Here is a 57,671-nt window from a genome sequence, read left to right as displayed (position 1 = left end):
CGGAAAATCAACGCCATCGTCATGCAAATTGCCTGATGTTGCCGACGTTTCGGCGATATATTCGCTCGCCAAGGCTGTAAAGAATTCACCGCCTACTAATTGCACGATAGTAGGATAGCTGCTGGCTAAATTAGCACTACGATTAGCTAATACATTATTGCGATAAACATCTAAATAGGGCTGGCTTTGGACCGTAATAATGCTGGGTAGATAATGAGGCTGTTTAAAGATTTGGCTGAAATTTTTTAATGCATTAGCGTAGTTCATACTAATGCCTCTAGCGATTGTTTGGCGATTTGGCCTTGCAACACGCCGTATTCATCAAGCAAGCCCGCCAGCGATGGCAGATTGGTATCGCGTTCAAGCAGTACGGGTTTGGGGCCGGTTAGTTTAAGCGCGTCTTCCAGTAGTTTCCAAACCGCATTGCAAACCGGCGCACCATGGGTATCAATCACTAGGCCATCGCAGTATTCAAAGCCCGCCACGTGGATTTCGGCAACGCGGTGTAGCGGCAAGCGTGCCAGCTCGGCTCTAGCATCAATGCCATGGTTAAGCTGATTGACGTGCATATTATTCACGTCTAGCAATAGGCCGCAGCCAGTGCGCGCTACTAGCTCGGCTAATAGCTCGGCCTCGCTGAGCATTTCATCGCTAAAGGCGATATAGCTGGAGACATTTTCTAGCAAGATAATGCGCTTTAAGCGGCTTTGTACCTGATCGATATGGCTGCAGAGGGTGTCGATCACACCGGCATAGCGCGGCACGGGTAAGAGATCATTAAACCAAACATCACCAAAGCGATTCCATGCTAAATGCTCTGAAATAGCGGCGGGAGCAATGCGCTCGGCAAGCTCTGCTAGTTGCTGTAAATGGCGCTCATCGGGGGGCTCGGCATTGCCCAGCCCAAGCCCTACGCCATGTAGGCTGATGGGATAATCTTGGCGAATTTTTTCTAAAGTGGCAGGGGCTGCACCGCCGCCAAAATAGTTTTCGCTATGGACTTCCCACCAAGCCACCTTGGGGCGAGTGGCAAGAACTTCGGCTAAGTGTGGGGACCGAAGCCCAAGGCCAGCTTGGATGGGAAGCGTGGTCATGATGCTGATTCCTTAAGCCTTAGGTGCCATCAAGGAGCCTTGCATTTTTTCACAAGTGCCTTTTTTAACGGCTTTCCATTCGCTCTTATCCATGTCTTTTGTGCTCATGCCGGCACAAGCATGGCTATTGCCAGCGCAATCGTTTTGGCCCGCTTTGGCGACGCCGTAGCATTTTTCCATTTTCTTCATTTCTTCGGCACTGGGCGAAGCGCTAGCGGTATTGATGGCGGCGCAGCCAATCACGGCGGCAAGGGCGGAAGATAGCATCAGGGAAGTTTTCATCGGTATAGCTCCAAGTGATTTATGAGAGGGCTGTTTGAGCACCTGCATACTCAGTCGTTCAGACGCGTAACTTATGACAAAAAATATTTTTATGAGGCGGATTTACTCCCAATGCGCTGGGGCTCTGGCCGCTTCACGCATAAAGTGTAGTTGGCGATTGAAATTTCGGCAGTTATTGCAAAGCATTAAATGCAGGCGCAAGCGGCTGCGTTGGCTCAAGGTGAGTGGGCCATCTTGCTGGGCGGATAATAAAATGGATGCTTGGCGGCAATTCATCATGGTGTGTTTCCAAACCAGTTTTTTTCTAAGCAAAGACGTAAGCTCATGCGGGCACGATAAAGCATGGCAGAACAATTAGTCGCGGTAATCTCTAGCTGCTGACAAATGTGTTCAATTTCTAAACCCAACTCTTCACGCATGGCAAATACCATAGCAGTACGGCGGGGCATCAACTGGCTGCAGCGGCTGTAGGTGGCCCAAAATTGCTTGTCTTCTAAGCTGGCTTCGGGCTTTTCCCAGCGCCGTGGCGCGTCGCTGCCCCAGTGGCCGGTTTTATTAAATAACACATCAAAATCGCTATTATCATCCTCACCATCCACCGCTGCGATTAGCAGAGGGTCGCGGTAAATTCGGCGTTGAGTATCAATAATCTTGAATTTTAAGATGCCGGTTAGCCAGGTTTTTAAAGACGATTGGCCAGAAAATGAATCGGGTTTTTCTAGTGCTGCCAGCAGCGTTTCCTGCACGACATCCTCGGCGCTGCTGCTGTGTTGCAGCTGAAATAGTGCAAAGCGGTAAAGGTAATCGCGAAGGGGCTCTAGGTCTGTTATGCAAATGGCCATGGTGCTCTGCGTGGTAAGTGTTGCTGGTTTGAGTATATATGGCTTTGTTCTGGATATAAAACAAATGAGAATTATTATTATTTGTGATCTTGTATATTCAGCTGCTGCTGGCTCTCTATAACAAGCAGCAGGCTGGTTTTATACCCTTAGGCAACAGCGTCTTCTAGTGAGTAAAGCAGCTTAAGGCGTTGTTTTTTTAATCTGTAGAAATATTTTGATTGCACCTAAATCTAGCATCTCTTGAACAGAAGTGATCCCCGCTGCTGCCAGCATGGCTTCAGATTTGGGGCCTAGATTGGCAAGAGTGCTGATTTTTGGCATCGGGTAGGGTTAGATTTTAGTTGATATGCGGCAAATGATTGCATGGCATCCATGGCTCGTAGGGCGGGTTGCACCCAATCCTATCAACTTAAGAGCACTGTTGATCGTTAAGCCTTAAGCGATCAACGTAGATCTATCTATTGCACGCATTGAAGCATCGTAGGGCGGGTGAAACCCGCGTATTTATTCAACATCACTTGCGGGTTTCACCCGCCCTACGAATGGCATATTGCTTAAGTTGATAGGATGGGGGTTGCACCCAGCCCACGAATTATTATGATGGAGATAGGCCTAAAGCTACCCAAGCCACCCTTAAGCCGTTTTCTCTTCCAGAATATATTTAGCGCCCTTGTCTTGCCCTAATACTTTTACTAGATAGGGCATGGTTTCTCTTAGGGTTTGGGCCAAAGTCCACGGTGGGTTAAGGATAAACATGCCGCTGCCGTGCATGCCAAAGCCATCCGCAGAAGGGCTTTGCACCGATAGCGCCACGTGCAGCCAGCTATTTACTCCCAGTTTTTTTAGCTCTTCGGGCAAGAGCTTAGCTTCTGCACGTTGCAATTGTGGATACCAAATGGCGTAAGTGCCGGTGGCAAAGCGGCCGAGCGCCTCGTGCAGCATATCAATCACGTAGTCGTAATCATTTTTGTCTTCATAAGGCGGATCAATCAGCGTGACACCACGGCGGGGTGGTGGTGGTAACACGGCTTTAATCCCTGCAAAACCATCCCCAGCAATCACTGCCACGCGGCGGCCTGATTCGGCAAAGTTAGCCTGCAATAGTTTGCTATCTGAGCTGTGCAGCTCAAATAAACGCAATCTGTCGGTAGGGCGCAGGATTTGATCGGCCACATAGGGTGAGCCAGGATAAAGCGTGAGCTTGCCATCGGGATTAAGTGCTCGCACTACATCTACATATTCGGCGATGGATTCAGGCAGATCGTCACGATTCCACAGCCTAGCAATGCCGCTTTCAAACTCGGCATTTTTAGTGGCGTAGCCCTCACGCAGCGAGTAAACCCCCGCGCCGGAATGCGTGTCGATATACCAGTAGGATTTATCTTTCTGATTAAAGTAAGACAAAATTTGCGTTTGGATATAGTGCTTAAGCACATCGGCATGATTGCCGGCATGAAAAGCGTGGCGGTAGCTGAGCATATAAATCTCTTAGTAGCAGTTAATTTAAATGATGTAGAGCAAACCCACTTCCTGAACCACGGAGGAAAAGGAGGGCACAGAGTGACACGGAGAAATCTATTTTGTGAGTAAACCACTGAGCATGGAGCGGCTTTGCGCAGTGATTTTTTCTCCGTGCTCCTCCGTTTTCTCCTTTTCCTCCGTGGTTCAAGGTTTGGGTTTTGGTGTGATCGTGCTTTGCTCACACAGATCCATCCATTGTTGCAGTATATGGCTGGCGGAGTAGTGTTTTGCGCGCTGTTTTAGCCATGTGGATAATTCTGGGCGTTGCTGGCTAATGATCAGCGTGGCCAGTGCTTCACCGCTGGCGGTGTCAGTTACAAACTCGGCGCGGCGCTGGCCAAATAGCTCGTACACCCCGCCAGCATTGGTCGATGCCACTACCACACCCAAGGGCATGGCTTCTAGCACCACCAGCGGGCAGCCTTCAAAGCTGGAGGTGAGCAGCAGTACATCGGCAGCCGCCAAGTAGCCGCTCACATTGCTTTGATGACCGGCAAAACGAACCTTGCTGGCAAGGCCGCGCTGGTTTGCTTCGCTCTGTAGCCATTCTTGCATCGGGCCATCCCCAACAATGGTTAGCTGGGCCGCTACATTCCGCTGATTCAGGCTGGCTAAAGTATCTAGCCATAAATGCGGTTGCTTCTCGCTGGCGATGCGCCCTACGAAGAGGAGCTGCAATGGTTGGGTGGATAACGATCCGTGGTTTTCGTAGGGTGGACAAAGCGTTTTATCTTGCCCACGCGGATGCACCACAGATGCCAAATCCACAATCCCTTCATCCACAAAATTAGGTAAAACGCGCCAGCCCTCTGTAATGGGCTGCTGCAGCCAGCGCGCTAAAGAATCTCTCGCGTGCTCAGAAACAAAGACTAACTCTTTAAGCCGCCGGTAAATAAACTGGCAGGCACTGCGGTGGATGGGGTTCATGGTGGCAAATTGGTCTAGCTCAAACAGCGGCCCATGCACCCACGCAATAATGCGGGTATTGTTTAAGCCGCGTGTTGCGGCATAAGCCATATACAGCGGCATTAAAAAAGTAGCGGGGATGACGAGATCAGCGCCTTTCATAATTTGCCTAGTGGCCAGCCAGCCAGCCAGCCAAGTCCACGGTTTTTTGCCCTGCCACACGCCGGATAAATCAATGATTTTAGCCGTGCCAGTGCGGGCAGCCCACAGATTACGGCTCCCCCCCAGCATCACAATGCTGACATCCATACCTCGGGCAATCAGCCCTTCCGACACCAGCGCCACACAGCGCTCTACCCCGCCAAGGCCTAGGTCTCTGACTAGAAATACAATTTTCATTAGATCATTAGAGCCTTTTAAAAAGCAGGATAGGGAGAAAACAATAAAACATGCTTATGGTTTCCTGATTATGTCTCTTGCTCAATCTCATTATAAATATCGTAGGGCGGGTGAAACCCGCGTATTTATTCAATATGGTTCGCGGGTTTCACCCGCCCTACGCATTCAAAAACCAAGCCCAGCACTCAAGAAATTTATCTACAAAGAGTTCATTGAGCAAGAGACATAATCAGGTATGGTTTTCTTTGTGGGAACTGTGTTCTTACTGGTCTCTGTGTCTACAGAACGTTGGTTTTTATTTTTTTAATCAGCTGCCAAACGTTATCGCCAATCAAGCAGCGCAGCAGCTGGCGCTTTAGTTTAGGCTGCTCACTGGCAGGCACTGGCAGCGCCTTACTCAAGGAGTGGATTTTAGGCAGTAGCAGCAGATTGCTGCCTGAGCTGCGCTGCAAGCTATCTACCCAGACTTCGCCCAAGATATCGCGGCTGGCTGGCCAAGTGCTGGCTAGCTCCAGATAAAAATCACACATCCAGTCAAATTCTGCACGGGAAAGCGGCCTTGCCGGTTCCGCTAGCTCTACAAAGCGGGCCGCATTTTTTTGCATGGCGGCGGGTAGGGCAAAGCGGGCGTATTTGCTACGGATGATTTGCGCGGTGGCACGCAGCTGGTCTTTTTTACTTTGGGTAATTTGCCCTGCATGGCAGCGATAATCCAGGAGTACTTCTGGCACGGCGGTAAAGCGTGCGCCCACTTCGGCAAGCGTGCACCACAGCGCGTAGTCTTCGGCATGCACGGCGTGGGGCGGGTAAGGATGCGTTTTGAGTAGCGCAGTTCGGGCCATCACGCTGGGGTGGGCAAAGGCGGAGTTAAACAGCAGCATGGCCTTGATTGCGCCATCTGTGCTGGGTGTCATCCACTCGCCGCTTTTGTCGCCAAAAAAACGAATCCAGCTGCCACACACGTCGCTGCCGGTGGCTTGCAAGCGTTGGAGTTGTTTCTCTATACGCTGTGGGTGGCAAATATCATCCGCATCCATGCGGGCAATCCACTCGCCTTTGGCTAAGCTAATGGCCTCGTTTAGTGTGGCAATCAGGCCGCGATTTTCCCGCGTGATAATTACAAAACGCGGGTCTTGCTGGGCGTGCTGCTGTAAGAGCGCCAAAGTGCTGTCGCTAGAGCCATCGTCTACGGCAATACATTCAAAATCTTTAAAACTCTGCTGGCTGATTGAATCCAGTGTGGCTTGTAAATACGCTGCAGAGTTATAGCAGGGCAGCACAAAGCTAACTTTGGGTGCGATGTTCATAGCGGTTTAATCTCTTTATAAATTTTTCTTGCCCGCCACCAAAATGCCAAAACAATAAAGCCTTCCACCGTCAGTACACTTTGCGCCGCACGCAGTGCTGCTTGGGGTGATCCTGGCACCCACCAGCACATTAAAGCCACATTCAGTAAGCCCGCTACCACCAGTACGCGGCTGAAATAGCGCTCAAAGCCGAATACCAGTAGAGTTTGCTGACCATATACCAGCGAGACTGCGCCAAGCAAAATCACCGGCGAGAGCCAGATCATCACGTCTTGTGAGTTACTTAGCGCCAGAAACGCCCGCGATAAACCGAAATCAGCACCAAAGATATGTACAACTAGCGGCGTAAACAGCGGCAAAAACAGCGCCAGCCCCAGCGTCATCGCTAGCCCCACCACACCCTGTATGCGGAAGGCTTTTTTAATCAGTTGCAAGGCGGCGGGTTTATCACTGATGGCTAAGCTGGCAATGCGCGGATAGGTGGCTTGAACCAACGGGCCAATTAAGCCTTGGGCGATATAAACCAGCTTATTGGCGGCAGTAAACAAGCCAACCTGTAAGGGCGCCGAAAACATCCCCAGCAAAACGGTGGTAGAGGTGGTGTAAAGGCTAGTAGAAATCGCGGATAGAAAAAACGGCCAACTGGCGCGTAATGCGTCTTTTAGCTCGTGCCATTGCACCCGCACCCACTGCGGTTTTGCTACGCCAAGGCCAGTAAACCACCACAGTAGCCCCGCCAAAATTTGCGGTGTGGCTTGCAAAATAACTGCCAGCGCCACGTCTTGTGGGCCGCTAACCCACATCAGTAAAAAGCCCAGTGTAGCGGCTCTGGCTAATACCATCAGCCCTGCGGCTAGCTGCAGTTTTTCAAAGCCTTGGAAATACCAGATAGGGAACAGCACCGAGCTAACAATATAAAGCTGGCTCCAGAGAAAAATACTGGAATGCGCTTCCCAACTGCCCAAGGTAAAGGTCAGCACTAAAAGTAGTAGGCTGGATGCAATCATCAGCAGTGTTTTGGCCCAAGTAACCCGCCAGAAAATACGCGCAGCTTTTGCTGGATCATCTTTTGCCTGCGCTACATCGCGCACGGCCGAAAGATTAAAGCCAAAATCAGTCAGTAAAACGCCGTACTGAATCGAGGCAAAGGCAAAGTTCATCACTCCAAAGCCTTCCGTGCCGAGCTGTACTAGCAGAAAGGGAAAGGTGACAAATGACACCAGATAATTTAGCCCCTGCACTAGATACAGGGCAAAAATATTGGATTTAAGGCTGGAATCGAGCGACATAGCGGCGCATGTTAAAAAATGAAGCTCGGATTGTACCGCATCGCAGCTAAGCACTTGACGGGCGATGGCTTATTAACAGTGTGTATCTAGGCTCTTGCTCCTTGCGTAGTCTACGGGAGAGCCTTATCCCATCCTTATCTATGGCGTTTTATCCCATACAACAACACTTTATCGCATTGGTATGTAAGGTTTGATCCATGTTGATATCCTTATGTCATTAATTTTTAAGACAGGAATCAGCAAAATGAATCAGCTACTTGCACACACACCGACTTGGGTTTGGATCGTATTCTCCGTATTAATCCTGATGGGAGTGCGTGGCTTAAAAGATCAGGTTTTACCGCTAGGCAAGGTGGTTTTGTTTCCTTTATTGATGCTGGGTCTTTCAATTAGCGGCATGGTAAATCATTTTAATCAGCCTATTGTTTTGATTTTTTGGCTCTCAGGCATGCTGATTGCCATCGCAATGGTATGGATGATAGGTAAGCCTGATTTGGCACGTTTTAATGCCAGTGATTACACCGTAAGCCTGAAGGGCAGCGGGATGCCTTTGGCGCTGATGATGGGTATTTTCTTAAGCAAATATATCGCCGAAGCCATGATGGCCATGCACCCTGAGCTTGCAACACACACGGCTTTTGCGGTGAGTGTGGCGCTGATTTATGGATTTTTTAACGGCTTTATGTTCCGCACCCTGCTGCGAGTATTGATGCAGCTGCGAGTGCCTTTGGCGGCGATGGTGATTGAGTAAGGAGTCCGCCTTCTATTCAATGTTTTTCTCCGTGACACTACGTGTTCTCTGTGGTTCAAGATTTGGGTTCTTTGCATCACATCACTCTGGTAAAACAATGCAAATCACCATTCATTTATTCTCAGCATTCTGGGTGTTAATTATTGGCGCAATGCAGTTGGCTCGGCCTAAGGGCACGTCTTTACATAAGGCGCTGGGTAGATCTTGGATGCTGGCCATGCTCATTGTGGCGATTTCCTCATTCTGGATAAAAGGATATATCAATTGGTACATGGGTTATGGCCCGATTCATTTGCTATCGATTTGGGTGATTATTTGTGTGTTGGTATCGGTTTATTCTATTCGGCAGGGGCATATTAATAGGCATAAAGATTTTGCCGCTGGCGCTTTTTATGGATCGCTAGGAGCCGGTTTGGCTGCGGTTTTGATGCCTGGCCGAGTATTGCATGTGTTTTTGTTTGGCTAGTCAGACTGATGTTGTGTAGGCTTTCACCAAGCCTGCCACCGGAAGCCACCATGCATCTCTTGCGCTTACAAATCACTAATTTTCGCGGTATTAGCCAGATTGATCTGAGCCTAGAGCGAGAGCGCACTGCGCTGTTTGGTGAGAATAACTGGGGGAAAACCAGTTTGATTACGGCGCTTACTCGTTGCTTAAGCGAGGCGGTGCCGCTAGATGCTTTGTTTACCCATGAAGACTTTCACCGCGTGGCCAATACCCGGGCGACGATTGCACGGCGCTTAAATATCACGCTGTTTTTTTGTGGGGATGGTCTTGCTGCTTTGCCATCCCCAGTATTGACAGATTTAAGCTGGCAGGATGAGGCGGGCTGTACTTGGCTGGCGCTGCGTTTTTCCGCAGAGCGCTATGGCCACGGCGAGGTACGCAGCCACCGCAGCTTTGTAGATAAGGAAGGCGCAGAAAGGCCGCATGCCGATAGTGATGCTCTGGCAGTGTTATTGATTCGCCACCATCCGGTGCTGCGCTTTCGCGATATGCAGCTCACCGATTGGTTGGAGCACCCGCGCCTTGCGCAAAAAAATCGCAGTGATGATCCGCCTCAGCCAGCATCGGCCGCAGTGCGGGCCGTGTTTGAGCGCATCCTGACTTTGCCCCATCAGTTGCACCCACAGGAGCTGACTCAGGGCCTAGATGCGGTTGAAGCTTTTCTTTCTGAACACGCCGAGCTGCTGCAAGCTCCCGTCCCTTTGCAACGGCTTGCTAAACAAATTGCCAGCACGCCGCTTAATTTACGCGATGACGATAGTCTATTAGAAATTGCCGGCAGGGCAGGCTCTAGCCAACGGCGGGTGGCGCTGTTGATGCTACTGGGCGCTTTAATTAATGCCCGTGGCGATTTGCCCCTGCAGCAGGGGGCGCACCCCATTTTATTGATGGAAGACCCAGAAACCCACTTACACCCCATCCAGCTGGCCATGATGTGGGGCTTGATTGAGCAGCTGCCGCTGCAAAAACTGATCACTACCAATCATGGCGATTTGCTGGCAAGTTTTCCCCACCAAGCCTTGCGCCGTTTGGTGCGCCGCCGTCAGCATGTGCACGTTTATCAGGTGGGGGAGCAGGCTTTGTCGGCCAGTGATGCCAGAAAAGTGGCGTTTCATGTGCGGGCAAATCGCGCCAGCAGCATGTTTGCTCGGGTTTGGTTGTTGGTTGAAGGCGAGACGGAATTTTGGCTGATGCCAGAGCTAGCGCGGATTTACGGCGTGAATTTCCCTATGGAGGGCATACGCTGCGTAGAATTTGCCCAAGCAGGGCTCACGCCGCTGATTAAATTTGCCGATCGCTTAGGCATAGTCTGGCACCTGATTGCCGATGGCGATGAGGCCGGCCAGCGCTATATTGCCAAGGCCCGCAGCCTGCTTAACGATAGGCCCGATGCTCTGCATATCACCGCCATTAGTTGCCGCGATATCGAGCATTATCTCTGGGATAACGGCTTTGCCGATACTTACCGCAATGCTGCCAAGCCCCGAGGCCCGCTTAATCATTGGCACCAAGCCGCGATGGACGCCGCGCCCCCTCGCCCCGACGAAGAAATCATCCAACGCGCTCTGCGTTATCACTCCAAGCCCGGTATGGCACTAGAAATTGCCGAAGCCGCAGAAATTGCTGGCGCAGACGCCATCCCGCAAGAATTGCAGCAGATGTTTGATACCTTGCAGCAGCTGGCAAGTTATAGCGAGTAAGTACAGTAAGCTGGGGAACTCTATTTTGTCATAATGCGAGGATGAGTGATTATCTAGATTTTATTGTGTAATGATCTAGCAGCTCACTTTTACCCATGCTCTTCCATTAACTCAAGCATGGCCTGTTTTAATAAAGCAGGGCGTAATGGCTTGGTTAAAAATATATTCATGCCTGCTTCAAGGCATAATTTACGGTCTTCCTCTAGGGCATTGGCGGTCAGCGCCATAATGGGCAGTTGATTAATCGATGGATTGGCGTGGGCGCGAATCTGGCGTGTGGCTTCTAGGCCATCCATTTCCGGCATTTGCATATCCATTAAAATTAAATCTACTTTTTCATTGCTCAGAAAATCTAAGGCAAGCTGGCCATTTTCTGCGCTAAATACGGTATGTCCTTCGTTTTCTAATAAACGCGTTGCCACCAAGCGATTGGTAGGATTATCTTCGGCCAATAGCACCCGTAATTTACGCGGCGGTAGTGGCTCTACTGCTGTTATTGTCTCAATAATTGGTAGATCTGCTTTAGGGCAGCGCAAGGAAAATTGAAATTGCGAGCCACTGGCCAGTTTAGAGGTGGCAATTAAATCCCCTCCCATGGCGCGCACTAAACGCCGTGCAATGGTCAGGCCCAAACCCGTGCCGGTGTATTCTCGGGTAGAGGATCCATCTGCTTGTACAAAAGCATCAAATATATAAGGTAGGCGCTCTGCCGAAATACCAATCCCACTATCAATAACCGCAATATCAATTTGATAGTCTGTGGCTATTTCTTTGACATTAATATGTAAGCTGATTAGCCCTTGCTGGGTAAATTTAACCGCATTGCCTAATAAATTAACCAATACTTGCCGTAAGCGTAGGCCATCGCCAAGCAGGGTAATATCAATATTGCCTTTGTGCTGCAAAACGATATTCAAGCCTTTGCTTTGGGCTGATTGCTTAAACATATTGTGCATTTCATTAATTAAACTGGCTAAATGGATAGGCTGAGCAGATATTTCTAGGCATTCAGCTTCTATTTTAGATAGATCAAGTACATCATTCACCAATGCCAATAATAAATCGGCCGAGGAGCAAATTACATCAACTGTTTCTTTTTGTTTGCTTGATAAAGGGCTTTGCGCTAATAAATGCGCCATGCCTAATATGCCATTCATTGGGGTTCTAATTTCATGGCTAACATTGGCAATAAATTCGCTTTTTGATCGCGTTGCCATTTCGGCTTGATTGCGCATTTTGGCTAAGTCTTCAGCAAGGCGAGTTTGGCCAAGTTCTAGAATTAAGCTTTCTACAATGGTATCGTGATAAGAGCGTGCACTTTTCATGAGTGTAAAAAAGAAAAATAGATTCATCCCACCTAAGAGCATGTCCATTTGTGTTGGCTGGGTGCAGGCATTAATTAAAATGGGCAACACCATTAAGAATGCATAAGCGCGCATTGCAGGAAGCATCGGCCCTAAAATAGGTAAAGAGCCAACAACTAATCCAGAGAAAACAAAAGCAGTAAACATCTTGAGCAAAATGGTGCTGCTGAGCATAAAGTAAGTACCGCCCGCACACCACAGCAAGCCAGTAAGGCATACCCCGATTAAATGAACTCGCCGCCAATAACTAAAATGATGTTGGGCAGCATTTTTTGCATACTGATTAAAAACAGACAGGCGAAATAGCGCTAAAGCACAGGTGGTAAGCCACCACGCCGTTAGAATATAAATTGAATGATCGCTACGATGGGCAAAAAATAAAATGCTAGCAGCAATGATGCCAATCACTTGCCCGCTATGCGCATTGCGGTAGCTAAGGGCAGTAGTGCGCTGTAAGACTGCGGGGTCATTTAAATTCATAGGTCTATTATTTGGATAAGCGTTTAGATGGTGTTGTAAATAATATTTAAGCTGAAACTAGGTGATCGCTTAATGTAACTCATCTATATTATTACACAATGCTTAAGTATGGCGAATGTAGTGTGTGGCAAAGCTAAAGTGTGTGGGCTTTAAGGTATGCTTAGGGCCATAAAAAAAGGCGCATCCAAAGATGCGCCTTTTTTTATTGATATGGCTTTAGTTAAAGCCATTCGGATTTTGGCTTTGCCATTTCCAGCTGTCTTGGCACATATCATCCAAGGTTTTTTCGGCTTGCCAGCCTAATACAGCCAGCGCAGAGGCTGGGTTGGCGTAGCAGGCGGCGATGTCGCCAGCGCGGCGTGGCACAATTTGGTAAGGCACGGTATTGCCAGAGGCTTTTTCAAAGGCTTTTACCATATCTAGCACTGAATAACCTTGGCCTGTGCCTAGGTTAACGGTCACTAGGCCAGGATTTGTGGCTAGTTTTTGCAAGGCTTTTACATGGCCGCGGGCTAGATCAACGACGTGGATGTAATCTCGCACACCGGTGCCGTCTGGTGTGGGGTAATCGTTGCCAAATACCGATAGTTTTTCACGTTTACCTACGGCTACTTGGGCCACAAACGGCATTAGGTTGTTTGGGATGCCCTGCGGGTCTTCACCAATCAGGCCAGAGTGATGCGCGCCAACGGGGTTGAAATAACGCAGTAGGGCAAAGTTCCAGCTGGTATCGGATTTGAAAATATCACGCACAATATCTTCCACCATGAGCTTAGAGCGGCCATAAGGATTGGTGGCCGATAGTGGGAAATCTTCGGTGATGGGTACGGCGTGCGGGTCGCCATATACGGTGGCGCTGCTGGAGAAGACGAGGTTTTTAACCCCTGCTTCAACCATGGCTTCGAGTAGGCGCTGGGTGCCCACCACATTGTTATCGTAATACATAAGCGGTTTTTCAACCGATTCGCCCACGGCTTTTAAACCGGCAAAGTGAATCACGGCGTTAAAGTCATAGCGTTGAAATAGCGCTTTTAAAGCGGCTGCATCGCGCACATCGCCTTCTACAAACTCGGCAGTTTGGCCGGTAATGGTGGCAATCCGGTTTAATACTTCTGGATGAGCATTGTATAAATTATCAAAAATAACCGGTTTAAAGCCCGCTGCTAGCAATTCAATATAAGTGTGCGAGCCAATATAACCCGCGCCACCAGTGAGTAAAACGTACATGGAAAGCTCCTATGGGATAGCTAGGGTGGGCTGATGCCCACGCGTCGATGATAGTGAAGTGATGTTACGCAGTTGTTCTTTTTTTAGTGCTTTCGGCACTTTATTTTTGCTGCGGTCTTTTTGCGATGTCTTTACTGAATGAGCAAAAATTTACTGCGTCATATCAGCTAAGTGCGTTTCTCATCGTCATGATCTTAACGCCGCTCTTGCCGCCATAACATCAATGCCGCAGCGGATAAAAACAGTAGGGTGGGAATCGATACCACTATCGGTGGTGGCCAGCTATATAAATCGCCCAGATAAACCACAATTTGGTTTAAAAAGTGAAATACCAAACCACAGGCAATACCAATAAAAATCCGTACCCCTGCATTACCACTGCGCCTTTGGCTTTGGGCAAAGGGTAGGGCAATCAGCACCATAGATAAACAGGCAAGGGGGTAAAACAGTTTGCCCCACAGCGCTAATTCATAGCGCGATGTTTTTTGCTTATTGCGTTTTAAGTGTTCCACATAGCTCATTAAAGAGGTGGCTGACATTTGCGCGGGCTCTACCAACAGCACGGCTAGCATGGCGGGCGATATCGACGTTTGCCAATTAAATGTTGTGGGTTTACTGAGTACAACGCCTGCGTGTTCGGGTAAAAACTGCGTAATGGTGGCTTTTTGTAGTGTCCAATTACCCTTGCTTTGAAAGCGGCCATTATGGCCTTCAATGATTTTTTCTAGCGTGAGTGTTTGGCCAAATTCGTAAATCCGCGCGTGCACTACGGTTAGATCAGGCAGCATTTCGGCGATATTTACGATTTGCTTGCCGTCTTTAATCCATACCCCGGATCTAAAATCACCCACTAACATCGATTGCGTGGCGGCTAGCCGATGTTGATTGGCCATGCGATTACCCGCAGGAGAAATGTACTCACCTAAAAGCAGAGTCAGCGTGGCATAAAAGGTGCCAATTAAGCACAGCCAAAGTAATAAGCGCCGTAGTGATACGCCAGAAGCGCGCATTACGGTGAGCTCGGATGAACCCGATAAATGTGATAGACCAAAAATGCCGCCAATCAGTACCGCAATCGGCAGTAGCTCGTAAGCATTAGCTGGAGAGCGCAGGGCAACATAAATCAGCGCGTCTTTTAGCCCATAGCCGCCTACGCCTAAATCACCTAATTCGGCGATTAAATCAAAAAAGGTATAGAGGCCTAATAAGCCAATCAGCGCGAATAATATAAATAAGGATAATTCGCGCATTAGATAACGAGACAATTGGCTCATATTAATTTCCCCTCAGCTTGCTGCGCCATATAAATAAACCAAAGGTAATCAATGCCGCCAGCCCATGCAGGGGCCAAATCCCTAGCATGGATGAGATCTTGCCGTCTGCTATCCATGCTTGGGCAATATTGATACAGTTGTAATAAAAGAAATAGGCAAATACTGCGACTAATAAATTAGCCGCGCGTCCTCCACGAGGATTAAAAAACGCCATTGGAATAGCGGCCAAACTTAATATCAGTGCCGAAATGGGAATCGCTAAACGCCAAGCTAGCTCGGCCTTGTGCTCGGGCAAGCTGCTATTCCAAAGGGCGATGGTGCTGGTGGCTTGAGTGGTGGGGCTAGAGCGGGGGGCTTCGCCCGCTTCGATACGTAATCTGGCAGAGGCAAACTCTAGCGTTTCATACGATGCCGTGCCGGGCAGGCCTTCATAAGAGCGGCCTTTAGATAGCCATAGCCAGCGTGAGCCATCGTTATCTAGGTAAAGGCCGCCTTTTTCCGCCAAAATCACGGTGAGTTTGTCATCACGGCGCAGCTGCACAAACACATTATTGCCATTGCCACCGGTAAAGTTTTCTACAAAATAAACCCGATCGGCTGCAGGGGATTCACGAAATACGCCAGGGGATACTTGGGTGACTTCTTGGCGTGATAACGATTTTTCTTTGTACTCTTGGCCTTTTTCTAAGGCCCAAGGTGATAACACCATCGATAGCAAGCCAATCAGCACTACTACGGGCAGGGTAAACTCGAGCACTGGGCGGATAAAGTTAACAATGGAGCGGCCACTGACAAACCAGATCACCATCTCGTGGTCTTTCCACATTCTAGTCAACACGGCCAGAATCGAGAAAAACAACATCAACGACAGCAGGATGGGTAAGTAACGCACGGCGGCAAAGCCCATCATGGCCCAAACCGCAGAACTAGCGAGAGCACCAATGGCGGCTTGGCCGAGCAGGCGTACAATTTGCGTGGTCATGATTAACATGAGCAGCACAAAGAATGTTCCAAGGGCAACCCAGGACATTTCTTGAATTAGGCTTTTACGAAACAACATGGGCGTTTTTGACTTTTGGGGAGCTTTGGATTTGTCCAACAGCTAGGAAATAATTGAGCAAACAAACGCTCTTTTGTACCACTTTTTTTACAGAAATGTGGCGAAACCTAGATTCACATTACAAAATGCCTAAAAAACCTTATTTACAAGTGTAAACTTCGGTTTTGTTTAAAGCATGCGCAGTTAACTGCCCATTATACAAAAACGTAGTGATCAGCCCTAGGCCAACAAAAACCGCAGTATACCCTGTGTAGTTCGAGGTTTTTGCGGCACTTTTAGTTAGTAATCGGGTTCATTGCCGTTTTTTAACGAGTAGCTAAACGCTGATGTCCTTTTCAACCTCTGATTCATCTTAGAAATAGGAAGCAATAATGGAATTTAGCATAAATCTATCCGTACCCGAAAAAACCGCAGCGGATTGTCTGGTGCTGCCTGTATTTGGTACACACTTATCCGCACTTGCTGCAGATTTGGATCACGATGGTTGGTTGGCAGAAACATGCAATGAATTGGGTGAGGCCGTGGGCTCCACTTTATATATTCCATTACCAGGCCGTCGGGTTTTGCTGGTGCAATTGGGTAGCGAAAAAAGCCTAGATACCGAAGCGCTACGCAAGGCGGCGCTTGCCACTGCTAAGGCTTTGCTGGCTGGCAAATCCACTTCTGCCGATATCTTTTTAGCCATTGCTGCTGCTAAAGCGGTGGGTTTAAAAGATGCAGTTGCCATTGTTTCTCAGGCCTTGGTGTTTGAGGGCTATCGCTTTGTGCAGTTTAAATCAGCACCAGATGCACCTGCTGCTCTGGTATCTGTAAATATTGCCGTAAGCAAAAAAGCTGAAGTAGAAAAAGCCGAGCAGGGCTTGCAAGTGGGTGTTGCCCTAGGCCACGGCATGAACTTAACCCGTGACTTGGGCAATCTGCCAGGCAATGTTTGCACCCCTACTTATTTAGCTAATGCTGCGCATTTATTGGCCGCCAGCTACAAAATGAAATGCACGGTGCTAGAAAAGCCAGAAATGGAAGCGCTGGGCATGGGCTCGTTTTTGTCGGTGGCACAGGGCAGCATTGAGCCGCCTAAGCTAATTTGCCTTGAGTACCAAGGCGGTAAAAAATCAGACAAACCTATCGTATTGGTGGGTAAAGGGATCACCTTTGATTCGGGCGGTATTTCGCTGAAACCTGGTCCAGAAATGGACGAAATGAAATACGATATGTGCGGCGCTGCCACGGTCATGGGCGTGATTCGCGCTATTGCTGAGCAAGGCTTGGCGATCAATGTGGTGGGGGTGATCCCAACATGTGAAAACATGCCATCCAGCAATGCCGTAAAGCCAGGCGATATCGTGACCTCGATGAGCGGCCAAACGATTGAGATTTTGAATACCGATGCTGAAGGGCGTTTGATTCTATGCGATGCGCTGACTTATGTGGCGCGTTACGAGCCTGAGCTAGTGATTGATATTGCCACCTTAACGGGCGCAATCATTATTGGCCTGGGCCATGTTGCAAGCGGCTTGTTCTCTAATGACGATCAGCTGGCGGATGATTTGCTCAAAGCATCGCGTGAAACCGGTGATAAAGCATGGCGCATGCCATTGTGGGATGATTACCAAGAACAGCTTAAATCCAATTTTGCGGATATGGCTAATATTGGTGGCCGCCCAGCTGGCTCTATCACTGCCGCTGCTTTCTTAAGCCGCTTTACCAAAGAATACACTTGGGCTCACTTGGATATCGCGGGCGTTGCGCATAAATCTGGCGCAGCTAAAGGTGCAACAGGCCGCCCAGTGCCATTGTTGGTAGAATTCTTAACTCAACGTGCCGCAGCTAAGAAAAAATAAGTAGGGGCACGGCATGCCGTGCCAGATTGATACCAATAGTAGAGGCACGGCTTGCCGTGCCTCTATGTGTATGAGCTAAAGCGATTGCCAGCAGTAAATACTGCTTTTACTAAGGTGATATCGTTATTTTATGGCGGGTAAACCCCGCTATTTTTGTTTTTAAGGCTGAAATCTGCTGGGTTTCACTCCCCGCGCGCGATTCACTCTGTATGATATTGGCTGAATTCAATGCACATAGGGCACAGCATGCTTTGCCCCTATCCTCATAAGCTAGGCCTATGACCGAAATCTCATTTTATTTTAATGTGCCTAATCGCGAGCACGCGCTGTGCCAGTTGGTGAGCAAAGCCTTAGCGAAGCGTTTAAGCATAAATATCCTGACCAGCAGCCAAGCTGCGGCTTCGGCTTTGGATGGTTTATTGTGGGAAGTGCCGCAAACGGGCTTTTTACCGCATTGCTTGGCTGATGATGCGATTGCTGCAGATACGCCGATTTTGCTCGATTACCGCCCTGAGCTATTACCTGCTCGCGATATCTTATTTAACTGGACCAATGGCTTGGCACCAGGTTTTGAGCGCTACCAAAGGGTGATGGAAGTGGTTTCGCTGGATGATGAGGCACGTACGCTTGCGCGTGAGCGTTGGAAAGCCTATGTGGCGCAAGGCTTTAAGCCTACTTCTTTTGACATGATGGATAGGGCTGGATGAACGCTGCTACTGATCCTTCCCCGCTGTTTGATAAAATGGATGCGCTGCTGGCGCGCCATCGTGGTGCTAGCCATTCTGAAGCCATCCCTGTGCTCTTGGATGAAGCAGACGATATTCCGGTACTGACCGAGATCTTAGAAGAAACCGAATGCTATGCGGCTCCTATTGTAGAAGAGCTAGCACTAGCGTCGTTTAATCTAGAATTGGAGCCAGAGCCAGTGATTCCTGAGCTAGATATTCCCGTGGTTCTTGAAGAGTTTATGGATTTGCCCCTGCTTGATTTGGATGCACTGTCTCAGGCTAATCCCTGGGGCAATCATGTGGATTTTGTAGAGCTTAAATCCACCCCAGAGCAGGAGCTGGAATACCTCATTTCTGCGCCAGCGGCCACTGAGCCATCAATGCAGATTGTGGTCACTGAAGTGCCGTGGAGTGATGAGCAGATTTTTGATCTGCCAGCGCTGGATATTTCCGAACCTACTGTAGCAGCCACCTTGCCAGAGCATCCACCACTGAGTGAGCGTGCAATTGCAGAGCTAAGTGCCACCGTTGCAGCACAATTAGGCGTTGAAATTGCCACCGAGGTAGAGCAACTGACTCGTCAGCATTTCGCCAGTTTGATGAATGGTTTTTATGAAGAGACGCTCAAGCGCTTAATCACAGATATGAGCGCCGAAGTAGAAAACAAACTGTTGCCACGTGTAGAAGCGCTAGTGAAAGAAGAGTTACGCAAATCTGGCCATTAGTCATCGCGGTCTTATTTACTGCATATTATGCAAAACGATTATCGGCCCGCAAAATACCCGAAAAAACCAAGAGAAATACGCAAGGTCTCTGCTCGATCGTGTTTCGCTGTTTATCAGGATAGTGAAATTGATTGATCGTGTAAGGGGTTGATTTAGAATGCTATTGCGTAAATTTAACCAAGAATGATGGCAATACGCTATCTGCTGGTTATTTTTGTGGACGACGCATTTTTTGCACTTGCGGCCCTTGCATCACATTAAGTAAGCTTCATCAGAATGTCTTTTGTTGATAATGATTATCAATTATAATAATGACAGTTAAGTTACATGCCTAAGCGCTAGGACTAGCCGCTTTCCAAATTAAAAAACAAATGGGTTTGCTCCCTGGTTTTTTATATGGGACTGTTTTTTTACATTGATGAGTATTAAGTAAAATGAAGACAAAAAGCACCCCGATGGTGTTTGCACTGGCTATTGCCTTTAGTGCGCCTGCTTTCGCAAGTAAAACAGCCAGTGAAGTACAAGCTAAGCCCGCTTCGCCGGAAGCACCCTTGGCGGCGGTCACGGTGTTTGGTGAAAAGATCGGCAGTGCTAATGTGGGGCGCTCTTATTTAGATCACGAAGATATTGAACGCCAGCAAGCTGGCAATGTGGCTGCGCTACTGGATACTTTGCCAGGGGTTGATCTGAGCGGCACATCGCGCCCAAGCGGGCAAACCTTGAATATCTGGGGCTTTAATAAGGTTCAAGACGTTAAAGTTATTGTGGATGGCGCGCCTAAAGGTTTTGAAAAATACCGCCAAGGCTCAATTTTTATTGAGCCAGAATTGATCAAGCAAATTGAAGTCAATAAAGGCCCGCACACCTCGCTCTACGGTAATGGTGGTTTTGGTGGCGTGATCACGATTGAAACCAAAGATGCAAAAGATCTCTTGCTGGGCGACGCTAATCTGGGTACTTTGTTGAAATATTCTTACCAAAGCAATAATACGGAGCAGGATGCAACTGCGGCTATTTTTGGCCGCAGTGAAGACCGACGCTTTGATGGGCTGGTGTATTTTACCCAGCGTGAGTCTGATGATTTGCGTAAGCCCAACGGCGATCTGTTCCGTTTTTCTGCTATTGATGCGCCATCCTCCCTTGCTAAGTTAAATATCCGTCTTACAGAAGATCAGCTACTTACCCTTACTGCTATGCAGAGCCGCAGTAGTGCTTGGGCTCCTTTTGCCGCCTTGGGTGAAGATGCCCCTGCGCCTACGGAGGCAGAGATTAATAAGTTTGGCTGGGATGAGGCGTGGAAACGCAAGGTGCTGTACCGCGATCAGGAGGACACCACTTATTCGGCAAAATGGCGCTTTAACCCAAGCCCGCTGATTAATATGCAGGCAAGCTATGGCTATTCCAAAACCAATCAGCACGACCAGCGTTCGGCATCTGCCTCGGTGGGGTCTTTCTTAGGCTCGCTGGGCAATGAAAGCTGGGCAACGTATACCGATAAGTTGGCTGAGTTGCGTAATGAAAGTATGTTCAGTAGCGGCCCTTTTGCGCATGTTTTAAGCGTAGGCACGCAGTGGCACGATAATCAGCGCGATACGCTGATGTATTACCCGAGCAGTGTGGCGTTAAAAAATTCAACGTATAACTTTGGCTATTTCCAGCCCTACTACATGCCTGCTGGCCAGCAAAAAACACAGGGTGTGTATGTGCAGGATGCGGTGAGCTACGGTGATGTGACGCTAACAGCCGCCTTGCGCTATGACCATATTACGGCGGAAGGCGTGCCGAACCGAGCCTTACGCTATAACAGCCCCTTGGCCGCGGCTGGGCATGATTACAGTGAGGCGAGGTTTGAGGGCTTTTCGCCAAGATTGGGCCTGTTTTGGAAAGCCAATAGCAATCTGTCTTTATTTGCCGATATCAGCCAGACATGGCGCGCTCCAACCATCGATGAGTTGTATTCCTCTGAATACTATGTTTCTTCTGATGTGCACTCGTCCACGCCAGGCACTAGCCGAGCCCTAGATGTGGAGCGAATCACCGCAGCACGCTTAGGTGCAATGTGGAATCAGCAGGGCTTACTGAGCGCCAATGACGATGCTCAGCTGCGTTTTACGCTTTACCAGAACCGCGTAGCAGATAATATCGGCCCGCGTTTGGGTGTCTTGGTGCCGGGATATTCATTCGATAGCCGAGATAAACTGCCGCCAGCCTTGTCTAACTACCGCAACTTAAGCGGCTTTAAGACGGAAGGCCTAGAAATCGAGTCCTTCTATAACACGCGTTATTTCTTTGCTAATGCCTCGCTATCTATGCAATACGGCAGAAGAAACGGTAGCCAGCGCGACCCATGGGGAGAGGATCAGCCCGTTGCCAGTATCGCGCCGGATAAATTGATTATGGGTTTAGGCTTTAAGCTACCTGAGCAGGGGATTACCGCAGGCTGGCAAGGCAAGTTTGTGGGCGAGCAGGATAAAGTCTTAGCAGTAGGGAATGTTTATCGCCTGCCCCCATCCAAGGGTTATGGCCTGCATACCCTATTTGCCAGTTGGCAAGGTAGGGGTGATGTATTACGTGGGTTAGAAGCAAGGCTCACCATTGATAATGTATTCAACCGCGATTACCAGCCTTATCTTAGCGAAGGGGTAACGGGCGTTGGGCGTAATTATAAAATCAGTGTGTCGAAAATATTTTGATACGCTGATTGGTGTAAGTGTTTGATCAAGGCGAGCCAAGGTGCTCGCCTTTTTAGTGTTTGCTCTGTGAAACTCCATGCCCTCTGTGTTCTCTGTGGTTCAATATTTGAGTTTTACTGCGTCATATCTGCGGCTAAGTAGTATCGGCAAGCATGGATTTTGCTAGGGTATTGATCAGTCTGAGCTAAAATAGCTTATCCGAAGCTTTATATATTGATATGAATCATTCTAATTTACTGGCACGAAGCTTAGCTGCGGTATGGCATCCATGTACGCAAATGAAGCGGCACGAAAGTTTTCCGCTGATCGCAATCACCCGTGCCCAAGGGGCATGGCTTTACGATGTAGATGGCAAGGCTTATTTAGATGCGGTTTCTAGCTGGTGGGTAAATTTATTTGGCCATGGTGAGCCTAGAATTAAAGCCGCGATTAGCCAACAAATGGATCGCCTAGAACATGTGATGCTGGCGGGGTTTACCCATCCGCCGGTGGTGGAGTTATCCGAGCGCTTAGCCAAACTAACCGGCTTAGGCCATGCATTTTATGGCTCTGATGGCGCTTCGGCGATTGAAGTGGCGCTCAAAATGTCGGTGCATTACTGGCGTAATCTGGGTCAGCCGCAAAAAAACCGCTTTGTGTATTTAGAAAATAGCTATCACGGGGAGACGGCAGGGGCTTTGTCCGTGACCGATGTGCCTATTTTTCGGGAAGCTTACGCGTCTTTAGTGCGAGACAATTTGGTAGTAATGAACCCTGATGCACGTCAAGCCGCAGAGGGTGAATCTGCAGCAGGCGTGGCCGAGCGGGCTGCTCAATCGTTAGAAGCCACACTGGCGGCCCATCATCAAGAGATTGCCGCACTGATTGTAGAGCCGCTGGTGCAAGGCGCGGCGGGGATGGCGATGTATGACGCGCTTTACTTACAAAAAGCCCGTGCGCTATGTGATTTTTATGGTGTCCACCTGATTAGCGATGAAATTGCTGTGGGTTTTGGCCGAACAGGGTCTATGTTTGCTTGTGAGCAGGCCAATATTAAGCCGGACTTTCTTTGTCTTTCTAAGGGGATTACGGGGGGCTTTTTGCCCTTGGCAGTGGTGCTGAGTAAAGATGAAATTTATGCCGCTTTTTATCACGATGATATTAGCCGCGCATTTTTGCATTCGCACTCCTACACCGGTAATCCCTTGGCTTGTGCTGCTGCTTTGGCGGTATTGGATATTTTTGAATCGGACGACATCATTGCCAGTAATGCCAGTAAAGCTTTGCGTTGGGATGCCATCTTTGCCCCTCTGGCCGCACATCCTAGGGTGAGTCATTATCGGCGCACGGGGATGATTTGGGCTTTTGATGTGATAGATGCTGCACCTGGCTTTGCGCAACGCTTTTTTGCCGCAGCTTTAGCACAAGGGCTATTACTCAGACCTATTGGCAATACAGTTTATTTTATGCCCCCTTATTGCGTATCTGATGAAGAAGCAGCTCAGCTATTAGCAGGCACGTTGGCTGCGCTGGATGCTGCAGAACAAAAGAAGTCGGAGTTTATTGATGTTGCTGTCGCTTAAGTTGCCGGATTGCGATCCTAATCTCGCAAGTAGTGTGGAAACTAACCCCAAGCGTTTACGTGAGTGGTTAATTGCTTTGCCTATGGCAAATCCACTTGGGGCAGGGCGGCAAATGTGTGATGCATTGACGGCGTGCAATCGGGTAAAAATCGGCCCTGATGATCGAATTAAATTACTGGATGAATACGCTACCGCCTTAGAGTTACTGTCAGGTGGTTTGGAGCTGGTCTATCGCGTGCCAGGTTTGCCACTAAAAGATCAAGCGCAAACGGCGGCCTTATTGGCGCGTCGCCTGTATTTGGAATTGGCTGATGGTTATAAAATAGCCCTCACCGATCGCTTGGATAAGCGTTTCGCCTTTGGCAATACCAAATTGGCCCCAGTGCTGATTCAAAAAATATTAGCGCAATATTATCGCCTCTCTCAGCTTAGCTATCGGGTGTATATGCCTGTGCCTGAGGGAATTTGGCTAGAGATGCATAAGTTGTTTCGCTATGCCGTTGAGTCGCAGCTGATTGAGCAAACCACCAGCGACAAAAACGCCCCAAGTGTGGCACGTACGTATAAATACATTTTGCTACTGGCTTTATCAGAGCCGCAGCGCTTTTCTGGGCTTGAGCTCGATAAAGTCATTGAAATTGTTGAAAATTACGCAGGTTATGCGCATTTTCAACCAGTATCCCAATTGGGCAGCTCGGCAGGTTTTTTCTTAGTGAGCTTGGATGAAGATAAGGCTCCGCAATATATCGGCGCTCGTACTATGGAAGGGTATTTAGGCGGGGGCGTCTTGCTGGATACTTCAGAATTAGTGCGGCAATTGCATAAATCCTTAGTGGCTTTAGAAATTAAAGCGCCTATGGCAAATGATCGCAGTAAAGTTTTAATGTGGATAGAAATCTTGCGTCGGGTCTGCAGGCAGTGGACCATTTCTGCCAAGCGCACTTTCCAAAGAATTGCTTCTGATACGCCGGTGGATCTTTGCATTGGCATTAGGGCTGCCGTGCTGTGCGTGAATGCGGGCCATGCCTTGCTTGAGCCAGAAGAAAATTTACTGGAAGACGCTGAGCCGAGCAGCGTAAACGAAGAATTGCCGATTACACACTGGAAAGTAGTCAATGAAAGCCCCGGAGGTTATGCAGTTTCTGCAGAACACATCCCCGTTGAGCGCGTGCGGGCAGGAGAAATCGTGGCATTGCGGGCGCAGGGTAGCGAGAACTGGATGATTGCATCGGTGCGTTGGTTGCAACAAATGAATAGCCACGAGCTTGAAATTGGCTTGCAGATTATGACCGTGCGCGCCTCTGCCGTAATGTTTAGACCAACGATAGGCTTAGCAGGGGTGGAATATCAACCCGGCTTGCTGCTCCCTGAAATCCCCGCTTTAAAACAATCAGCCATGATGCTCACGCCAAAGGGAAGCTATATTGCCAAGCGTGAGTTATCTGTTTTAACCATAAACGGTGAAATGCTGATGCGAGCGGGTAAATTAATAGAGCAGCAAATGGGCTACGATTTATTTGAGTATCAGGTGGAATAAGGCGGCTAGCCTTGCCGTTTAATGCTTAAGGGAGCTCTTCGATCCTTGTTGGTCATGCATGACAACGTGTTTAGAGCCTTCTTAGGTGTTAATTGGAATGCAGGCGGCATTACTTATTCTTGCTTGCTTCTTTCTCACTCTTTGTTTGCCAATGATGCATCCGTTTTTACAGTGCTAAATTGGCGATGAGAGCTTCAGCTAAAAGGTCAAGCCGAATTATGCAGAATGGCATTCGCCACTTCGCCGTGAGTTGCTTACCGTTTCAGGGTAAAATGGGCGGTTTTCTTTCGCCCGCTGCTGATAAATCCTTATGAATCTGCTTGTTCTCGGAGTGAATTACCATACTGCGCCTGTTGCAGTCAGGGAGAGGCTCGCGTTTACTCCAGCAGAATTACCGGCCGCTTTAGCCATGCTGAGTGCAGAACATGGCGTAACAGAAGCCGCCATTGTGTCTACCTGTAATCGCACCGAGCTTTACTGTAATACGCGTGAGCCACAGCAAGTTTTGGCGTGGCTGGCACAAACGCGTGGGCACAGCATCCAAGATATTGAGCCGCATCTGTATTTGCTCAATGGTGGCGAGGCGGCAACGCATGCGTTTCGGGTGGCCAGTGGTTTAGATTCGATGGTGCTGGGTGAAACACAGATTTTAGGCCAGCTTAAAGACGCCGAGCGCTTTGCGCGTGATGCGGGCACGATGGGTGTGTTACTGAATGGCGTGTTTCAACGTGCGTTTTCTGTGGCTAAAGAAGTGCGCTCGCAAACCCGTATTGGCGCAGCCTCGGTTTCTATGGCCGCCGCATCGGTGCGCTTAGCTGAGCGATTATTCCCTTCGGTGGCATCCTGTAAGGTGCTGTTTATCGGCGCAGGCGAAATGATCGAGCTCTGCGCTACGCACTTTCATGCGCGTAACCCTAAGCATATTGCCGTGGCTAATCGCACTATTGAGCGCGGCCAAGCACTCGCTAATCAGTTTGGTGGCGAGGCGATACTACTTTCAGATTTACCTTTTCGATTAGCCGAATTTGATATCGTGGTGACCTCCACCGCAGCACCCTTGCCGATTGTGGGCAAGGGTATGGTAGAGCGCGCACTCAAAGAGCGTAAGCGCCGCCCGATGTTTATGGTGGATTTAGCCGTGCCGCGTGATGTAGAAGCCGAAGTGGGCGATTTATCCGATGTTTATCTGTATACGGTGGACGATTTGGCCGAAGTAGTCCGCCAAGGGCAAGAATCTCGGGCGGGCGAAGTAGAATCTGCCGAAGCAATTATTTGCGAGCGAGTAGGAGATTTTCATCGCTGGGTAGCTAGCCGCGCCTTGGTGCCAACTATCCGTGATTTAAAAGATTATGCCGATAGAATTGCGCGGCATGAATTAGAAAAAGCGCATAAAAAACTAGCCGCTGGCGAAAACGCCGCAGCGGTATTAGAAGAGTTCTCGCGGCAAATGGCGAATAAATTTATGCACGCGCCACTGGCTGCCTTAAATAACGTGCTGCCCGAAGATCAAGAAAACACCCTCGCCACCGTACGCCGCCTCTACCGTCTGCACGAGTAGCTGCGCTTTTATTCGCTTTAAAAAACCTATAGAGCAAATTTGTAGGTTGGTGCTGAGCTTGCGAAGCCCAACATTCACACTGCAATGTTGGGCTTCGTTGCACTCAGCGCCAACCTACCTGTCTACAGATCTGTTTTTAAGATCATTAAATATTTCGTGGAACTGAAATGAAACCTTCTATTGCCGCCAAATTGGCGCAACTTGCTGACCGCCTTGAAGAAGTCGACGCCTTACTTGCTACAGAAGAAGCCACCCGCGATATGAATAGCTATCGCAAGCTAACAAAAGAGCGCGCGGAATTAGAGCCGGTGGTGGCGCTTTATCACCGCTTTACGCAAATTGAAACCGATATAGCCGATGCCACAGAAATGCTGGCTGATCCTGATATGCGGGATATGGCCGAAGAAGAAATCAAAGAAGGCAAAGTGCGCATCGAGGCTTTAGAAATCGAGCTGCAAAAAGCGCTGCTGCCAAAAGATCCTAATGACGAGCGTAATATCTTTTTGGAAATCCGTGCCGGTACGGGCGGGGACGAAGCGGCACTATTTGCTGGGGATTTATTCCGCATGTATAGCCGCTTTGCTGAGCGTAATCGCTGGCAGGTAGAAGTGGTATCGGCCAGTGAATCTGATCTGGGCGGCTACCGCGAAATTATCGCCCGCATTGTGGGCTTTGGCGCATATTCATGGCTGAAGTTTGAATCCGGTGCGCATCGGGTGCAACGCGTGCCAGCTACCGAAACCCAAGGGCGGATTCACACCTCGGCGTGTACCGTGGCGGTAATGGCAGAAGCGGATGAAGCAGAAGAAATTCATATCAACCCCGCCGATTTACGCATCGATACCTTCCGTGCCAGCGGGGCCGGTGGTCAGCACATTAACAAAACCGATTCGGCGGTGCGGGTAACGCATATCCCAAGCGGCATTGTGGTGGAATGCCAGGATGATCGAAGCCAGCACAAAAATAAAGCCCGCGCCTTATCGGTGCTGGCCGCCCGCATTAAAGACGTGCAAGACCGCGAACGCCACGCCGTTGAAGCCGCTCAGCGTAAATCACTGGTGGGCTCTGGCGATCGGTCCGAGCGTATCCGCACTTATAACTTCCCGCAGGGCCGTATGACCGATCACCGCATCAATCTGACGCTGTATAAGCTTGATTACATTATGGATGGCGACATGAACGACCTGACCCAAGCCTTGGTCAACGAGCATCAGACCGAGCTGCTGGCGCAATTGGGCGGCGAGTAGGGTGGGCATCTGTTCCCACGCGGTAGCACATGCTCAGGAGTAGGGCGCAGCAAGCAGCGCCCTTACATTTGTGCTTTACGTGGACGATATTTTTTATCCCTTATGCTTTGCAAGCCTGCCGTCAAGCGGTGTAGGTCGGACCTTGTTATAATGCTCGGCTAACACTTAATGATTGCTGGCGGCGTGCGAATGAATGTTTTTTTTGAGGAAGATGGTAATTTCAAGGTAGCCACCATCAAGGAAGAGCAGGCGGCAAGCCTGATGCTTGAAGATACCCGTGGTAAGCGTTTTAAAGTGAAGGCGGCCAATGTGCTGCTGCGCTTTGAGCGGATTAGCTTGGATGACTTCCTAAAAGCGGCTCAGGCCGCAGCGGATGAAATTGATATCGATTTTCTGTGGGAATGTTGTGGTGCTGAAGAATTTGCGTTTAATGATATTGCCGCAGAATACTTTGGTGCGAATCCATCGGTGCAGCAGCAAGCGGCAGCGTTAATTCGTCTACACGCAGCGCCTATGTATTTTTACCGTAAGGGCCGTGGTCACTATAAGGCCGCTCCTGAAGACAATCTAAAAGCCGCTCTGGCGGGCTTAGAAAAAAAGAAAAAAGAAGCCGAGCAAATGGCGATCTGGCAGGCCGAGCTGCAAGCGGGCGCTTTGCCAGAGTCATTTATTCCCCTTGTTAGCAAGTTATTACATCGCCCTGATAAAAACACGCTAGAGTGGAAAACACTGGCGGCAGCAAGCGATGCAATGCAAACCTCACCGCTACGCCTGATGGAAAAAATCGGTGCGATTCCCGATGTAGGCGCTTATCTGCTGGATGGCTTTTTGGCTGAGTCTTTCCCAAAAGGCCGAGGCTTTGCCCCCACTGAGCCAGTAAGCTGCCCTGCAGATTTGCCGGTGGCTGATGTGCAAGCCTTTAGTATTGATGATTCCACCACTACTGAGATTGACGATGCCTTCAGTTTAAAGCGTCTGCCCAATGGTAATTGGCAGGTGGGCATCCATATCGCCGCGCCTGCCTTGGGTATTGCGGCGGGCTCTGATGTAGATAAAATCATTCTGGATCGTCTATCTACCGTGTATATGCCTGGCGATAAGATCACCATGTTGCCTAATGAAGTGGTGGAGGTGTTTACCCTGCAAGAAGGTAAAACCTGCCCAGCGCTCAGCATGTATTTAGAGTTGTCGCTGGGCTTTGATGTGCTATCGCATCGTAGCGTGGTTGAAATGGTGCCGATTGCCGCTAATTTGCGCCACGAACAACTAGAGCCAGTATTCAATGAAAATACCGCAGGCAAAGAAGGTGCGCCTGATTTTCCGTGGAAAGAAGAAATCACCTTTCTTTGGCATTTTGCGGGTGCCTTAGAAGGGCGACGTGGCAAGGCTGATCCAAGCGTGCCGCTTAAAATTGACTACAGCTTCTATATTGATGATATGGATGGGGCAAAACGGGTGCGCATTGTGCCGCGTAAACGTGGCGCGCCAATGGATAAGCTAGTTGCCGAGCTAATGATTTTAGCCAATAGCACTTGGGGCAAGGATTTAATGCAGGGCCAAGTGGCGGGGATTTATCGCGGCCAAAATGGTGGGCGTGTGCGCCTAACTACACAGGCAGGCCCGCATATTGGGCTAGGTGTAGAGTGCTACTCTTGGGCCTCTTCACCGTTACGCCGTGCTGTGGATTACGTGAATCAGCTGCAATTATTGGCTTTGCTGGGCAATACTAAGCCACGTTTCCAAAAGAATGATGCCGAGTTGTATTCGATTATCGGAAGTTTTGATACTGCTTATGCAGCTTACGCCGAATTACAAGATAAGATGGAACGATACTGGTGTTTGCGTTGGTTACAGCAAGAAAACAAACGCGAAATTACCGCCGTGGTGATAAAAGAAAATTTGGTGCGGGTAGATGGCATGCCTTTAGTGATTCGTGCAGGTATACCGGAACTACCAGCGGGCACAACGGTCAGCCTACAAGTGATGAAAATTGACTTACTAGAGCTGCTGCTTGAAACGCGTATGGCAACGATTTAAAGGCGGGGATAATGGGAGGGTGGGGGCCGTTTTATTCCCTGCTCTCTAGTCCTCACTCCCTGTTTAACACACTATGATGATCATAAATGCTACCTAATCAACGCCTTAAGCAATGCCTGCCATTAAAGTTTAAAAATGGCACGCTGGTTAAACAATTCTCTAAACCCTGCGTGAGCTGTGGAGAAATGTTACAAGCCAATGATATGCTCGGCATTGCGCGTTTGGTAGAAAACCATATTGCCATCGCAGCCAAAGCGCATTGCCCTAAATGTGATGCAGAGTTCGGTGTGTGTTGCATTATTGATGATGACAAAAAAGTACGTCGGCTGATCTTGCCGCAATTTGCTTTTAATTTGTATTTACGTAATTTGCCCTTGCAAGCGGCCGAGATTGAAGCTGCTGCTGCACCACGTGAGCCTGAAACCACGCCGGTGGCTGCCAGCCCGGCACCTCGGGTGATTAGTCCCGCAAATATACAGCGCGCTATTGAAGTGATCGGCAGCTATCAGGCAAAGCCTATTCCTGCGTGGGTGGTGGTTGATGGTCAGCAATTAAACTTTGACCGTGTTTCCCCCGATGCCCGCGTGGCAGATGGAGAATTTTTGCTAGATGGCTGCTTTATTTATCGAGGCTAGTAAGTTTAAATCGTCGCAAGATTGTAAATTGCTGCGATGCGTCAATTGATTTAAACCTTACCCTGTCCAATCACCGTTTCTGGGATTATAATCTGATCCCTTCTGAAACAGCCCTGCCCAGAAACGGGCTGGAGAAACGCCATGCAACGCTCCCTGCTTAAATCGAAAATTCATCGCTGTACCACCACTCATTCGGAGCTGCATTACGAAGGCTCGTGTGCGATTGATGAAAATCTACTTGAAGCCGCCAATATCTTGGTGCACGAGCAGATTCATATCTGGAATGTGGATAACGGCGAGCGTTTCTCTACCTACGCCATTAAGGCTGAACGTGGCTCGGGGATTATTTCGGTCAATGGCTCGGCTGCGCGCCGTGCTGCAGTGGGTGATTTACTGATTATCGCCACCTTTGCTCAGTTTGAAGAAGCCGAAATCGCCAACTTTCACCCGCAGCTGGTGTTTGTGGATGGCGATAACCGAATCAAAGAAATTAAGCATGATGCGCCAGAGCAAGCGGCTTAATGCTAGCTTGTATGCCCATGATGAACAGGCTGCCTCAAGGGGCAGCCTGTTTTTTGCGCGGCATTAATGGCACGGCATGCCGTGCCCCTACAGATATATGGGGATCATAATGAATTCAACTGCCGTAAAAGATTACCTTTTAAGCCTGCAACAAAACATTGTGGCCACCTTGGAGCAGCTCGATGGCTCTACTTTTCATACCGATCAGTGGGAAAGGGCGGGCGGCGGCGGCGGTATGACGCGGGTGATCGAAGGCGGCAACTTGTTTGAGCGTGGCGGGGTAAATTTCTCGCATGTGATGGGGGATGCACTGCCGCCATCTGCCAGCGCCGGTCGCCCCGAGCTGGCAGGGCGTGCTTTTGAAGCGATGGGCGTATCGCTGGTGCTGCATCCACGCAATCCTTATATCCCTACCGTGCATATGAATGTGCGCTTATTCCGTGCCTATAAAGACGGCGAGCAAGATGTATGGTGGTTTGGTGGCGGTATGGATCTCACCCCCTATTACGGGCTGGAAGCGGATGCGGTACATTTTCATCAAGCCTGCAAAGACGCGCTCGATCCTTTTGGCGTGCAGCTTTATCCCCAGTTTAAAGCGTGGTGCGATCGTTATTTCCACTTAAAACACCGCAATGAGCCGCGTGGCATTGGCGGCATCTTTTTTGATGATTACAACGCCTCCGGTTTTGAGGCTAGCTTTGCCATGATGCAAAGTGTAGGCAATGCCTTTTTACCCGCCTATGTGCCAATCGTGGAGCGCCACGAAGACGCCGAATACGGCGCGCGTGAACGGGATTGGCAGTCTTACCGCCGTGGTCGTTATGTAGAATTTAATCTGGTATTTGATCGTGGCACTTTATTTGGCTTGCAATCAGGAGGGCGCACCGAATCTATCCTGATGTCCATGCCACCCGTGGTGAACTGGCGCTACGATTACCACCCAGAGGCAGGCAGCCCAGAAGCGCGTCTATATAGCGATTTTTTGTGTGATAGAGATTGGTTGGGGATGGCTTAAGGTTTCTGGCCAATATACTGTAGGGGGGCAGCAAGCAGCGCCCCTACGAGTTAACTCTATTCACGTTGATATGCTCAGACAAACGACAAAAAATGAGCAAGAGGCATAATCAGGGTGTTTTTATGCCCACGCGGTCATGCATCTGCAGCCCAGGCACAACATCATACCCAATCTACAAAGCCGCTACTTCCACATTGCAGCCAGCTCCTCATTGCTAAAGTTATGTTTGCAGCCTTGGGCATAGAGATAGGCTGCGTCATAGTTTATCCAGCGTTGGGCGGCGTCTTTAAGCTTGGCCTGCGTCAGCACTTGGCTAAAGTCTGGCTTTAAATCACGCATGCCATCGCCGTATATCCAGTTAAAGCTCAATCTTTGTGCCTTAAAGGCGGGTTTTTGCAGGCGGTCTTGCTCTTGCTTGTTGGCTAGATCAAGGCTGCTAGCGACTTCCGCTGCGCTTGGGCCATTTTTAGCCAGCTCATGCAGCACGCCGGTGGTTTTGGCGACCATCTCCTGGCATTGCATCGCAGGGCCATTGTTCGCTAGAGAAAGGACGACTCCCTCACCTGGCGTGACTTGTGCATCGCTAGAAACCGAGTAGCTTAAGCCACCGTCAAAGCGTAATACGGGTAATAATCTTTGTTGGATGACATCGGCAAGCGCGCTGGCTAGCACAAGATCCCGAGCGCCGATTTTTTGTGGAGTTACGAAACGCCAGTTAAGAAAGGCTTCTGATTGTGCAACGGAGCCCATCACATGCAAGGGCTTGAGTGGCATCGCTGAGATGGGCTGCAAATCGGCGCGCTCTTTTGCTGGCTCTAAACTGGCCAAATAACGCTCAATCAGCGGGGCAACTTCTGCTGGGTTTTTGATTCCAGTGAGTACTAAGCGCAGATTTTTTGGCTCCCCAAGCAGCATCGCATGGGCCTGCTGAATATCCGCTGTAGTTAGTAGCTTAAAGTCACTTGCTGACCAGTTATTACGCCAAGGCCACGTTTCGCCATGAGCCAGTAAGGCGCTTAAATCATTATGCTGATTAAGCCAGCCTTGTAATTGATCAGTGACTTCTTGGCGTTGCTGATGATCTGTTGCTGGTTTTTGTAGGCCTAGATAGAGCATTTGTAATACCAGCTCTAAGTCTTCGTTGGCTGCCAGCCCACTTGCTCCTGCCTCGTCTATGCTCACATAGGATTGCAAAGTGGCGGTGTGCCCAGCGAGTACATCCCTCAGTTGTAAAGGGTTCACCCCATTCAAACCCACTCTGGACTGATAGTTAGCTAATACTGCACCAGCGAGTTGTAGTTTTTTAGGAAGCGCTAATAAGCCCCCTTTGCTGCGCAAATGAAGGCCAATTTGTTTTTCGCCTGCTTCAGCTTGCTGCCATATCACCTCCATGCCGTTTTCCAGCCGCCAGACTCCACCTCCGGCAATTTTTTCTGTGCTCACAATTTTGCCAGCGCTCGGTTGCTTGGCCATTAATTGCACGGGCTTGATCTTGCGTGCACCATCCCTAAAGCTGCGCTGCTTTACTTCGGTTTGAATGGCGATTAAATCGCTGTTATCAAACACGCCATGATGTGCCGAGCTATCGCCACGGGGGCGGAAGATTTTGACGATTTGACTAGGGCTCTTCATCAACTCATCCAGCGCTTTTTGTACACTTTCCGGTGTCGCTGTTTTTTCTTGTTCATTGAGCCGGTTCAGCCATTCTTGCGGGGTATCGGTGTTAAAACCTTGCAGCACATGATTAAGCAAAACATCTGCAAGCTGCTGGTTGTTTTGCACCTGCTTGATTTGATAGTTAGCACGTTCCAGTTGCATCACTTCTTTTAACTCATCGGCAGAAACACCAGTGCGGCGAGCTTGCTCGGCGGCAAAGAGCAGTGCTTCCAGAGCAGGCTTTTCTTTGCCAGGTAGGGCATCGAGTGCAAGTGTCCATTGCTGCACATGCGGTAGATTGTCATCTCGATACATGCTGGCAGAGCTGTAGACATTGCCATCTAGGGCTTGCAGGCGTCTTTGCACAATCTGCAAAGCCAGTGAACGCAAGTAATCACGCTGCATTCCCTCTTCGGAAGGGATGCCATTCCACTCTTCGACCCAGCCCCAAGACACAATGGGTTTGGCGAGTCCTTCCATTCTATCTTGGCTAAATAATTGCAAGGTTTGTGTGGCCTTGGGAAGGGGCTGTGTCTGTGGTATTGGGCCTGCTGGGATACCTTTGAATTTTTCTTGGATTAGCGCCTCGGTCGTCAGCCCAGCAACATCGCCCACCACAATGACGCTCATTCTTGGGGCAATGTAATTGCGCTTATAAAAAGCGGCGATACGTGCTAGCGCTAAGCTTTGAATAACTTCTGTCTCTCCAATCGGCATATGCTGGCTGTATTCTCGCCCTGGGTAGAGCGCGTCGGCGTACTCCATCCAAAACTGCTGAGCGTTTTCTCGCATACGTTGCTCATCCAGCACAATCTGGCGCTCGGTTGCCAGCTCCTTAGGATCAAACGCTATGCCGCTGCCCCAGTCGGCGAGCAGCTGTAAGGCGCGTGGCAGCTCGGATTTATTCACGGTAAAGTGATAAACCGTTTCTTCCCAGTTGGTCCAAGCGTTACTGTCGTTTCTCCAGCGCATACCTTGGTCATTAAAAAAAGCGTTGATCTCACCTGGCGCAAAATGGCGGGTGCGGCGAAACGCCATATGCTCTACTAAATGCGCAATGCCTTTTTCATCCTTTAATTCATGACGCGAACCCACTTTAACCACCAGCCGTAGCTCTACTTTTCCGGCAGGCTCTTGGTTTTCTTTTACGAAATAATGCAGGCCATTTTGTAATTGCCCTTCAGTCATTTCCATGGCTGCCCAACAAGGGGCGGTGGCTATTAATGCGGCACAAATCATCAATCTACGCATAAAAAATCTTCTTTTGTAATGAGATATTTTTGAAATTTAAGTCAATGGCATTATACGTAGCTTTTTATTTTAGAAAAAAATAAGTAAGAATTTGTAATTTTTATTTAGGCAGAGATTGATATCGCTGGTGGAGCCTCGTATTTACAATTACGCCAGACTTAGCGTATTTTACAGTTGGACATATTAAAACGTTGAGTTTGATGTGCTCTGTGGTTTTGAATAAAACTAACGCAATGGAAACAGCATGGCTGCGAGTCCGATTGGTTTTGATTTAAAAAGCTTGGAAGTCTTTGCCGCGATTGTCGAGGCGGGGGGGATGACGGCGGCGGGGCAGCGGCTGGGGATGACGCAATCGTCCGTTTCGCAAAGCATTGCTAACCTTGAAGTGCAATTGCATGTGCAGCTGCTCGATCGATCGCAGCGCCCACCTATGCTGACACCGCTAGGGCGTAAGTTTTATGAGCAGGCGGAGCACTTATTAAGCGAGGCTCGCCGCGTAAGTTTGGAGTTTCGCCGTCAGGAAGCCACGCCGCTTAAGCATGTGCGGATTGCACTGGTGGATTCATTAGCAATTAGCGTGGGCAAAGAGCTGGTCGCCGCGATTAAGCGCCGCACTGCGCACTGGTCGATGGTGACTGGGCAATCGCACCTACATGCCGATGCCCTGCTTAATCGGCGGGTCGATATCATTTTGTCTGATGATGCAGTGCCTAACCACCCCGAGCTATTTCGCCGCCGCCTGCTGCGTGAACCGTTTATTTTAGTGCTGCCGCTTGATTTTAAAGGCCCAGTGAATAGCTTACGCACGCTGGCAGCGGCGCTGGATTTTATTCGCTACAACCAATCCACGGTGATTGGTCGCAGCATTGAAAACCAGCTACAAACCTGGAGCATTCATCCGCCACTACGCATGCAGCTGGATAACTCCTACGCGATTTTGCAAATGGTCAAAGCGGGCTTAGGCTGGACTCTAACCACGCCGCTCTGCTTATTTCACGGCGGAATCAAAACAGGTGAAGTGCAATGCTTACCCGTGCCCGAGGGCGAATTTTGCCGCGAGCTGACTCTGCTTGCGCGTAGCGATGAGCTTGGCAACCTACCCGAGTTGCTTGCGGACGACAGCATTGCGCTGATGCGAGAGCGCTATCTACCCGTTATATCCGCCGCAGCCCCGTGGCTATTGCCACGGATCGTGCTGGGCTGAGGCTGAAGATTGCCTCAGCCGCTTCATTATTTGCTTAAGAGCAATTGCTGGTTTGCAGTTGAGCACCTTTAAGCTGGCTGTTGAGCTTTTCTAGTTTTTGTTGCTGCTCTGGGCTGATTTTGCGCAGCGTAAACACGGTATGGGATGGGCTGTCGTCACGCTCTCTGACCACGGCTGATTTTACTCCTTGGTTTTTTAATTCATTCAAACGTCTTTCAGCGCCTTCGCGGCTGCTGAATACGCCGAGTGAGATGGCGTTTTGCCATCTGCCACCATTATTAATCACGTAGTAATCTTGCACGCCCTGGCTGCTAAGCTGCTGGGCTTTGCGATTAGCTAGCTCAAGATCTGTTTGTGGTGGGATATACACCCAAACTTTGCCGCTGATATTGGCTTCGCTGCTGGCTAAACCGAGTGATTTAAGGCGCTGGCGCATGGTGTCGCTTTGCTCTTGCCCTGTGCCACTCCAACGCATACACACGGTAGTTTTTGGAATAGGAGTTGGGCTTGGCGTTGGTATTGAATTGGGTGTTGCTGTTGGGGCAGAAATTGGCGTAATAACCTCAGGTAGCGGTGTTGGGCTAGGGCGATTAACCACAATCACTGGCAAGCTAGCCACCAATTTTACTTTATCAGCATTAATCTGCGCATTGGCTCGGGTACTGACGGGCTTGGTTTGCAATGAGTTGTAGCCCCAAAGGATTAAATTGGCAGCAAGGAGCAGCGCGCACAACCATTTCATTGATGAATATCCTGAGCAAGTGCAGCCAGCCCGTGTAGGACGAGCTGTTCGGCGATGATGGGTTGATGAGGTAAATGGGGGGCGATCAAGGCGGCATCGCCTCCAGAAATAATACAGAGCGGCGTATCGCCTCGGCGGGCTAAACGCGTTTGCATGGCAATAATACTGCCAGCCATGGCGCTGATACAGCCAGTCTCAATTGCATCGGTGGTGCAACGCGGAAAATCATGAAAAGCACCTTCGCTTAAAGTAAGCCTTGCTGTTTGCTGGGCAAGGGCAGATTTCATCAGCCTTAACCCGGGCAAAATCATGCCACCTAAATACTCGTTGTCTTCTGTCAGTGCATCCACAGTAAGTGCGGTGCCCGCGCTGGCAATCACTAAGGCTCGGTTAGGAAACAAGCTGCGTGCACCGAGGACTGCCGCCCAGCGATCTGGCCCCTGCTGCTCTAAATGGCGATAGGCATTGTGTATCCCCAAAGCATTGCGGCTTACCTTTAGCCATTGAATGCTGTGGCCCCATTGCTGCTGGCAAAATTGCTCTAGCAAAAGTGCCGCTTCAGGCTGGCCAACCGTGCAGCCATGAATGGCATCGGGACGGGGCAGGGCGAGCAATTGCTGAAGCAATTGTGCTACATCTGGGGTAAAGCTATAGCCCACAGAGGCCCAAGGTGGATTGCCATAAGCCCATTTGATTCGGCTATTACCAAGGTCTATTAGTAGTAAGCTCACGCTGCTGCTACCTTACGTAAGCTAATGTCGCCAGCATAAACCACTTGCAAGCCATTTTCTCCTGCAATGCGTAAGGCGCCATCTTCGGCAATGCCAATGATTTTGCCGCTGCTTTCTAGCCCGTTTGGTGAAATTAATCTTGCCTGCTCGCCCTGCCAAATATGTCTGGCTTCCCACTCTGAGCGTAAGGGGGCAAAGCCGTCTTGGTCAAAGCGTGGTAATAACTCGGCTAGCTCATTTAAAATGCTGGCGAAAAGCAGATTTCGCTTAGGGCTAGGCCCGCTGCAATCGCTTAAATCTGCTGCATGATTGGCGTGTAGGCGCTCGCTTGGGGATAGGCGTAAGTTAAGGCCAATCCCAATCACTGCATCTGCAGGGCCTAAAGCGTCCCCAGATAGCTCGATCAAAATACCCGCTAGCTTGCCTTTGGGGCAGAGTAAATCATTGGGCCATTTAAGCCCTATGCCATGGTAACCTTGTTGCTCTAATGCTCTGGCTAGCGCAATCCCAACGGCAAGGCTTAAGCCTGCCAAGCGGCTGATCCCGCCATTAAAACGCCAAACCAAAGAAAACAATAAGCTGCCGCCTAAGCTTCCTACCCAAGGGCGGCCTAGGCGGCCACGGCCCGCCGTTTGCCATTCTGCGGCCAATACCGAGCCAGCAGCGGCGCTTTCTTGGCGCAAAGTGCGGTTGGTAGATTCAATCTCATCAATTAAATTCAGGCTAAATGGGCTATTAATGCTGAGCGTTTGGGTGATGCTAGGCACATCTAGCCATTCAATGGGCTGAGTGAGTTTATAACCTACGCCATGGCGGCGCTCTAGCTCAATACCAAAATCGGCACTGCGATTAAGCGCGGCTGAAACCGCCGAGCGTGATACGCCCAACTGTTTGGCAATGGCTTCGCCGGAGGTGAATTCATCAGCATTGAGCTGACGTATGATTGTAAGTGTATGCAACATGGCGACATTCTAGCGGTTTACAGCAAAATCATGAACCGCTGAATTAGGGAATAGGTAGAAAAGCTTAAAACTGTCGGCTAAGCCGGTATTTTGGCTTAGCTGAGCTGCAAATCAAACAATAACAGACTCTAAGGTTGTTGCTCACGTAAGATGCGCTCAAGTAAGCCGCGTACTACGGATGGCTCGAAAGGCTTATCGCAGATGCCTGATACGCCTGCCTGGGTAACGGCGGCAAGGCGGCCACCATCGCTTTCGGATGAAACCATCAGGATGGGGATATTGCTTTGCCAGCTATTTTTGCGCACAAATTCAATTAATTCTTTGCCATCCATTTCGGGCATATTGTAGTCAGTAATTAATAAATCAAACACGCTCTCTTCTAAAAGCTGCACCCCTTCATGGCCATTGCCAGCTTCTTTGATATTACGCACGCCTAGGTTTTCTAATACTTTACGCATGTAATTACGTGCTGCTTTAGAATCGTCAACTAGTAATACGCGCAGCATATCTAGCTCTAAATCATCTTGATCTAGCGTTAAATCTTCAGATAGATAATCAAGCGATACACAAAGCGCATGGTCTAGGTTTTCTGAGGTAAAGGGCTTAGGAATAATGGCACAAGCGCCAAGCTGCCTAAGCGGCTCTAATACTTTGGGCTGGGTTTCGCTGGAAATTAATATAAAGGCAATGTCTTGTGTATCGGGATTGTCGCGTAGCTGGGTAAGTAGCTCTATTCCGGTCATGTCTTTTAAATACATGGCACTGAGAATTAGATTAGGGCTGTTGTCTATTTTTAAGGAGGCAAGCGCTTGTGAGCCTTGCTCAAAAGAAATGATATCGCCAATGCCAAGTAGTTTTAGTTTGGCGGTAATCAGTTTATTTTGCGCTGGGGATGGCTCTAGCAAAATAACGCGTAGTTCGCCAATAGAAAAGTGTTTTGCCATGATGGATCGCCGCTTAAATTTACATTTCTTTATAGCTGGCTATGGCTATTTTGTTGAATAACATGACTTATGGCCGAATGATTGCCCTTGGTTTTTTTAAAGGGAGTGATAGGCTGGATGAAAGTTTATATGCTTAATACACGATTTAGTATTAGATATTAATCTAACCGTAGCTTGGTACTGAGTATGCGAAGCCAACATTCTTAATAGGATTGTTGGGCTTCTTCAGCACCAAGCTACCGTCAATTGAGTCCTTAGTTTACATGGTCTCAATGGTATGGTTTTGATTGGTATAGATACAAATATCGCCAGTGATTTCTAGGGCTTTTTTGACAATCACATCGGGGGCTAAATCGGTGTTTTCTAGGAGCGCTCTGGCTGCAGATTGCGCAAATGCACCGCCAGAGCCTATCGCAGCAATACCGTGCTCGGGTTCTAGCACATCGCCATTACCGGTGATAATCAGTGTGGCGGTTTTATCGGCCACAATCAGCATCGCTTCTAAGCGGCGTAGCATGCGATCGGTGCGCCAATCTTTGGCTAGCTCTACGGCGGCGCGGGTGAGGTGGCCTTGGTGTTTTTCTAGTTTGGTTTCAAAGCGCTCAAACAAGGTGAAAGCATCTGCTGTGCCACCTGCAAAGCCAACGATCACTTTATCGTTGTAAAGCTTACGCACTTTGCGAGCCGTGCCTTTGATCACTACATTCCCCAGCGTGACCTGACCATCGCCGCCTACTGCAACTAAATCCCCACGGCGTACAGAGACAATGGTAGTGCCGTCAAATTGTTCCATCTTAAGCATCCTTAATAAGCATCTAGGGCAGATGGCGGCTTGGGCTGCAAAATACAAGCATGATTGTGCTTGTAGCCAAGAAATACCCTTAGTGGCGGATCGAGAGATTCGCTATTAGCTAGATAGCGTCACTAGCTCAGTAATGCCCATGATGCGAAACAAGGCAACGACTAAGGCATTGGCATGGCAAAGGGTGATTTGCTGTGGCTTATCCATGCAAAGACCAAGTAATTGCCCTGCTGAATCAAAATCTACTCGGTGTACATGGCTAAAATCAAGTACAGGGAACGAGCGTTGCTGGACGTAATCACGAATCGCCGCAATTTGCTCAGGCTTAGTATTGAGAATATCGCTTTCAATATATAAACGATCTTGCTTTTTGACGGGTTCAATTGGGCCCGCTGGGATAAGCACCGCATGCTGATCAGGCTCGATCCAAGAAGGGGGCGAGACTTCAAAAGTGATTGCGTAATCGACGGCTAAATTTTCAAACTCATCTTGTAAACCTTGGATTTGCTGCAGCTCAATCAAGAGCAGCCAAAGTGGCGCTTCAGCAGGAATCGCTCTTGATGTTTGAATCCGGCTGCGTAGCAGGGTTTCTATTTCGTGATTGCCTAGTAGTTGTAAGCGGATGCCTTTTTTAACGCTGCGCTGCCAAACTGCTAGCAGCTCTGCCGCTGCAATGGTGTCTATTTCTTTGATTTTGGCCATATCAATACGTAAGCTGCTGCAAGCTTGTAGTGCGGCTTGGAAGGCGAGTAGTTCTTTATCGATATTGCTATGGCTAAGTATGGCTGGAAACTGATAGTAGTTTTGCGCTTCGCTGCTGGCTTTTACCGAATGTTGGCGCCAGGTGGGCGGGGTTTTTTCAAACTCTAAAACAAATAAAAGGGCCACTTTATCAAACAGTTGTTTATCATTATTTTGCTGTAAAAGCTCAAAAAGCATGAGCCATGCTTCAGTTTGGTGTAAACCTGCTATTTTTTTTAGTTCTGAGTGTAGGATTTTTGCGGCAGCAATACTTTGGCCGCTGGCGTGCAGCATCGCAGCTTCTTCTTGGATTGGGGTGAGCAGTGAATCGTTATCAATCACTTCTATACTGAGCTGGCTTAGGTCAAAACCAGACTCCTCTGCAACGATGGGTGCTGCATCACTCTCGTTTTCTAAGGTGATATTGCCTGAGGTGTTTGGCGCAATGATTTTGCGGATAAATGAAAAAGCCACTTTGAGATTCCATTAAAATAGCTAATTTGAAAATATGCTAATTGTAAAATATATTTTATTTTCTTATGAGCCGTATTTTATTTCAAAACCATGTTGAATCAATAATAAGTATTTTTTTAATTTAAATATTTTCTATTTATTTATGATTTTTTAGTGAAAATGTTTGTTTTTTAACAATGATTATTAAGATTATATTATTTTTTTATGAAAAAAATATACTATGGTAGTTGGATTAGTATTACGAATTATACAATATTTATGCAAAGATAATTATAGTATTTTTTTTCATAACTTCATACGTACATTGAATCATGTATGTATTGGGCCATCAGTTTCCGAAAGTAACTAAAATAAGCGTCGTCATTCCCGCACAGGCGGGAATCCAGTGCTGTTGCTGGATCCTCGGTAAAAACACATGGGGATGACGCTTTTTTAGTCAGTCTAAAATGTAATAAAACGGATGGTTGGCTACTTCGTTATCTTGCGCCAAACACCATGCGCTTAGTAAAGCCTTTACGCAGCCAAGCTACCTGGTCCATAGCGATCAGCCCTAGGCTTCGGCCGTGTTTAAGCAGCGGGCTAGGTTGATCAAAAATGGTGATTAAGCCATCGGTAAAGTGGGTGACTAAACCGGCGTCTTTTTTGCGTAAGCGTGCATAGCGGGCTAGTTGCTCGGGTTCGCCTAATTCATCTTGGCGGGAGCAAATTAATAGCTCGGCCAAGGTGGTGGCGTCACGTAGCCCTAGGTTTAGCCCTTGCCCAGCCACAGGGTGCAGCGTTTGCGCGGCATTGCCGATTAGCACCACTCTTTGCCCTACGACAGAAGCTAAGGTTTTTAGCGCAAGCGGCCAGCTGGCCCTTGAGCCTACGCTAGAAAACCCCGCGATACGCCCAGAAAAACGCTGGGTGACGGCGGCAATAAAGTCCGCATCGCTCATGGCAAGGCGCTCGGCTGCAAGCTCTGGCGATTGCGGCCAAACCAACATATAGTCTGATCCATTGGGCAAGAGCGCCAGTGTGGCATCGTCTGCAAAGCGCTCATAGGCCGTGCCACAATGGGGTTCTAGCGGTGTTAGCCTCGCCAGAATAGCGTGCTGTTGATAAGGCTTGATGGTTTGTTTGATGTCATCGAGCTGGCTAATCAGCTGGCCACCATCGGCAAGAATCACTAAGCGGGCACTCAGCTGCTCTTCGCCATTGGGGCCGTCAACGCTGATTTGGGCAAAGCGGGCAAGACGTTTGATGGTGTTAACACGAAAGCCTAATGCGGCCTTAGCAGGGCTTTGGCTGAGCGTATTAAAGGCGTGGCTGGCGAGTTTATCGTAAGCCACCACAAAGCCCAGCGCGGGTAGGCTGATATCTGCTGCTTTTAGCTCGGTGCGGCCTATGGTGCCTTGCTGCGAGATATGGACTTGCTTAATGGCCGTAGCGTTTAGATTATCTGCCCATAAACCCACCCGATTAAGCGCCTCAAAGCTGGCCCAAGAGAGCGCGATGGCGCGTGGATCGGCGTCGATTTTAGGTTTGGCATCAACGAGCAAAGCATCCATGCCCGCCGCAGCTAGCCTTTGCAGTACCAGTGCACCCACTGGCCCACCGCCAACAATCAGCACGTCTACATGAAGGGGGAGTTTGTCTAAAAGCATGTTTACAACCTAAAGCTTGAATCACGGTGGGTATTGTAGGGCGATGCAGGCTTTTTGCCCATGAATAAAGGCAGGAATATTTGGGTAGCTGTGCTTACGCGGATTCATGGACGAAGTGCGTGGGCACGAGGGCCCACCCCATATGCGCTAAGCAAAAAAATCATGAGATGAATCAGCGGGTTAAATCTTAAACTACAGAAAACACAGAGGGCACAGAGTTTCACAGAGGAAATAAGGCTTTGAGTCTTTCTCTGTGCTCTCACAATCTTTGCGGTTCAAGGCTTAGCACTATTTCATACACTTTAAGGTTCTATGTAACTTTTTTAGCGTACATGGGGTTCACTTTACAAATTAGCTGATTATCTCGCCATTACCGCTTCAATCTCTGCCACGGTTTTAGGGCAGGATTCGGTGAGGTTTTCCATGCCATTTGGGGTGATGAGTACATCGTCTTCGATGCGCACACCGATGTTTTCAAAGTGCGTGGGCACATTGGCGGCTGGGCGAATATAAAAGCCTGGCTCTACCGTCATTACCATGCCCGCTTCTAGCTTGCGCCATTCACCTTGGATTTTGTAAGCGCCTGCATCGTGCACATCCAGCCCCATCCAGTGGCCGGTATTGTGCATGTAAAACTGCTTATAGCTGAGCGATTCAATTGCGCCATCCAGCGATCCTTGTAGCAGCCCCAAATCAAGCATGCCCTGTGTGAGCACCCGTACCGCAGCTTCGTGCGGGGCGTTCCAGCTTTGGCCAACGCGGCAAGCGTCTAGCGCGGCGTATTGGGCAGCTAGGGTGATTTCGTAAACGTCTTTTTGCGGGCCGCTATATTTGCCATTGACTGGAAAAGTACGGGTGATATCGGATGCGTAACCTTCGATCTCGCAACCCGCATCAATCAAGATTAAATCGCCATCCTGAAGTGGCTTATTGTTTTCGCCGTAATGCAGGCAGGTGGCATTTGCGCCTGCCGCCACAATGCTGGAGTAAGCAGGAAAGCGGCTACCTTGGCGATAATAATCGTGCAGGATTTCGGCTTCTACTTCGTATTCCATTTGGCCTGGGCGGGCAAAGCGCATGGCGCGGGCGTGAGCGGCCGAGTTAATCAGCCCCGCTTTACGCAGGTGCACCAGTTCAAATTTATCTTTAAATAAGCGCATTTCGGCAATGGTGCCGCGCACATCATGGATTTCATTGGGAGCCGTAACACCGCTACGTACCTTGGCTCGTACTCCGTTTACCCAGCGGCTGACTTGGCTATCCCACGTGGGATTGTGGCCAAAAGTGGTGTGAATACGCGGCTGATTTTGTAACAGCTCAATCATTTTATTATCGAGTTCTTCGATGGAATACGCCGCATCAAAGCCAAAAGCTTTGCAGGCTTCTTCTGGCCCATAACGATGGCCATCCCAGATTTCGCGCTCTAAATCTTTAGGGCGGCAGAATAGGATATTTTGCGTGCTGCCCGCTTGATTGATTTGCACAAAAACAGCATCGGGCTCGTTAAAACCCGTGAGGTAGTAAAAGCTCGAATCATAGCGAAATGGATAGGTGGTATCGGCATTTCGGATGATTTCTGTCGTGTTTGGCACAACAAGCACACCCGCAGCTAAGCGAGTGGATAAGGTGGAGCGGCGGGCAACAAAAGGCTGCATGGCGATCTATCCCAAAGAAGATGCCAGATTATACGGCGAGCCGCGGTGCTTAACGTTTTTAACTTAGTAGCGGAAATTACGGATTGTTTTTTTAATATAGGGCGGTTTAGGTGGTTTTTGCCGTAAGCCGCCCTTGTGCGTCATGGCGGATTACGGCAGATTTTTTGGGCAGGGCATGCTTATCGGGCACGGCATGCCGTGCCCCTACTTTGATTTGAGGGCTTGAAAACGTTTGGTGTTTTCTATGCCGCCTGCAAAGCTTTCTAGCTTATCGCCGATGACTTGATCAATTTTATTCAGGCGATCACTAGGGCTGGGGTGGGTGCTGAACATCAGGGCCACGGTGCTGTCCTGCGGGTTGATCGCGGCCATGGTTTGTAAAACAGAAACTAGCGCGTAAGGGTTGTAGCCTGCCCTTGCCGCCAGCACCATGCCAATTACATCGCCTTCGTATTCGTCACCCTTATCTAGGCCGCGGATATAGGTTTCAGAAAAGCCTTTAATCACATTCGCCCCAAGTTGATTTTTGGCCCCGCCATCTTTATAAGCCACCACGCCTTGCAGGGCGCTGCCGAAGGCTTCTTTGCCTTTATCTGCCTGAATGGCACGCATATGGTGGTGTTTTAACACATGGCCAATTTCATGGCCTAAAACGGTGGCAAGCTCAGCCTCGCTGCGTAAGATATTCATGAGGCCACGGGTCAGCAAAATATAGCCGCCAGGGGTGGCAAAGGCGTTGATATTGGGGCTGTCAATCACGCCAAAGTGCCAAGCCAAATTGGGCTGTTCAGATTGCTTGGCCACCCACATGCCCACTTGATTTACATAGTGTTGCAGGGCAGGGGATGCCACTAATGGAGCGGCTCCTAGCAAATTAGATGCTAGCCCCGCACCCACCAGCTGTTCTTCTTCTGGGCTAATGGTGCGGTTGGCTTCGGCGGTGTTTTTAACCGTGTCTGAGATTGAGGTAATTAATCCGCCAAGATCAAACGCCCACACCGAGCTAGGAATCAATAAGAGGGCAAGTAGTTTGATTTTCATGATTAACGCCTCCTTTCTGAAGAGTTACTTTCGCTGGGTGCTGCTTGGCTATCGAGGGGGATATAAGCCACCGTTTGTGGGATCAGTTGCTCTTTGGCCGCGTTGCGGCTGGCATCGCTGCTGCTAGCGCTATAGCCGATCAGTTTGTTTAGCTCTTCTGGATTAGGCTGGGCATTACGGATTTGCTCAGCAGAGAGGCCTTTTACACCGGTGGTGACGGTGCTGCCCGATGAGCCGGTGGTAAAGACTTTGGCGAGGGCACCAAAGCCGCTGCCACTGCTGCTTTCGGTGCTATTACCCGTTCTGACATTCAGTAATTTGATCCAGCCGATTAAATTACTGCTGCTTTTTACCTGCATCCACGCGCCTTGACGTGCTTGCACATCCACGCTATTGCCTGCGCTGAGCTGGCCGACGATGGCGGCGTCTAGAAAGGGCTTTTCACGTAAATCAGAGTTACGAATAATACTGGCCGGCTCGGCCCAAGCGGTGCTGCTGAGGGCAAGTAGCAACAGGATTTTTTTCATGGCGCTTTCCTTATTTCCAAAGGTTCAAACAGCTCAACTTCCTGCTCACGGCCTTTCACATGAAAGCTGCCGTGGGGCACAAATACAAATTGCTCACCACAGGCTAATCGGGTGGCATCCGACACCAATACCCGTGAGATGCCTTTGGTGAGGCCTTCAATGCGTGAGGCTAGGTTTACAGAATCACCAATAATGGTGTAATCCAAGCGGGCATTCGAGCCAATAAAACCGACCACGGCCGGGCCGGTATGTAGGCCAATGCCGATATCAAAATCAGCACCTAAATCAGTTAACTCGGTTTTAAATTTCACTAGTGCTGCCGACATCTCAATGGCAGCGGCTACGGCGTGTTTGGCGTGCTCGCTATCATTTACCGGTGCACCCCAGAACGCCATAATGGCATCGCCGATAAACTTGTCTAAAGTGCCGCCGTGGCGAAAGATAATCTCGACTTGCTGTGAGAAATAACGATTAAGTAAGCTGACAATATATTCAGGGCTGCGGGTTTCAGATAGCGTGGTAAAGCCACGAATATCAGAGAATAAAATGGTGAGTTGGCGTGACTCTGCCTGCTGGCTGGTATTGATTTCGCCCTCGGCGACCAGCTGCTTCACCACGCGCTGATCCAAAAATCGCCCAAATAGGCTGATGGCTTGCTCGCGCTGGGCTTTTTCGGCCAGATAAGCAAACAGCGCCGCCAACCAGTAGTAAACCCACGCCCAAGTGATGGCGGCAGTGATAGACCAGTATTGATTGCGGCTTAGGCCTAGCCAAAAAAGCGCCAAACCCGCCAGCGTAAGCAGCATTAATCCGCCGCCCAGATATAGGGTATTTACTTTGCGTTGAAACCCCAGTAACAACAGGGCCATCAGCAGCAAGCCTAGCGGTGCAAATTTGCCGCGATCAGGTGTTTGCAGCCAATCACCGTGCTGCAAATTATCAATGGCCGTGGCGAGGATCTCTACCCCAGGAAAATTGGCCGATACAGGGGTAGGGCGCAAATCTTGCAAGCCAGGGGCGGCGGTGCCAATGATGATGATTTTGTCTCTTAACTCATCGGCGGGGCGCTGGGGTTTTTCGCGGTTGAAATCTAGATAAAGATCGCTATAGCTGATATGCCGGTGCATTTTTGACCAATTTAGCCGGATATCGGTTCCACTGGGCTTGGGCCAAGCCAAGTCTGCGGCTAGGCGCTGCGGCATGGATGGAATCCGCCAGCCTGCGGTTTCGATATACATCCAGTAATAGCGGCCAATACCATCATCATCTTTTTTGAAATTAATTAAGCCACCACGCCATGTTTCCGGCGGTAAAACAAGGGGTAAAAGCAGGGGGGCTCGGGCATCTAGCTTGGCTTGTTTGGTTTTTTGTAAGCCATAAATAGCGGGTAAATCGATTAATTTAGCGCCAACACCATCCACCAAAAGTGTGCTGGGGAGGTAGATATTGTGCTGCTGCTTTACGGTGTCTCTAAATAGCTGATCGCTGTCTGCTCGAAAGCTGTCTGCTTCATTAAATAGCACATCAAATACGATGGCTTTAGGCTGGTGGGCAGCAATTGCGGTGAGCAGCTCGGCATGAATCGCCCGTGGCCAAGGCCAGCTACCCGCCACTTCATTCATGACCTCTAAACTCTTCTGATCGATATCGATAATCACAATATCGGGGGAGGCTGCTCGCTGGCTGGCGGTTTTTTCCAGCACCCAATCGCCGCCTCTATCATCAATTACGGCGGTAAAATTCAGCCAGCCGTAATCCAATAGCAGCAAGCTGCTGAGTAAGACAAAAATGGAAAGGTAGGAGAAACGTTGCAGCATGAAGCGCTCATCAGAATGTTTCCTGATCTTTATAGCGCATGAATGAAAAAGCCCGCGTTGCAGCGGGCTTTTTACGTTGATATGCGGGGGGGGATTATTCTTCGTCCATCACTGCGGTGGTGTAAACCGCTTGTGCGTCGTCGAGGTTTTCTAGCATATCTAACAGTTTTTGCATTTTTGCCACATCGTCACCCAGAATTTCGGTTTCTGCCTGTGGTTTCATGGTGACTTCACCCATTTCTGCCTTAAAGCCGGCTTTTTCTAGCGCGTCTTTTACGGTGATAAATTCGTAAGGCGGGGTGATGACTTCGATGGAGCCATCGTCATTGGTGATGATGTCATCTGCACCGGCTTCTAGCGCGGCTTCCATCAATACGTCTTCTGGCGTGCCAGGAGCAAAAATCAGTGTGCCGCAGTGTTTAAACTGGAACGATACACAGCCATCTGCACCCATATTGCCGCCGCATTTGGCAAAAGCATGGCGAACTTCGGCTACGGTACGAACGCGGTTATCGGTAAGGCAATCGATCATCACGGCTGCGCCGCCAATGCCGTAGCCTTCGTAACGGCATTCAACGTAATCTACGCCTTCCAAATTGCCCGAACCACGCTCAACCGCGCGCTGCACATTGTCTTTAGGCATATTTGCGTCGTAGGCTTTATCAATGGCCAGACGTAAACGCGGATTGGTTTCAATGTCCGGGCCGCCCATTTTGGCTGCGACGGTAATTTCTTTAATCAGACGGGTAAAGAGCTGGCCGCGTTTTGCGTCCTGACGACCTTTACGATGCTGAATATTTGCCCACTTAGAATGACCTGCCATGCTCGAATATCCTATCAAAGCCAAAGTTTAATGGTGGATTTTAGCAGAGAGAGGCAGCAAGGAGGAGAGGGGGATACTTTGCGCTGAACGGTTTGTGTTGAAAATCAGCAAGGATCGCTTGATTCAGAACAAATAAGCAGCAAATGAGTGCTGGTTTTGCGGTAGCGCTTGCGGCTTAGAGCCTGCCTTTACGCAGTATTTTTTTATAACTACCATCGGCTTTCATGCTATCTAATCCCTGCTTAAATCCCTGTAGTAGTTTGGCTTTTTGCGGATGTTTTTTTGCAAAGGCAAGATAGCTATCTTTGATTTCTAGGCTGGGTGTTTGCCATTCTATGTTTTGTAAGTCTTTTTCTGTTTTGATTATGTACAGCCCAGCCGCCTTATTGCCATAGGCTAGATCAATACGATTTTTGGAGAGTTTTAATAGATTGGTGCGTAGGCTGGAGGCAGGGTCGAAATGAAGTTTGTTGTTTTCTAAAATGGGTGGCAAATAGCTGCTGCGTTCCACCCCAATAGAAAGTGACTCCAGCACCTTATTACTACTTACATCATAGTGATTGCCGCGCCTGGCAAAAAAGCCTAGCTCTTGTTTGACTAGAGAGTCAGTGTAATCAAATAGCTGATCGCGCTTTGCATTGCGCCAGATGCCTAAAATGCCGCATTCACCGTGTTCCCCTTCCTTAAGAATACGGGCCCAAGGCATATATTGAAATTGCATTTGATAGCCTGAGCGCTTGAATGCTTCGGTGGCAATCTCAATAATCGGCCCATTGTTGGGGAGTACGTGGCTGTTATAAGGGGGAAAATCGCCTACACATATCTTGACGATATTGCTTTGGCCCAAGCATAAGCTGGTAGATAGACTTAACAGCAATCCTAGGCAAACTATGCAGAGGCGCTGAACGCAGGCTGGTATGGGGAGCGATGCAGCTCTGCTTAAGCGTGGCAAATATGCATTCATCATCAATCCGGCGTTTTATATCAATAAATGTAACATGACTAAAGTATCCTGTGAGACCCCCTTTATTACAAGTTATCTTCGCTTTTTTGTGGCGTACTGCTTGTTTAAATAAGTAACGTAAAAAAAGCCGCTATAGCGACTTTTTTTGCAATACCTGATTCACATTGGATTATAAGTTTTAGTACTTATATCTAAACAGCTGTGCCGTATAGAAAATGGATTTTTATTAATAGATGCTGTAGTCAAAACTTTAATGAATGCTAATTTTAATTAGCAAGCCGCAGATTAACTACAGCTTATTAATAGTCACCACTCGTTTAAATAATTGTGAGTGTGACTTCAACATTGCCACGGGTGGCGTTGGAGTAAGGGCACACTTCGTGGGCTTTGCTAACCAGCGCTTCTGCTGCGGCCCGATCCATGCCAGGTAGGGAAATATTGAGCGCTACCGCAATGCCAAAGCCGCCTTGGCCATTGGGGCCGATTCCTACCAAGCCATTCACTGACACATCTTTAGCCAGAGTGATTTTTTCAGCCGCAGCTACAAATTTCATTGCGCCAATAAAACAGGCCGAATAACCCGCCGCAAAGAGTTGCTCTGGATTAGTACCTGCGCCGCCTGCACCGCCAAGTGCTTTAGGCGTGCTTAATTGCAGGTCGAGTTGTTGATCATCAGAAGTAGCACGGCCATCACGGCCACCGGTTACAGTTGCGTTTGCTGTGTAAAGAATTTGCATGTAAAGCACCTTGGATTTTAGTTAGAAAGTAACGGCCCTGTCAGGTCGATGAATTAACTATATTACACAATTTAATTGTACACAACTTAATTGTGTAAAAAAGGCGGCGACAAGGCGATGAGCAGGGGGATAAATGGCTGAAAAAGCCAGCAGAAATACGCCTTCTAGCGCTGTGTATTTAAATCATCACGAATTTGGCTTAGCTGGCTGCGTAGCTGCATCAGCGTTTCTGTGCTTTGCCCGCTGGCGCATAAAAGCTGCACAGGAATCATTTGTGCTGCTTCTTTAAGCGCCTTACCATCCGCGGTGAGGGTGATACGCACTTGGCGCTCGTCTGTTTTGTCGCGCTGGCGAGTGAGTAATGCGGCGCTTTCCATACGCTTAAGCAGCGGCGTTAACGTACCTGAATCTAGAAAAAGCGCCTCACCGATGTCTTTAACTAAAATATTGTCGTGCTGCCATAGCACTAGCATAACCAGATACTGTGGATACGTGAGGCCAATTTTCTCTAGCAGCGGCTTATAAGCCTTAGTCATTGCCAGCGAGGCAGAGTACAAAGAAAAACAAAGTTGTTTATCAAGGCTGAGTAAGTCTAAATCAGATTCCATATCGTCTTTCAGGTAGGGGTGAAGAGGCAGATGCTAGTTTAGCGTGCTTGTTGGGGGTAACACGATCAAATTTATGCAGAGAGCCAGCCGATCATGTCGCTGTGATTGTTTGCTATCTGTTTTGCGGGGAGCCGCTTATTGCCAGCTCCAGCAAAGCCAAATAGACATCATGAGCAATGCACTTAGCTTAATAACGGATGTTATCCACCAAGACTATTTGTCCATGAAAAACACTAAATGCACGAAGAAAACGGATTAAACAGAGATAATCTCCCTCTGCTTTTTATCATGATGCATCGATGAGTTGCTTTAATCCCCTCCCTAAAGCAAATTTATGATACTAAAACCCTTGCCAGCGTTTAATCATTTATTGTTTTTGTTTTAATCAGCCATTCTCTGCCGCGCAATAATCCATGCCAATACACAATGGCTAAGAGATGGCGTTTGATAAACCAATTAAATCTTCTTGGAATATGTGGGGCCAAAAATTTAAATGTAGGATCAAGCACGCCGTTATAGGCAAACTCTGCCAGTACAATTTTGCCATTTTCTACCGTAAGCGGGCAGCCACCATAACCATTATAAATAGCTTTATTGCTTAGCCCAGATAAATAACTAAGGATATTAATGGCAACAACTGGGGCTTGTTTGCGAATGGCTGCGGCTGTTTTGGCATTGGGGCTAGACGCGGCATCTCCTAATGAAAATACATTTGCATAGCGCATATGTTGTAAAGAATAAGGATCTATATCTACCCAGCCTGCTGCATTGGCCAGTGGGCTGTTCGCAATAAAAGGGTGGGGGCATTGTGGCGGTACAATATGCAGCATATCGAAGGCTATTTCGCTAGAAACAATGCTGCCATCTGGGTGGGCATGGGCAAAAGTCGCTATTTTATTTGTGCCATCTACTTTTATTAAATTGCTAGAAAAATTTAAATTAAAACGGTAGCGATCCATGTATTGCTTAAGGATGGGAATAAAATAGGCCACTCCAAACAGCGCTGTACCTGCATTATGAAACTGCACCTTAATATTATGGAGTTTTTTATTTTTTTCCCAGTGTGAGCAAGATAAATAAACCGCTTTCTGTGGCGCGCCAGCACATTTAATTGGCATTGCAGGTTGGGTAAATAAAGCGACTCCGCTTTTTAATTGCTGCACTAATTGCCATGTATAGGGGGATAAATCGCTGCGATAATTAGAAGTGACTCCGTTTTTGCCCAGCGTTTCTTCTAAGCCTTCAATTGCCGACCAGTTTAAGCATAAGCCGGGGCATACAATTAAAGCGCGGTATTGCAAGATGTCTAGATTCTCTAGCGTGATACTGTTTTTATCTGGATAAAATATCTTTGCCGCTGATTGAATCCATTCTACAAAGCTTGGCATGACCTTACTCATGGGCTGAACGGTTTGCTTAATATTAAGCTCCCCTGCGGCTACTAGGGTCCACGCTGGCTGATAAAAGTGCTGTATCGCAGGCTCCACAATCGCAATTTTCAACCCTTTCTGCCGCTTATTAATTGCTTGCGCCACGCCTAAGCCTGCCGCACCACCGCCAATAATCACAATATCAAACATAGCCTCTCCTTTGTTACATGAGTAGTCAGTTTTATTGTTTGTAGCTGGTAAACGTGCCATTGTTTTGAAAGAAATGGCTTTTAAAAAAGGCTATTATTTTTTAAACGGGTGATTAGTTTTGAGCGGATGCTGATTTACAGCATGCTTAGTTTGTTGGCATTCAGTTATAGTTGAATGCGATCTGGTTTTTTCTCTCGATAGACTCGTTTAGAAAGTCACTATGTTTTTCATAAATCCTCAGCCTTTAGCTAATTGCCCATGAACCCAGACATTGTCCTTCCTCCCTATCCCGGTATTTCGCTTAGCCATGTGCATCTGGTGCTATCTCTGCAAGATGCAGAGCAGGCTTTGGCGGCTTTGCAAAACGCCGATGTGCTGGGCTTTGATACCGAATCCAAGCCTGTTTTTTTTAAAGGCCAACAATCCAATGGCCCACACCTTATTCAACTGGCCAGCGATACCCAAGTCTTTTTATTCCCCATCTTGCCTGCCAGCCAAACCACTACGGTAGTGAAGGCTTTGCTGGAATCTGCGCAGATTTTAAAAGTGGGATTTGGCTTAAGCGATGATCACAAACGCTTACATACCAAGCTGGGGATTACGCCCAAGCATGTTTTAGATTTATCCAGAGCCATGCGTGAAAAAGGCGCGGGGGATTTAGGGGCCAAGACGGCGGTAGCCCAATTTTTTGGCATGCGCTTACAAAAATCCAAAAAAGTGAGTACTTCTAACTGGGCCGCCTCACCCTTAAACGAGCGGCAAATGAAATATGCCGCTGATGATGCTCAGGTTGCGTTATTGGTGTATCGCAAATGGTTGGCCTTGAAAGAGGCGGCCTAAGGGAAAAGGTGGGTGTTTGGGGTTTTATTGGAGTCGTGCCTTTAGCAATGGGCTTATTGCGTTTTTGCCCGCTGTATAAAATTACTGGCTTTAATTCCTGCCAATTAGCGAAGAGGGAGGAGGCAGATTAAACTGAGCGCCTCCTAATTGCCACACTATATGACTTCAACATATTCGGGCCTTGTAATTTTTGTTATGCTTAGTTTTTGCTGACAAAAACAAACATAGCACTTACGCGGGGGCGGTATGGAAGAAATAGGGGCTGTGGTGACGGCAGGCTTGATTGCGCATGAAATTGAAGCTGGCAGTGCAGCAAATCAGCATACAGCGCATCACTGCGCTAATTGTGCGACGCCACTGCAAGGTAAGTTTTGTCATAGCTGTGGCCAGTCTGGCCATATTCACCACTCGCTTTTGCATTTAGTGGAAGAAGTCTTACACGGTGTTTGGCATTTTGATGCCAAGGGCTGGCGCACTTTGCCTGCTTTAGTTGCCAGACCTGGAGAGCTGACCCGTAGCTATATTGATGGCCAGCGCATGCGATATTTATCACCGCTGGCCTTATTTTTATTTATGATTTTCTTTATGTTTTTTGTTTTTTCTATCACAGGTGCGCATTCCAGTGTCGAGCTTTCCGAAGCAATGGCGATAAAGCCGCATACGCGCGCCCAATTAGTTAAAGAGCTGGATGAAACCACGATTGCGTTGAATAAAGTACAAGATGAATTAAAGAAAACGCCAGATGGTGAAATTGATAAAATTGATTTAAATGAAGCAATTATAGAATATAGAGTGGCTAAAACGGCACTGGCCAAATTTGATGAAGAACACGGCTCAGTTGTTGCTGATAAAAAAAATGAGCATAAAACGAGCCATAATATAGAAATCAGTAATGATAAAGTAGACACTGGGTATCAGTATATTGATACCGCCATACGGCATGCATTGGATAACCCTGAGCTTTCTTTATATAAAATTAAAAATACAACCTATAAATATGCATTTATTTTGCTACCGATATCATTGCCGTTTTTGTGGTTGATGTTTTTTTGGAGAAAAGAAGTTGCAATGTACGATCATGCTGTTTTTTCTCTTTATTCCATGTCGTTTATGTGTTTGTTATTTTCATTGCTATCTGTAATCGGCTATTTTAATTTCAGTTGGCAGGCGTGGACATTGTTTATATTTATTCCTCCTGTTCATATGTTTCAACAATTACGCGGCACATATAAACTCAGCGTAGGATCTGCACTATGGCGCACAGGCGCTTTGCTTGGCGTATCAAATATGGTCTTTATTTTGTTTTTACTTTTTGTGGTTTCTATAGGTTTAAAATAAACTGTAGGTGCACGGTATGCCGTGCTCTGATTGGCTTTGTTCGTGTCATTAATTTTAGCTTAGGAGCGTGTTTTGTTGTTCAGAGAGATTATATTTTTTTTGATATTAGGTTGTTTAGTTTCTTGCTCTAAAAATGCGCCTTCAAGCGAAAAGCTAGAGCGGGGCTTATTGATGCAGTTGATTTTTCCAAACTGGAAAACACAGAATAAATCGCAGATACAGGCCTTAGAGCTTGCTGAGAAAGAAGGAGCAATTCCTGATTACTTAATTGCAGCCTCAGAAAATAATGAATCTTCAGCTTACCTGTTTAATATAGTGGCTGAGCAGCTGGTACGCTTGGATGCAAATCGAGTGGTGTTAATGACGTCTGCGTCACCCGTTGATAAGCAAGGGGATTCTGTATCATTTCATCAGTCAGCTGGGCTGATCAGTGCGTTTTGGTTTAAACAGGTAGACGGCCGCTGGTATGCAGATGGGAAGCAAACTCAGGTCGATTGGATAGGGGCGATGGGGCAAGTTGGTAAAACCAAAATAGTAAAACTCAGTAGCAATAAATTTGCTTTAGGGATTGAGTCTGCAAATTGCTATCAGGGTGCATGCTTTACTGATTTATCGCTTTATGAGTTAGGTAGTTCAAAAGTGCTAAGTATACTGCCTCAGTCCATTCGTATTGCTGCGGATACGCTGGGGGCGCATGAAGATTGTGATCAGGTTTTTAAGCAAGCTCCTAAGAAGCTAATTCAAACACGTTACCCAGTAGAATCGTATTCTGGGTTTGATTGTGTTGATGTGAAAAGTGATTGGCATATTAAAATTAACGGCCCCAAACCAGGTGATTTGCTGATTAGCTTTTCGGGTTTTGTTGAAGAGCGGACTAATACAGAAGAAATAGCGGCAGAAGATGGAGCTAAGGATTCTACATTTATAGTAGATTCTATTTTATCCACCATTAAGCAGCAGCAGCTATTTCGCTATCGTGAGGGTAAATATCATTTAATGAGCGGTAAAAACCCAACGCCTGAATTTTAGCCATTCTATTGAATGGGGGCAGCTTAAAAATCCTATTGACCAAATAAGACAAGGCGCATGTTAAATCTGTAGGGGCACGGCATGCCGTGCCCTGTTATTTATTTATCGCCTCGGCAAACCTACTTCAAACTTCGCCCATACGCGGCGGAAATCTCTGATTGAATTAAACCCCGCTAATTCGGCAATTTTCTCTAGGCTATGGCTGGGATTTTCTAGTAGTTTTTTTGCATGAGCGATGCGCAGGCTTTGCTGGTATTCCACCATGCCAAGGCCTGCGTGCTGGCGAAATAAGCGGCTTAGGTTGCGCTCGCTCATCAGTGCGATGGCGGCTAGATCGGCCACCGACCAGTGTTTTTCTGGGGCATGGCTAATGGCGTCTTGCACGCGGTGAATACTGGGGTGCAGATGGCTGCGGTGTGCTAGCCAAGGGGATAATTGCGCTTCTTGGCCATTACGGCGCAGGTAAATCACCATATGCCTTGCCACTTCTTGTGCAATCGATGCGCTGGCCAATTGCTCAATCAGAAACAGCGCCAAATCAATACCAGCGGTAATGCCTGCGCTGCTATAGATGGGGCCATCTTGGATAAAAATTTTATCGTCTTCAACACGGGCTTTAGGCGCTTGTTGGCGTAAACGCTCAATTAAAGTGTGATGCGTGGTGCAGCGCCTGCCATCAAGCAGGCCAGCGCGAGCCGCTAATTGTGCGGCAGAGCAGATGCAAGCCACTTGTAAATCTGGGCGCTGCATACTGTGTAGCCAATCCACAACCGCTTGTGCTTCGGGTAGCTGGTAGTTATCGCTGGATTTCATCACCCCGCACAAAATCACCAAGGCCCCACTAGGCAGTTCTTGCGGTAGGGGCGCTAAATTGCTGATCTCTAAGCCCAATGAGCTAATCAGGGTGGCTGTGGGGGAGATGGTGTGTAAATCAAACGGCGCACCCAGCCCTGCGGCAATCCGAAACGCCTCGGCTGGCCCTGCGTAATCAAGCAGTAAAAAATGCGGAGTGAGGACAAAAAAGATGGGGGTGCGGTGCATGATGCTTTGTACTTGATCAGATTTAGATTCAAAAATAGTTTAAAACGTCAACAGACCCTAGTGTTATTCGCTTATTTTTTTTCTTAGCGAGTGTATATTTTTAATATTTTTGGATCTTTATTATTACTTAATTATTTAATTCTTATATTGATAATATACAACAGTAATTAATTTTACATTGAATTTGTTGTTAATTACAAATAATGTAAGTACCTGCATTGTATAATAATTTTACTTAATCAATCATATGCTTATAAACTAGAGGTTGTTAATGAAAACAAAAAATAAATTGACCTGATTATGTCTCTTGCTCAATTGAGGCTTGAAATACCCCTCTTGGACAAGGTTTAGCCTGCATCACGGCTTTGAGTAATCGAGGAATCAGAGCGCACAGGTCTGCTCGACGATTGAAAC

53 protein-coding genes (1 of these 53 running past the window's edge) are annotated in these 57,671 nt (G+C 48.4%); 21 read left to right on the top strand and 32 right to left on the bottom strand.

The genetic code is table 11. From position 1 onward, the window contains the following. From R6242_RS14645 to R6242_RS14615, 8 genes are all read right to left on the bottom strand, one after another. Window positions 1-267, bottom strand: partial view of a DNA-binding domain-containing protein gene (locus R6242_RS14645; RefSeq protein ID WP_318428095.1) — the 5' portion only. It extends 450 nt beyond the left edge of the window; 267 of the gene's 717 nt are visible here — the first part of the coding sequence; the start codon lies at window positions 265-267; its stop codon lies off the left edge, out of view. Then, on the bottom strand, window positions 264-1,094 hold the full coding sequence (locus R6242_RS14640; protein ID WP_318428093.1) for a DUF692 domain-containing protein: 831 nt from the start codon (window positions 1,092-1,094) through the stop codon (window positions 264-266). The genes R6242_RS14645 and R6242_RS14640 overlap by 4 nt, the downstream gene beginning before the upstream one ends. A 12-nt stretch (window positions 1,095-1,106) precedes the next feature. Next, window positions 1,107-1,376 (bottom strand): DUF2282 domain-containing protein, encoded by a 270-nt coding sequence (locus tag R6242_RS14635; protein ID WP_318428091.1) that lies wholly within the window; start codon window positions 1,374-1,376, stop codon window positions 1,107-1,109. Window positions 1,377-1,478: 102 nt separating this feature from the next. Continuing rightward, on the bottom strand, window positions 1,479-1,655 hold the full coding sequence (locus R6242_RS14630; protein WP_318428088.1) for a zf-HC2 domain-containing protein: 177 nt from the start codon (window positions 1,653-1,655) through the stop codon (window positions 1,479-1,481). Next, a complete protein-coding gene (locus R6242_RS14625; RefSeq protein WP_318428086.1) occupies window positions 1,652-2,218 on the bottom strand; it encodes a sigma-70 family RNA polymerase sigma factor in 567 nt (188 codons plus the stop codon). The genes R6242_RS14630 and R6242_RS14625 overlap by 4 nt, the downstream gene beginning before the upstream one ends. Before the next feature lie 180 nt (window positions 2,219-2,398). Beyond that, a complete protein-coding gene (locus tag R6242_RS22305) occupies window positions 2,399-2,539 on the bottom strand; it encodes a TfoX/Sxy family DNA transformation protein (protein WP_412100243.1) in 141 nt (46 codons plus the stop codon). Window positions 2,540-2,851: 312 nt separating this feature from the next. Beyond that, entirely contained in the window at window positions 2,852-3,697 is an 846-nt protein-coding gene (locus tag R6242_RS14620) for a 23S rRNA (adenine(2030)-N(6))-methyltransferase RlmJ (RefSeq protein WP_318428083.1), read from the bottom strand. Between the two features lie 186 nt (window positions 3,698-3,883). Next, the gene (locus R6242_RS14615; protein ID WP_318428081.1) at window positions 3,884-5,044 is read right to left on the bottom strand and encodes a glycosyltransferase; all 1,161 of its coding nucleotides are present in this window, start codon (window positions 5,042-5,044) and stop codon (window positions 3,884-3,886) included. A gap of 70 nt (window positions 5,045-5,114) precedes the next feature. On the opposite strand from R6242_RS14615, the gene R6242_RS14610 reads away from it, so the two are divergent. Continuing rightward, the gene (locus tag R6242_RS14610; RefSeq protein WP_318428079.1) at window positions 5,115-5,273 is read left to right on the top strand and encodes a hypothetical protein; all 159 of its coding nucleotides are present in this window, start codon (window positions 5,115-5,117) and stop codon (window positions 5,271-5,273) included. Window positions 5,274-5,322: 49 nt separating this feature from the next. Here the strand turns inward: R6242_RS14610 and R6242_RS14605 are convergent, their stop codons facing one another. Further along, window positions 5,323-6,351: a glycosyltransferase family 2 protein gene (locus R6242_RS14605; protein ID WP_318428077.1), complete on the bottom strand. Its 1,029-nt coding sequence runs from the start codon at window positions 6,349-6,351 to the stop codon at window positions 5,323-5,325. Then, complete coding sequence (locus tag R6242_RS14600; protein ID WP_318428074.1) at window positions 6,348-7,640, bottom strand: oligosaccharide flippase family protein; 1,293 nt, start codon at window positions 7,638-7,640, stop codon at window positions 6,348-6,350. Before R6242_RS14600 ends, R6242_RS14605 begins: the two co-directional genes overlap by 4 nt. A gap of 244 nt (window positions 7,641-7,884) precedes the next feature. Here R6242_RS14600 and R6242_RS14595 point away from each other — a divergent pair, with 244 nt between their 5' ends. The 3 genes from R6242_RS14595 (at window position 7,885) to R6242_RS14585 (ending at window position 10,599) form a co-directional block, all read left to right on the top strand. After that, on the top strand, window positions 7,885-8,391 hold the full coding sequence (locus R6242_RS14595; RefSeq protein WP_318428072.1) for a DUF6622 family protein: 507 nt from the start codon (window positions 7,885-7,887) through the stop codon (window positions 8,389-8,391). A 97-nt stretch (window positions 8,392-8,488) separates the two neighbouring features. Then, window positions 8,489-8,857 carry a DUF2306 domain-containing protein gene (locus R6242_RS14590; protein ID WP_318428070.1) on the top strand — a complete coding sequence of 123 codons (369 nt, stop codon included), beginning with the start codon at window positions 8,489-8,491 and terminating at the stop codon, window positions 8,855-8,857. A gap of 50 nt (window positions 8,858-8,907) precedes the next feature. Further along, window positions 8,908-10,599: a DUF2813 domain-containing protein gene (locus R6242_RS14585; RefSeq protein WP_318428067.1), complete on the top strand. Its 1,692-nt coding sequence runs from the start codon at window positions 8,908-8,910 to the stop codon at window positions 10,597-10,599. An 89-nt stretch (window positions 10,600-10,688) separates the two neighbouring features. Here the strand turns inward: R6242_RS14585 and R6242_RS14580 are convergent, their stop codons facing one another. The 4 genes from R6242_RS14580 to lptF all read right to left on the bottom strand — a co-directional run bounded on the left by R6242_RS14580 (window position 10,689) and on the right by lptF (window position 16,004). Then, the gene (locus R6242_RS14580) at window positions 10,689-12,443 is read right to left on the bottom strand and encodes a response regulator (protein ID WP_318428066.1); all 1,755 of its coding nucleotides are present in this window, start codon (window positions 12,441-12,443) and stop codon (window positions 10,689-10,691) included. Between the two features lie 216 nt (window positions 12,444-12,659). Continuing rightward, window positions 12,660-13,670 carry a UDP-glucose 4-epimerase GalE gene (gene galE / locus R6242_RS14575; RefSeq protein ID WP_318428063.1) on the bottom strand — a complete coding sequence of 337 codons (1,011 nt, stop codon included), beginning with the start codon at window positions 13,668-13,670 and terminating at the stop codon, window positions 12,660-12,662. Between the two features lie 194 nt (window positions 13,671-13,864). After that, window positions 13,865-14,944: an LPS export ABC transporter permease LptG gene (lptG, locus tag R6242_RS14570; protein WP_318428061.1), complete on the bottom strand. Its 1,080-nt coding sequence runs from the start codon at window positions 14,942-14,944 to the stop codon at window positions 13,865-13,867. A gap of 1 nt (window position 14,945) precedes the next feature. Beyond that, entirely contained in the window at window positions 14,946-16,004 is a 1,059-nt protein-coding gene (gene lptF / locus R6242_RS14565; RefSeq protein ID WP_318428060.1) for an LPS export ABC transporter permease LptF, read from the bottom strand. A gap of 371 nt (window positions 16,005-16,375) precedes the next feature. Between lptF and R6242_RS14560 the strand changes: the two genes are divergently transcribed. From R6242_RS14560 to hemF, 12 genes are all read left to right on the top strand, one after another. Beyond that, complete coding sequence (locus R6242_RS14560) at window positions 16,376-17,845, top strand: leucyl aminopeptidase (protein ID WP_318428058.1); 1,470 nt, start codon at window positions 16,376-16,378, stop codon at window positions 17,843-17,845. Window positions 17,846-18,123: 278 nt separating this feature from the next. Beyond that, window positions 18,124-18,552, top strand: a complete 429-nt coding sequence (locus R6242_RS14555; RefSeq protein WP_318428056.1) for a DNA polymerase III subunit chi — start codon at window positions 18,124-18,126, stop codon at window positions 18,550-18,552. After that, window positions 18,549-19,298 (top strand): hypothetical protein, encoded by a 750-nt coding sequence (locus R6242_RS14550; RefSeq protein ID WP_318428053.1) that lies wholly within the window; start codon window positions 18,549-18,551, stop codon window positions 19,296-19,298. The genes R6242_RS14555 and R6242_RS14550 overlap by 4 nt, the downstream gene beginning before the upstream one ends. 434 nt (window positions 19,299-19,732) lie before the next feature. Further along, window positions 19,733-21,991, top strand: coding sequence for a TonB-dependent hemoglobin/transferrin/lactoferrin family receptor (locus tag R6242_RS14545; RefSeq protein WP_318428051.1), 2,259 nt, complete (start codon window positions 19,733-19,735; stop codon window positions 21,989-21,991). A gap of 218 nt (window positions 21,992-22,209) precedes the next feature. Continuing rightward, the gene (locus R6242_RS14540; protein ID WP_318428048.1) at window positions 22,210-23,553 is read left to right on the top strand and encodes an adenosylmethionine--8-amino-7-oxononanoate transaminase; all 1,344 of its coding nucleotides are present in this window, start codon (window positions 22,210-22,212) and stop codon (window positions 23,551-23,553) included. Next, on the top strand, window positions 23,537-25,090 hold the full coding sequence (locus R6242_RS14535) for a hypothetical protein (protein WP_318428046.1): 1,554 nt from the start codon (window positions 23,537-23,539) through the stop codon (window positions 25,088-25,090). The genes R6242_RS14540 and R6242_RS14535 overlap by 17 nt, the downstream gene beginning before the upstream one ends. A gap of 310 nt (window positions 25,091-25,400) precedes the next feature. After that, the gene (gene hemA, locus R6242_RS14530) at window positions 25,401-26,648 is read left to right on the top strand and encodes a glutamyl-tRNA reductase (protein ID WP_318428044.1); all 1,248 of its coding nucleotides are present in this window, start codon (window positions 25,401-25,403) and stop codon (window positions 26,646-26,648) included. Between the two features lie 167 nt (window positions 26,649-26,815). Further along, window positions 26,816-27,895 (top strand): peptide chain release factor 1, encoded by a 1,080-nt coding sequence (gene prfA, locus R6242_RS14525; protein WP_318428041.1) that lies wholly within the window; start codon window positions 26,816-26,818, stop codon window positions 27,893-27,895. Between the two features lie 189 nt (window positions 27,896-28,084). Next, window positions 28,085-29,932: a ribonuclease catalytic domain-containing protein gene (locus R6242_RS14520; protein ID WP_318428039.1), complete on the top strand. Its 1,848-nt coding sequence runs from the start codon at window positions 28,085-28,087 to the stop codon at window positions 29,930-29,932. Window positions 29,933-30,018: 86 nt separating this feature from the next. Continuing rightward, on the top strand, window positions 30,019-30,567 hold the full coding sequence (locus R6242_RS14515; RefSeq protein WP_318428036.1) for a hypothetical protein: 549 nt from the start codon (window positions 30,019-30,021) through the stop codon (window positions 30,565-30,567). 141 nt (window positions 30,568-30,708) lie between these two features. Further along, a complete protein-coding gene (gene panD, locus R6242_RS14510) occupies window positions 30,709-31,089 on the top strand; it encodes an aspartate 1-decarboxylase (protein ID WP_130105415.1) in 381 nt (126 codons plus the stop codon). Window positions 31,090-31,192: 103 nt separating this feature from the next. Further along, window positions 31,193-32,104 (top strand): oxygen-dependent coproporphyrinogen oxidase, encoded by a 912-nt coding sequence (hemF, locus tag R6242_RS14505; RefSeq protein WP_412100252.1) that lies wholly within the window; start codon window positions 31,193-31,195, stop codon window positions 32,102-32,104. 183 nt (window positions 32,105-32,287) lie between these two features. Here the strand turns inward: hemF and R6242_RS14500 are convergent, their stop codons facing one another. Next, window positions 32,288-35,011 (bottom strand): insulinase family protein, encoded by a 2,724-nt coding sequence (locus R6242_RS14500; RefSeq protein ID WP_318428029.1) that lies wholly within the window; start codon window positions 35,009-35,011, stop codon window positions 32,288-32,290. Window positions 35,012-35,255: 244 nt separating this feature from the next. Here R6242_RS14500 and R6242_RS14495 point away from each other — a divergent pair, with 244 nt between their 5' ends. Further along, a complete protein-coding gene (locus R6242_RS14495) occupies window positions 35,256-36,215 on the top strand; it encodes a LysR family transcriptional regulator (RefSeq protein ID WP_318428027.1) in 960 nt (319 codons plus the stop codon). Between the two features lie 34 nt (window positions 36,216-36,249). On the opposite strand, the gene R6242_RS14490 is transcribed toward R6242_RS14495, so the two are convergent. The 16 genes from R6242_RS14490 to R6242_RS14415 all read right to left on the bottom strand — a co-directional run bounded on the left by R6242_RS14490 (window position 36,250) and on the right by R6242_RS14415 (window position 53,009). After that, window positions 36,250-36,957, bottom strand: a complete 708-nt coding sequence (locus R6242_RS14490; RefSeq protein WP_318428025.1) for an SPOR domain-containing protein — start codon at window positions 36,955-36,957, stop codon at window positions 36,250-36,252. Then, on the bottom strand, window positions 36,954-37,688 hold the full coding sequence (locus tag R6242_RS14485; protein ID WP_318428023.1) for a type III pantothenate kinase: 735 nt from the start codon (window positions 37,686-37,688) through the stop codon (window positions 36,954-36,956). Before R6242_RS14485 ends, R6242_RS14490 begins: the two co-directional genes overlap by 4 nt. Continuing rightward, a complete protein-coding gene (locus R6242_RS14480) occupies window positions 37,685-38,650 on the bottom strand; it encodes a biotin--[acetyl-CoA-carboxylase] ligase (protein WP_318428020.1) in 966 nt (321 codons plus the stop codon). Before R6242_RS14480 ends, R6242_RS14485 begins: the two co-directional genes overlap by 4 nt. Window positions 38,651-38,778: 128 nt before the next feature. Further along, window positions 38,779-39,594 carry a response regulator gene (locus R6242_RS14475; RefSeq protein ID WP_318428017.1) on the bottom strand — a complete coding sequence of 272 codons (816 nt, stop codon included), beginning with the start codon at window positions 39,592-39,594 and terminating at the stop codon, window positions 38,779-38,781. 259 nt (window positions 39,595-39,853) lie between these two features. Further along, a complete protein-coding gene (gene hslV / locus R6242_RS14470; protein ID WP_130105407.1) occupies window positions 39,854-40,387 on the bottom strand; it encodes an ATP-dependent protease subunit HslV in 534 nt (177 codons plus the stop codon). Between the two features lie 114 nt (window positions 40,388-40,501). Then, window positions 40,502-41,611, bottom strand: a complete 1,110-nt coding sequence (locus tag R6242_RS14465) for a hypothetical protein (protein ID WP_318428013.1) — start codon at window positions 41,609-41,611, stop codon at window positions 40,502-40,504. Between the two features lie 476 nt (window positions 41,612-42,087). Continuing rightward, on the bottom strand, window positions 42,088-43,257 hold the full coding sequence (locus R6242_RS14460) for an FAD-dependent monooxygenase (RefSeq protein WP_318428010.1): 1,170 nt from the start codon (window positions 43,255-43,257) through the stop codon (window positions 42,088-42,090). 359 nt (window positions 43,258-43,616) lie between these two features. Beyond that, the gene (locus R6242_RS14455) at window positions 43,617-44,912 is read right to left on the bottom strand and encodes an aminopeptidase P N-terminal domain-containing protein (RefSeq protein WP_318428007.1); all 1,296 of its coding nucleotides are present in this window, start codon (window positions 44,910-44,912) and stop codon (window positions 43,617-43,619) included. Between the two features lie 204 nt (window positions 44,913-45,116). Continuing rightward, window positions 45,117-45,953 (bottom strand): M48 family metalloprotease, encoded by an 837-nt coding sequence (locus R6242_RS14450; protein ID WP_318428005.1) that lies wholly within the window; start codon window positions 45,951-45,953, stop codon window positions 45,117-45,119. A gap of 2 nt (window positions 45,954-45,955) precedes the next feature. Continuing rightward, the gene (locus R6242_RS14445; RefSeq protein WP_318428003.1) at window positions 45,956-46,480 is read right to left on the bottom strand and encodes an SH3 domain-containing protein; all 525 of its coding nucleotides are present in this window, start codon (window positions 46,478-46,480) and stop codon (window positions 45,956-45,958) included. Then, on the bottom strand, window positions 46,477-48,297 hold the full coding sequence (locus R6242_RS14440; RefSeq protein ID WP_318428002.1) for an adenylate/guanylate cyclase domain-containing protein: 1,821 nt from the start codon (window positions 48,295-48,297) through the stop codon (window positions 46,477-46,479). The genes R6242_RS14445 and R6242_RS14440 overlap by 4 nt, the downstream gene beginning before the upstream one ends. Before the next feature lie 94 nt (window positions 48,298-48,391). Next, window positions 48,392-49,120 (bottom strand): YebC/PmpR family DNA-binding transcriptional regulator, encoded by a 729-nt coding sequence (locus R6242_RS14435; protein ID WP_318428000.1) that lies wholly within the window; start codon window positions 49,118-49,120, stop codon window positions 48,392-48,394. A 175-nt stretch (window positions 49,121-49,295) separates the two neighbouring features. Then, entirely contained in the window at window positions 49,296-50,087 is a 792-nt protein-coding gene (locus R6242_RS14430) for a substrate-binding periplasmic protein (protein ID WP_318427998.1), read from the bottom strand. 314 nt (window positions 50,088-50,401) lie between these two features. Beyond that, window positions 50,402-50,821 carry an organic hydroperoxide resistance protein gene (locus tag R6242_RS14425; protein WP_412100228.1) on the bottom strand — a complete coding sequence of 140 codons (420 nt, stop codon included), beginning with the start codon at window positions 50,819-50,821 and terminating at the stop codon, window positions 50,402-50,404. Between the two features lie 164 nt (window positions 50,822-50,985). After that, window positions 50,986-51,429: a MarR family transcriptional regulator gene (locus R6242_RS14420; protein WP_318427993.1), complete on the bottom strand. Its 444-nt coding sequence runs from the start codon at window positions 51,427-51,429 to the stop codon at window positions 50,986-50,988. A gap of 359 nt (window positions 51,430-51,788) precedes the next feature. Further along, on the bottom strand, window positions 51,789-53,009 hold the full coding sequence (locus tag R6242_RS14415; protein WP_318427991.1) for an FAD/NAD(P)-binding oxidoreductase: 1,221 nt from the start codon (window positions 53,007-53,009) through the stop codon (window positions 51,789-51,791). 258 nt (window positions 53,010-53,267) lie between these two features. On the opposite strand from R6242_RS14415, the gene R6242_RS14410 reads away from it, so the two are divergent. The 4 genes from R6242_RS14410 (at window position 53,268) to R6242_RS14400 (ending at window position 56,216) form a co-directional block, all read left to right on the top strand. After that, the gene (locus tag R6242_RS14410) at window positions 53,268-53,849 is read left to right on the top strand and encodes a 3'-5' exonuclease (protein WP_318427988.1); all 582 of its coding nucleotides are present in this window, start codon (window positions 53,268-53,270) and stop codon (window positions 53,847-53,849) included. Then, window positions 53,822-53,980 (top strand): DUF2892 domain-containing protein, encoded by a 159-nt coding sequence (locus tag R6242_RS22300; RefSeq protein WP_412100226.1) that lies wholly within the window; start codon window positions 53,822-53,824, stop codon window positions 53,978-53,980. The genes R6242_RS14410 and R6242_RS22300 overlap by 28 nt, the downstream gene beginning before the upstream one ends. A gap of 292 nt (window positions 53,981-54,272) precedes the next feature. After that, the gene (locus tag R6242_RS14405) at window positions 54,273-55,187 is read left to right on the top strand and encodes a DUF3667 domain-containing protein (RefSeq protein ID WP_318427986.1); all 915 of its coding nucleotides are present in this window, start codon (window positions 54,273-54,275) and stop codon (window positions 55,185-55,187) included. Between the two features lie 171 nt (window positions 55,188-55,358). After that, window positions 55,359-56,216, top strand: coding sequence for a hypothetical protein (locus R6242_RS14400; protein WP_318427984.1), 858 nt, complete (start codon window positions 55,359-55,361; stop codon window positions 56,214-56,216). 102 nt (window positions 56,217-56,318) lie between these two features. On the opposite strand, the gene R6242_RS14395 is transcribed toward R6242_RS14400, so the two are convergent. Beyond that, window positions 56,319-57,257, bottom strand: coding sequence for a GlxA family transcriptional regulator (locus R6242_RS14395; protein ID WP_318427982.1), 939 nt, complete (start codon window positions 57,255-57,257; stop codon window positions 56,319-56,321). Between the last annotated feature and the right edge of the window lie 414 nt (window positions 57,258-57,671).

The organism is Iodobacter sp. CM08, assembly GCF_033446605.1.
Classification (GTDB): Bacteria; Pseudomonadota; Gammaproteobacteria; order Burkholderiales; family Chitinibacteraceae; genus Iodobacter.
This window is presented reverse-complemented; position numbering and strand designations above follow the sequence as displayed.

What these genes read in the sequence shown, in the direction of transcription:
- R6242_RS14435 (WP_318428000.1), bottom strand. Translation starts at nt 49,120, where the DNA reads ATGGCAGGTCATTCTAAGTGGGCAAATATTCAGCATCGTAAAGGTCGT.
- R6242_RS14600 (WP_318428074.1), bottom strand. Translation starts at nt 7,640, where the DNA reads ATGTCGCTCGATTCCAGCCTTAAATCCAATATTTTTGCCCTGTATCTA.
- galE (WP_318428063.1), bottom strand. Translation starts at nt 13,670, where the DNA reads ATGTACGTTTTACTCACTGGTGGCGCGGGTTATATTGGCTCGCACACT.
- R6242_RS14445 (WP_318428003.1), bottom strand. Translation starts at nt 46,480, where the DNA reads ATGAAAAAAATCCTGTTGCTACTTGCCCTCAGCAGCACCGCTTGGGCC.
- R6242_RS14430 (WP_318427998.1), bottom strand. Translation starts at nt 50,087, where the DNA reads ATGATGAATGCATATTTGCCACGCTTAAGCAGAGCTGCATCGCTCCCC.
- lptF (WP_318428060.1), bottom strand. Translation starts at nt 16,004, where the DNA reads ATGTTGTTTCGTAAAAGCCTAATTCAAGAAATGTCCTGGGTTGCCCTT.
- R6242_RS14560 (WP_318428058.1), top strand. Translation starts at nt 16,376, where the DNA reads ATGGAATTTAGCATAAATCTATCCGTACCCGAAAAAACCGCAGCGGAT.
- R6242_RS14455 (WP_318428007.1), bottom strand. Translation starts at nt 44,912, where the DNA reads ATGCAGCCTTTTGTTGCCCGCCGCTCCACCTTATCCACTCGCTTAGCT.
- R6242_RS14605 (WP_318428077.1), bottom strand. Translation starts at nt 6,351, where the DNA reads ATGAACATCGCACCCAAAGTTAGCTTTGTGCTGCCCTGCTATAACTCT.
- R6242_RS14515 (WP_318428036.1), top strand. Translation starts at nt 30,019, where the DNA reads ATGCTACCTAATCAACGCCTTAAGCAATGCCTGCCATTAAAGTTTAAA.
- R6242_RS14520 (WP_318428039.1), top strand. Translation starts at nt 28,085, where the DNA reads ATGAATGTTTTTTTTGAGGAAGATGGTAATTTCAAGGTAGCCACCATC.
- R6242_RS22305 (WP_412100243.1), bottom strand. Translation starts at nt 2,539, where the DNA reads ATGCCAAAAATCAGCACTCTTGCCAATCTAGGCCCCAAATCTGAAGCC.
- R6242_RS14475 (WP_318428017.1), bottom strand. Translation starts at nt 39,594, where the DNA reads ATGGCAAAACACTTTTCTATTGGCGAACTACGCGTTATTTTGCTAGAG.
- R6242_RS14535 (WP_318428046.1), top strand. Translation starts at nt 23,537, where the DNA reads ATGTTGCTGTCGCTTAAGTTGCCGGATTGCGATCCTAATCTCGCAAGT.
- R6242_RS14410 (WP_318427988.1), top strand. Translation starts at nt 53,268, where the DNA reads ATGAACCCAGACATTGTCCTTCCTCCCTATCCCGGTATTTCGCTTAGC.
- R6242_RS14540 (WP_318428048.1), top strand. Translation starts at nt 22,210, where the DNA reads ATGAATCATTCTAATTTACTGGCACGAAGCTTAGCTGCGGTATGGCAT.
- R6242_RS14630 (WP_318428088.1), bottom strand. Translation starts at nt 1,655, where the DNA reads ATGATGAATTGCCGCCAAGCATCCATTTTATTATCCGCCCAGCAAGAT.
- R6242_RS14450 (WP_318428005.1), bottom strand. Translation starts at nt 45,953, where the DNA reads ATGAAAATCAAACTACTTGCCCTCTTATTGATTCCTAGCTCGGTGTGG.
- R6242_RS14440 (WP_318428002.1), bottom strand. Translation starts at nt 48,297, where the DNA reads ATGCTGCAACGTTTCTCCTACCTTTCCATTTTTGTCTTACTCAGCAGC.
- R6242_RS14495 (WP_318428027.1), top strand. Translation starts at nt 35,256, where the DNA reads ATGGCTGCGAGTCCGATTGGTTTTGATTTAAAAAGCTTGGAAGTCTTT.
- R6242_RS14610 (WP_318428079.1), top strand. Translation starts at nt 5,115, where the DNA reads ATGTCTCTTGCTCAATCTCATTATAAATATCGTAGGGCGGGTGAAACC.
- prfA (WP_318428041.1), top strand. Translation starts at nt 26,816, where the DNA reads ATGAAACCTTCTATTGCCGCCAAATTGGCGCAACTTGCTGACCGCCTT.
- R6242_RS14635 (WP_318428091.1), bottom strand. Translation starts at nt 1,376, where the DNA reads ATGAAAACTTCCCTGATGCTATCTTCCGCCCTTGCCGCCGTGATTGGC.
- R6242_RS14550 (WP_318428053.1), top strand. Translation starts at nt 18,549, where the DNA reads ATGAACGCTGCTACTGATCCTTCCCCGCTGTTTGATAAAATGGATGCG.
- R6242_RS22300 (WP_412100226.1), top strand. Translation starts at nt 53,822, where the DNA reads ATGGTTGGCCTTGAAAGAGGCGGCCTAAGGGAAAAGGTGGGTGTTTGG.
- R6242_RS14395 (WP_318427982.1), bottom strand. Translation starts at nt 57,257, where the DNA reads ATGCACCGCACCCCCATCTTTTTTGTCCTCACTCCGCATTTTTTACTG.
- R6242_RS14620 (WP_318428083.1), bottom strand. Translation starts at nt 3,697, where the DNA reads ATGCTCAGCTACCGCCACGCTTTTCATGCCGGCAATCATGCCGATGTG.
- R6242_RS14595 (WP_318428072.1), top strand. Translation starts at nt 7,885, where the DNA reads ATGAATCAGCTACTTGCACACACACCGACTTGGGTTTGGATCGTATTC.
- R6242_RS14490 (WP_318428025.1), bottom strand. Translation starts at nt 36,957, where the DNA reads ATGAAATGGTTGTGCGCGCTGCTCCTTGCTGCCAATTTAATCCTTTGG.
- R6242_RS14585 (WP_318428067.1), top strand. Translation starts at nt 8,908, where the DNA reads ATGCATCTCTTGCGCTTACAAATCACTAATTTTCGCGGTATTAGCCAG.
- R6242_RS14580 (WP_318428066.1), bottom strand. Translation starts at nt 12,443, where the DNA reads ATGAATTTAAATGACCCCGCAGTCTTACAGCGCACTACTGCCCTTAGC.
- R6242_RS14640 (WP_318428093.1), bottom strand. Translation starts at nt 1,094, where the DNA reads ATGACCACGCTTCCCATCCAAGCTGGCCTTGGGCTTCGGTCCCCACAC.
- R6242_RS14615 (WP_318428081.1), bottom strand. Translation starts at nt 5,044, where the DNA reads ATGAAAATTGTATTTCTAGTCAGAGACCTAGGCCTTGGCGGGGTAGAG.
- lptG (WP_318428061.1), bottom strand. Translation starts at nt 14,944, where the DNA reads ATGAGCCAATTGTCTCGTTATCTAATGCGCGAATTATCCTTATTTATA.
- panD (WP_130105415.1), top strand. Translation starts at nt 30,709, where the DNA reads ATGCAACGCTCCCTGCTTAAATCGAAAATTCATCGCTGTACCACCACT.
- R6242_RS14500 (WP_318428029.1), bottom strand. Translation starts at nt 35,011, where the DNA reads ATGCGTAGATTGATGATTTGTGCCGCATTAATAGCCACCGCCCCTTGT.
- R6242_RS14625 (WP_318428086.1), bottom strand. Translation starts at nt 2,218, where the DNA reads ATGGCCATTTGCATAACAGACCTAGAGCCCCTTCGCGATTACCTTTAC.
- hemA (WP_318428044.1), top strand. Translation starts at nt 25,401, where the DNA reads ATGAATCTGCTTGTTCTCGGAGTGAATTACCATACTGCGCCTGTTGCA.
- R6242_RS14545 (WP_318428051.1), top strand. Translation starts at nt 19,733, where the DNA reads ATGAAGACAAAAAGCACCCCGATGGTGTTTGCACTGGCTATTGCCTTT.
- R6242_RS14425 (WP_412100228.1), bottom strand. Translation starts at nt 50,821, where the DNA reads ATGCAAATTCTTTACACAGCAAACGCAACTGTAACCGGTGGCCGTGAT.
- R6242_RS14420 (WP_318427993.1), bottom strand. Translation starts at nt 51,429, where the DNA reads ATGGAATCTGATTTAGACTTACTCAGCCTTGATAAACAACTTTGTTTT.
- R6242_RS14460 (WP_318428010.1), bottom strand. Translation starts at nt 43,257, where the DNA reads ATGCTTTTAGACAAACTCCCCCTTCATGTAGACGTGCTGATTGTTGGC.
- R6242_RS14415 (WP_318427991.1), bottom strand. Translation starts at nt 53,009, where the DNA reads ATGTTTGATATTGTGATTATTGGCGGTGGTGCGGCAGGCTTAGGCGTG.
- R6242_RS14480 (WP_318428020.1), bottom strand. Translation starts at nt 38,650, where the DNA reads ATGTTGCATACACTTACAATCATACGTCAGCTCAATGCTGATGAATTC.
- R6242_RS14400 (WP_318427984.1), top strand. Translation starts at nt 55,359, where the DNA reads ATGCAGTTGATTTTTCCAAACTGGAAAACACAGAATAAATCGCAGATA.
- R6242_RS14590 (WP_318428070.1), top strand. Translation starts at nt 8,489, where the DNA reads ATGCAAATCACCATTCATTTATTCTCAGCATTCTGGGTGTTAATTATT.
- hslV (WP_130105407.1), bottom strand. Translation starts at nt 40,387, where the DNA reads ATGGAACAATTTGACGGCACTACCATTGTCTCTGTACGCCGTGGGGAT.
- R6242_RS14555 (WP_318428056.1), top strand. Translation starts at nt 18,124, where the DNA reads ATGACCGAAATCTCATTTTATTTTAATGTGCCTAATCGCGAGCACGCG.